The following is a 56441-nucleotide window of genomic DNA, read 5'->3' on the forward strand; positions in this document are numbered from 1 at the left end:
GTGCCTTGTTCTGCGACTCGGCGTTCTCCATGTCGAACTCGAGCACCTTGTCGTACCCGAGACCGGCTGCCTGTTCCTGCAGCTCGGCCTTCAGCGACTCGAACTCGGCGTCATCGGCGGCGAACGCCATCTGCCACGAGTACTGGATGACCACGGCCTTGACCTGGTTGCGGAGCGTCTCGATCTCCGAGGGGTCGGCCGGGGCGGCGTAGCTCGCACCGGGGGCGACCAGCAGCTGGTCGTTCGTCTCCAGGTACTCCATCGTGGTGGCGGCTCCGCCCATCTTGGCCGACCAGTCAGCCGAGAGCGGCGTCTTCACGAGCTCCTGATACGAGGGCCACGCCTTGTAGCTGAACGGCAGCCCGGTCTCCTCGTCGATGTCGACCGGGAGGACGGCGGTGACGTTGAGCGCGGAGGCGCCGTCGGCATAGGTGCCGCCTCCCAGCTCGGCCGGAACCTGCGCCTCGCCGCTGATGAAGGCCTGCTTGCCCAGCTCGGTGAGCACCGGCTGACCGGAGTCGTCGAGATCCCAGGTCATTCCCTGGGGACCGGCGGCGCCCATGGTCTGGCTGTTGTTGGCGTAGGTGCCCTCGGCCGAGTACAGCCAGTCGATGAACGCCGCGATGCGCTCCGGGTCCTCGGCCTTGGAGCCGATCGCGATCACCGGCTTGCCGCCGAAGGCCTCGGCCCCGTAGGAGAAGATGTTGATGTCCTTGATCGGCGCGATCTCGAAGCCCTTGCCTGCCGCGGTGTTCGCATCGGTGTTGTAGGCGGCCTGACCGAGCCAGGGCCACCACGAGAACAGCACCTGGCCGTTCTGCACCTTCGACCACATGGTGTCGTAGTTCTGAGTGGTCGACTCGGGGTCGACGAGGCCGAGCTTGTTGGCCTCATGGTAGAACTTCAGCGTGCGCAGGTACTGGCCGTCATCGTCGAGGATGCCCTGGTAGTCCGAGCCGTCGGCCTTCGCCAGCACGAAGCCGAGCTCGTCGTAGCCGTAGAACGTGGTCGGCTGCTTGGCGGTGACCATCATGTTGCCGTCCCAGTCCTTGAACAGCGACAGCGCGTACACCTTGCCGCCGTTGGGGGCGGTCGGCTCGAGGTCCTGCATGTCCTTCAGCACCGGAAGGAGATCCTCGAGGGTGTTCAGCTCCGGGTAGCCGAGGGCCTTGTAGAGATCCCACCGCACGTACGGGCCGAAGGTCGGGTCGAGACCCTCGGACGGCTGGGTCGGCTTCAGTGACGAGACCGAGGTCGGGAAGGCGTAGACGCCGTCCTTCCCGTCGTTGAGGTGCTCGACGGCGGTGTCGAACTTCTCGACGTTGCTCATCGCCGGGTAGAACGGCGCGCTGTCCAGCACGAGCCCGCCCTGGACCAGCTCGTCGAGTTTCTCGCCCTTCTCCGTGATGATCATGTCGCCGAGATCACCCGCTGAGACGCGTGTGTTGTAGAGGGTGTCACCGCCGCCCGCGACGTTCGGGGCGATGATGTTCAGCTTCATGTTGAACTTCTTCTTCACGATGTCGGCGAACCAGCCCTCCTGGATCCCCATGTAGTTCGCGAGCCCGTCGAAGACGTCGATCGTGATCTCCTCGTCCCACTTCTCGGGGAACGAGGTGATGTTCTCCTGCTGCTGCGCGCCACCTCCGGTGCACGACGTCAGCAGACCGGCGGCGACGAGCGCCACAGCCGTGAGCGCTACCTTGCGCTTGAGTTTCATTGCTTTTCCTTTCGGGTAATGGATGTCGTGCTGAAATGCAGAGTGCCCTCAGCTCGGGGGCATCAGCCGAACTGCTCGGCGACCTTCTCGCGATCCGCGTTGCGCTGTTCAGCGCGCTCCATGTCGACTTCGAGCACCTTGTCGTAGCCCAGGCCCTTCGCGTCTTCCTGCATGTCGGCCTTCAGCTGGTCGAACTCGGCGTCCGTGCTGGCGAAGACCATCTTCCAGGAGTACTGGACGACGATCGGCTCGACCTGCTTGCGCAGGGTCTGGATCTCCGAGGAGTCCGTCGGAGTGGTGTAGCTGGCGCCGGTCGCAACGAGCAGCTGGTCGTTGTCCCTCAGGTAGTCCATGGTGGTCGGCGCCCCGCCCATCTGGGCTTTCCAGTCCTCCGAGAGCGGTGTCTCCACGAGCGCCTGGTACGACGGCCAGGACCTGTAGCTGAAGGGCAGGCCGGTCTCCTCATCGATGTCGGCCGGGAGCACCGCCGACACGTTCAGCTGAGATCCGCCGTCGACGAAGCTGCCACCGCCCCACTCCGCAGGAACCTCGGCATCGCCTTCGATGAAGACCTCCTGGCCGAGCTCGGTCAGCGCGGGCTGGCCGGAGTCATCCAGCTCCCAGGTGAGACCCTTCGGACCTGCGGCAGACATGACCTTGCCGTCGTTGGCGTGGCGCCCCTCGGGCGAGTACAGCCAGTCGATGAATGCCGCGATGCGCTCGGGGTCCTTCGCCTTCGAGCCGATCGCGAAGGTCTGCGCTCCGCCGTACACCTCGGCACCGAAAGTCAGCACGTCCATGTCCTTGAGCGGGGCGAGTGCGAAGCCCTTGCCGGCCTGGGTGTTGGCGTCGGCGTTGTAGGCCGACTGGCCGAGCCACGGCCACCAGGAGAACAGCACCTGCCCGTTCTGCACCTTCGAGAACATCGTGTCGTAGTTCTGCGTCGTCGACTCGGGGTCGATGAGGCCGAGCTTGTTGGCCTCGTGATAGAACTTCAGCGCGCGCAGGTACTCGCTGTCGTCGTCGAGGAGCGCCTGGTAGTCCGAACCATCAGCCTTGGCCACCGCGAAGCCCATGTCCTCATAGCCGTAGAACGCCTGGGGTTGCTTCGCTGTGACGATCCCGTTGCTGTCCCAGTCCTTGAACAGGGAAAGAGCGTAGACCTTGGCGCCGTTGGGGGCCGTTGGTTCTAGGTCCTGCATGGCCTTCAGCACCGGAAGGAGATCCTCGAGGGTGTTCAGCTCCGGATATCCGAGCTGCTTGTACAGATCCCAGCGGATGTACGGCCCGAATGACGGGTCGACTCCCCCATCGGGTTCGGTGGGCTTGATCGAGGACATCAGTGTCGGGAAGGCGAAGACGCCGTCCTTGCCGTCGTTGAGGTGCTCGACTGCGACGTCGAACTTCTCGACGTTGGTCATCGCCGGGTAGAACGGCGCACTGTCCATCACCAGGCCGCCTTGGACGAGCTCGTCGAGCTTCTGTCCCTTGCCGACGACGATGAGGTCGCCGAGGTTGCCGGCCGAGACACGTGTGTTGTAGAGGGTGTCGCCGCCGCCGGAGACGTTCGGGGCGATGAAGTTCAGCTTCATGTTGAATTTCTTCTCCACGAGATCGCCGAACCACCCCTCCTGAATGCCCATGTAGTTCGCGACCTCGTCGAAGACGTCGATCGTGATCTTCTCGTCCCATTTGTCCGGGAACTCGGTGATGGCCTCATGCTGCTGTGCGTCACCGCCGGTGCAGGACGTGAGCAGACCGGCGGCCACGAGCGCCACGGCTCCGAGCGCCACGTTGCGCTTGAGTCTCATTGCATTTCCTCTCTCGGATGCGGTGGTGCCGTCAGCCCTTGACGGCGCCCAGCATGATGCCCTTCACGAAGAAGCGCTGGAACAGGGGGTAGATGAAGATGATCGGCAGGACGACGAGCACCGAGACGGTCGTCCTGATCGACGTCGGTGTCTGAGTGGTCGCCGCGGTGATGATGTTCGTGAGGTTGCCGCCGGAGTTCTGAGCGGCCTGGGCCAGGCTGTTGGCCTGGTTGATGAACATGTAGAGCAGGTACTGCAAGGTGTACAGACTCTGATCGGTGATGTAGATCAACGTGTCCTGGAACGAGTTCCACTGGGCGACCGCCGAGAAGATCGCGACCGTCGCGAGGATCGGGGTCATGTTCGGCAGGAAGATGCGGAAGAAGATCTGCACGATGTTCGCGCCGTCCATCTCGGCCGCCTCCTGGAGCGATTCCGGCATCGCCTCGACGTACGTCTTCACCAGGATGATGAAGAACGGCTGCACGATGAACGGCAGCACGTACACCCAGAAGTTGTTGGTGAGGCCGAGCGTCTTCATCACGATGAACACCGGGATGAGACCGGCGCTGAAGTACATGGTGATGATGACGGAGCGGTACCAGAACTGGCGGCCCCACATCTTGCTCTGCGAGAACATGAACCCGAGGAATGCGGAGGCGAGCACCGCGGCGAAGGTGCCGATCGCCGTGCGGCCGATGCTGACGACGGCCGCCATCGGAAGGCCGTTCAGCTGCAGCACCTGTGCATAGTTCTCGAGGTGGACGTCGACCGGGAACCAGCGCACCTGCCCGAGGGCCGAGACGTCGTTGGCGCTGATCGAGTTGATGATCAGGAAGTAGAACGGGTACGCGCACAGGAATGCCAGCGCGATGAAGACCGTGTAGTTCGTCATCGCGAAGATGATGTCGCCACCGCTGCGACGGCGGACCCCGAAAGTGGTGCTGCTCATGGGTGTCTCCTTCTCAGACGATGGACTGGCCGCGGACGCGCTTGGCGATCCAGTTGACGGTGAGCAGGAGAGCGACGGAGATGATGCTCTTCAGCATCCCGATCGCGGTCGCCATCGACAGGCTGTTGCCCGTGATGCCGATGTTGTAGACGTACAGATCGAGGACCTGGATGCTCTCCTTGTTGAAGGCGTTCTGGAAGACGAAGTACTGCTCCATGCCGTTGTTGAGCATGTTCGCGACGGACAGCAGCAGCAGCACGAGGTACGTGGGCATGAGCTGCGGGATGGTGATGTACCTCATCAGCTGGAACCGTCCGGCGCCGTCGATCTTCGCCGACTCGTAGAGCGACTGGTCGATGCCGGCGATCGCGGCGAGGTAGATGATCGCGCCCCAACCGAGGCCCTTCCAGACGCTCCACAGCGTCATCGTGAGCCAGACGTTCTGATCGCTGTCGAGGAACTTGAGCGGTTGGGTGATGAGCCCCGCGTCGTTGAGCACGTTGTTGACCAGGCCCGAGCTGGAGAACAGCGAGAACGCGATCATGTAGACGAGCACCCACGAGATGAAGTTCGGGAGGGTGGTCAGAGTCTGCACGGCGTTGCGGAACCACGGCGCGCGCACCTCGTTGAGGAAGATCGCGAAGAACAGCGGGAGGATCGAGGTGGCGATGCCGAGGAAGCTGATGGCGAGGGTGTTCAGCAGCACCTGGCCGATCTGGGCCACCTGCGTCGGCGAGCTCACCAGGAGCTCGAACCACTGCAGTCCCACGAACTCGCTGCCGGAGAGCCCGAGGGCCGGCCGGTAGTCGAACAGCGAGTAGATCCAGCCGTACAGCGGGAAGTACGAGAACAGGAAGACCAGCACCAGAAACGGCACGATGCACAGGAACATGCCCATCGAGCGGCGGCCCCCCGCCTGCTGTCGCTGCCGGCGTCCGCGGCGGCGACGCGAGGAGGGGGAGTCCTTGATCACCACCGACTGAACGGCTGTGGTGTTCCCGATCGTCAGAGTCATGAGACGGCCAGCGCGGTCTCGGGATGCTTCGCAGAGGTCACGGCATCGGTCATCGGGGCTACTCACCTTTGGGTAGGAGACACTGTCACGTTGCAGCGGACGTCGGAGAGACGCTGTCGAAACGCTTCGACTTTGAGCGTAAACGCGAAGCGACAGGAGCGCAAGACCGAATATCGAAACGCTTCGCTGACGATGTCCGCCAACGGGGCCGTGCGCTAATGTGACCCCGGTGACCTTCACCGACCTTCCCCTGGACCAGCTCCGTTCGTTCCGGCCCGATGTCGCCGAGCCTGCGGATTTCGACGACTTCTGGGCGCGCACTCTCGCCGAATCGCGGGCGCTCGCGACTGCTCCGCAGCTGCAGCCCGTGGCCACTCCGATCACGCAGCTGATCGTCGAGGACCTCACCTTCAGCGGTTACGGCGGCGAGCCCATCCGCGCCTGGATCACCCGGCCGCACTCGGATTCCCCTCTGCCCACCGTCGTCGAGTACATCGGCTACAACGGAGGGCGGGGCGTTCCTGGCGAGCGTCTGCAGTGGGCGGCGGCCGGTTACGTGCACGTGCTGATGGACACCCGGGGCCAGGGCAGCGGTTGGGGAACGGGCGGCGACACCCCCGACCCGCACGGCTCGGACGGCTCGGTCCCCGGGTTCATGACCCGCGGCATCCGCAGCCCCGAGACCTACTTCTACCGCCGCGTGTTCACCGACGCCGCTCTGCTGATCGACGCGGCGGCCCAGCTGCCGTTCGTCGACGCGCGTCGCATCAGCGTGACCGGCGGCAGCCAGGGCGGCGGCATCAGCCTGGCCGCGGCCGCGCTCCACCCCGGCGTGAGCACGGCGATGCCCGACGTTCCGTTCCTCTGCCACTTCCGCCGCTCGGTGGAACTGACCCCTGAGCATCCGTTCAAGGAGATCGAGCGCTACCTGGCCGTGCGCCGCGGCACGGTGGACGAGGTGTTCGCGACCCTGTCGTACTTCGACGGGGTGAACTTCGCGCGTCGCATCTCGGCGCCGGTGCTGTTCTCCGTGGCACTGATGGATGCCGTCGTGCTTCCATCGAGCGTCTTCGCGGCGTTCAATCACTGCGGCTCTGCGGATGCCGAGATCGAGGTCTACGAGTTCAACGGCCACGAGGGCGGCCAGAGCGTGCAGTGGCTGCGCCAGGCGGAATGGCTCACCGCTCGCCTCTGAGCTCGCCGTACGGGTCAGTCGTCACACGCCGCAATCCGGCTCTTGTGATATTCGAAGCGCTTCGATAAAGTCGCGGCGGGCCGTGCGGTCCGCCATCGACACGAAGGAGTGCGAATGTTGCAGGTCAGGATGAGAACCACGACGGCGGTCCTCGCCGCGGGGGCGATGATCGCCTCGGGGGCGGTGGTGAGCGGGCCCGCTTCAGCGAGCACGCCGGAACAGACCGGTCCCGAGTACGACTGGTCGAACGTCGAGATATCCGGCGGCGGCTATGTGCCCGGCATCATCTACAACCCGACGGAAGAGGGGCTGGTGTACGCGCGCACCGACATCGGCGGCGCGTACCGCCTCGATCGGGACGCCGACCGCTGGGTGCCCCTTCTCGACCACGTCGGATGGGACGACTGGAACCGGCTCGGCGTCCTGAGCCTCGCCACCGACCCGGTCGACACCGCCCGAGTGTATGCCGCGGTCGGCATGTACACGAACGACTGGGACCCGAACAACGGTGCCGTGCTTCGCTCCGGTGACGCCGGCGAGACCTGGCAGGCGACGCCGCTGCCGTTCAAGGTCGGCGGCAACATGCCGGGACGCGGAATCAGCGAGCGCCTGCAGATCGACCCGAACGACAACGACGTGCTGTACTTCGGTGCCGAACAGCGACAGGGGCTCTGGCGCTCGACGGATGCCGGGGTGAGCTTCCAGCGCGTGGAGAGCTTCCCGAACGTGGGCGATTTCGCTCCCGATCCCGCCTCCGAGAACTCGTACCTCACATCCGAGCTCGGCGTGCTGTGGACCGCGTTCGACGCGGCATCCTCGCCTGCGGGCACCGCGACGTCCACGATCTTCACCGCCGTCGCCGACAAGGAGCACATCCTCTACCGCTCCGACGACGCCGGTGCGACCTGGGCCGAGGTCGAGGGAGCCCCGACCGGATTCCTGCCCCAGCGCGGCGTGATCGACGAGAGCGGTCGATTCCTGTACATCACGACCACCGACACCAGCGGTCCCTACGACGGCTCCGACGGCGAGGTGTGGCGATACGGGATCGACACCGGCACGTGGACCGACATCACCCCCACGCAGCGCCCCGCCGGCGGCGACTTCGGCTTCGGCGGCCTCACCGTCGACCGGAGTGACCCGGACACGATCATGGTCGCCTCGCAGATCCAGTGGTGGCCCGACATCCTGATCTTCCGCAGCACGGACCGGGGCGAGACCTGGTCGCCGATCTGGGACTACGTCACCGGCGGCGACGGCGCCGTCTCGTTCGACCGCCGCTACGAGCAGTCCATCGACGGCGTGCCGTGGCTCGCGTTCGGCAAGGAGGTCAGCGAGCCGGTCCCGGGGAGCGAGCCGACGCCGAAGCTCGGCTGGATGGTGTCGTCCCTCGAGATCGACCCGCACAACTCCGACGAGCTCATGTACGGCACCGGCGCGACGATCTACCGCGCCGACGACCTCACCGCCTGGGATGAGCCCGGCGGGACGATTCACCTCGCTCCGTCCGCCGACGGCATTGAGGAGACGTCCATCCAGGGTCTGGCCGCCCCGCTCGGCGACGTCGACCTCGTCTCGGCGATGGGCGACCTCGGCGGCTTCGTGCACGACGACATCGGCACCATCACGAACACGTTCCAAGCCCCGTACTTCGGGGGCGGAACGTCTGTGGACGCGGCGGGCCTGGCCGAGGGCGTCATCGCCCGTGTCGGCACCGACGGCACCGGCGCCCACATCGCCGCGTTCTCGAGCGACGGCGGCGACACCTGGGCCTCCTCTCCCGCGGTCCCCGGCTCGACCGGCGGCGGCAACGTCGCCGTGACGGCCGACGGCGGCGGAGCGGTCTGGGCGCCGGCGAGTGCCGCACCGCAGGTCACCCGGGATGCGGGCGCGACCTGGGCCTCGGTCTCGGGGCTGCCCGCCGGGGCGAGGGTCGAGGCCGATCGCGTCGATCGTGACATCGTCTACGGTTTCGCAGCCGGCACCTTCTACCGTTCCGAGGACGGCGGATCGAGCTTCACGGCCGTGAACGCGGCGACGCTCCCCGCCAAGGGGAACGTGCGCCTCGGCGCGATGCCGGGACATGTCGGAGACATCTGGCTCGCCGGCGGAGACCCGGAGGGCGCCTACGGCATGTGGCGCTCGACCGACCGCGGCGGCACCTGGCAACGAGTCGATGGTTTCGACCAGGCGGACACGGTGGGCTTCGGAAAGGCCGCACCGGGCGAGACCCGTCCCGCGATCTACTCCGCCGCTCGTCGCGACGGAGTGCGCGGCGTCTTCCGGTCGACCGACGGCGGCGAGACCTGGATCCGCATCAACGACGACGACCACCAGTGGGGCTATCTCGGCGCCGACATCGAAGGGGATCCCGACGTGTTCGGCCGGGTCTACGTCGCGACGAACGGCCGCGGCATCGTGGTCGGGAATGACAGCGCCCCCGTTGAGACCGCCGCCTGGAGCTCCTCGGCGACGTACACCGCGGGAGACCTGGTCTCCTTCGACGGATCGACGTGGATCGCCTCGTGGTGGAGCCGCAAGGACGTGCCGGGCGCGAAGCGGGGTCCGTGGCAGGAGATCGTCACGCTGCCGAGCGGCGTCGCGCAGTGGACGCTGACACGGACCTTCGTCGCCGGCGATATCGCCGAGCACGACGGCCGGCTCTGGCGCGCCAAGTGGTGGTCTCGCGGAGACCTCCCCGGCGCGAAGCACGGCGCGTGGGAGCGCGCCGACTGACCGACCGACGCGCCGTCCGGCTTCGAGCCGGGCGGCGCGTCAGACGGCGATGCGCCTCAAACGGCGATGTGCCGTTCGGCGACGCCGTTGTAAGCGGAGAGCGGGCGGATGAGCGCGTTCGCCCCGGCCTGCTCGATGATGTGCGCGGTCCACCCGGTCACCCGCGCCGCGACGAACAGTGGCGTGAAGGTGAGGGTGTCGAAGCCGATCAGGTTGTACGCCGGACCCGACGGGTAGTCGAGGTTCGGGTAGATCCCCTTGCGGGCGACGAACTCCCGCTCGAGGGTGTCGTAGAGGTCCGCGACGTCGGCGCGGTCGTAGTGCTCGACGAGGGTGTCGAGTGCCGACTTCATCGTGGGCACCCGCGAGTCGCCGCTCTTGTAGACCCGGTGCCCGAAGCCCATGATCTTGCGCTTCTCCGCGAGTGCCGTGTCGAGCCAGGGCTTGACGTTCTCCGCAGAGCCGATCTCGTCGAAGATGTGCAGCACGGCCTCGTTGGCGCCGCCGTGCAGGGGGCCCTTGAGCGCGCCGATCGCACCGACGACCGCCGAGTACAGGTCGCTGAGCGTCGAGGTGATCACCCGGGCGGTGAATGTCGACGCGTTGAAGGAGTGCTCCGCGTACAGGATCATCGAACGGTTGAACGCGTCGACGACGACCGGGTCCGGCATCTCCCCGAAGGCCATCCACAGGAAGTTCGCGGAGTAGTCGAGATCGTCGCGCGGAGCGATCGGCTCCTCTCCGCGGCGACGGCGCTGGCCGTACGCGACGATCGCGGGCAGGGCGGCGAACAGACGGATGCTCCGCGCCAGATTGTCCTCGGGACTCCCGCCGGCGTCGAGCACGGATCCGCCCGCCGCCGGATCGGTCGCGCCGAGCAGGCTGACCGCGGTGCGGACCTCATCCATCGGGTGCGCTTCGAGCGGCACGAGGTCGACCACGGCCTTCACCTCGTCGACGAGGGCGCGGTGTTCACGCTCCTCCGTGCGGAACGCCGCCAGCTGCTCCGCGGACGGCAGTTCACCGTGCCACAGCAGGTATGCGACGGCCTCGAACGGCTGGGTCGCCGCGAGTTCCTGCACCGGGTAGCCGCGGTAGAGCAGGCTGTTCGTGTCGGGGTTGACCTTCGAGATCGCCGTCGTGTCGACGACGACGCCGGCGAGGCCCTTCTTGATATCCGGGTCGGTCATGGTCACTCCTTCGAGATGGTGAAGTTGAAGACGCCGGAGTCGAAGTGGTTGTACGACTCGTAGTCGATGAGGTCGTAGAGATCGGCGCGGTGCTGCATCTCGCCGAGCCTGCTGGTCAGGTGTCCTTCGTCGTTCAGCGTATCGAGTGCACGGCCGGCCGCCCCCATGGCGATCCTCAACAGCGACACCGGCCAGATGACGATGCTGACCCCGGCGTCCTGCAGCTGCGCGGTGGAGAACAGCTCGCTCTTGCCGAACTCGGTCATGTTCGCGAGGATCGGCACGTCGAGCGCATCGGCCATCGCCTCGAACTCGGCGAGATCGCGCATCGCCTCCGGGAAGATCGCGTCGGCGCCGGCATCCACCAGCGCCTTCGCGCGGTCGATCGCAGCATCCAGCCCCTCGACCGCACGGATGTCGGTGCGCGCCATGATCAGGAAGTTCGGGTCCCGGCGGGCATCGGCGGCGGCGCGGATGCGCTTGGCCGCCGTGTTCTCGTCGACGACGCTCTTGCCGTCGAGGTGACCGCAGCGCTTCGGGTTGACCTGGTCCTCGATGTGAGCGCCGGCGAGCCCTGCGTCCTCGAGCTCCTGGATCGTGCGGGCCACGTTCATCGGCTCGCCGAAGCCGGTGTCGGCGTCGACGATCGACGGAAGGTCGGTCATCCGCGCGATCTGCTTCGCCCGGCCGGCGACCTCGGTGAGGGTGGTGAGCCCGATGTCGGGCAGGCCCAGATCGGCGGCGAGCACGGCGCCCGAGATGTAGACGCCGTCGAAGCCCTTCTGCTCGATGAGTCGCGCGGAGAGCGGATTGAACGCGCCGGGGAACTGCAGCAGGTCACCGCCCGCGAGACGCTCGCGGAACAGCCGCCGCTTCTCGGCGGGCGTGACGCTGGAGTACAGCATCAGAACAGCCCCTTCGGAGCATCCGCCGCGTCCAGCAGCCCGGGTTTCGCGATGATCGACAGCTCCGCCACCTCGGCGGCGGTGAGTTCGGGCAGACGCTGCACCAGCGCGAGGAAGCGCTCGATCTCGGCCGGCTCGAGCACGGGATCGGCGAGGATGCGGAACTTCGCGATGTAGTTCTCGCGGGCGAACGGCCCCGCCCCCAGTGGGTGCGCGTCGGCGACCGCGATCTCGTCGACGACGGTGCTGCCGTCGGCGAGGCGGATCTCGACGCGGCCCCCGAACGCCTTCTCCGCGGGGTCCTCGGAGTGGTAGCGGCGCGTCCACTCGGCATCCTCCGCCGTGGTGATCTTGTGCCAGAGCGCGACGGTGTCTGGCCGGCCCGCACGCTCGGGCGTGTAGGAATCGACGTGGTGCCAGCCGCCGTCCTGCAGGGCGACGGCGAAAATGTAGGGCACCGAGTGGTCCAGGGTCTCGCGCGATGCCGTCGGGTCGTACTTCTGCGGGTCGTTCGCCCCGGAGCCGATCACGTTGTGGGTGTGGTGGCTGGTGTGGATGACGATGGAATCGATGTTCGCCGGGTCCCGCAGGGCCGGGTTCTCGGTGCCGAGCCGGCGGGCGAGATCGATCAGCGCCTGCGCCTGGTACTCCGCCGAGTGCTCCTTCGTGTACGAGTCGAGGATCGCGCGCTTCGGCTCGCCGGGGGCGGGCAGCGGCACCTGATAGGAGGCGTCCTTGCCGTCCAGCATCCAGGCGATGACGCCGTCCTCCCCTTCGTAGATGGGAGACGGCGAGGTCTGGCCGCGCATCGCCCGGTCGACGGCCTCGACCGCCATCTTGCCGGCGAACGCCGGGGCATGCGCCTTCCAGGTGGAGATCTCGCCCTTGCGGCTCTGCCGGGTGGCGGTGGTGGTGTGCAGCGCCTGGCCGACGGCCTGGTAGATCGTGGCGACGTCGAGTCCGAGCAGGGTCCCGATACCGGCGGCGGCCGACGGGCCGAGGTGCGCGACGTGGTCGATCTTGTGCGCGTGCAGGCAGATCGCGCGCACGAGGTCCATCTGGATCTCATAGCCGGTCGCGATGCCGCGCACGAGCGCGCGCCCGTCGGATCCGACGTGCTGCGCGACGGCGAGGATCGGCGGGATGTTGTCGCCCGGATGCGAGTACTCGGCCGCGAGGAAGGTGTCGTGGTAGTCGAGTTCGCGCACGGCGACACCGTTCGCCCAGGCCGCCCACTCCGGGCTGGTGCGGTGATCGAGGGCGGCGCCGAACACGGTCGCGCCGGCCCCGCCCGTGGACACCGGGTGGCTGAACGCCTGCGCGCGGGCCGCGTTGATCGGGGCACGGGTGAGGGATGCCGCGGCTACCGAGGCGTTGTCGATGATCCGGTTGATGATCATGTCGACGACGGCGGGCTCGACCTCGACCGGGTCTGCGGCGACCTCGGCGATCTTCCAGGCGAGCTGGTCTTCGCGCTCGAGGGTCTCGGAGCTGGGGTAGACGCGGACGTGGTGGTTGAGGGTCATTTCGTTCCTTCGTTGGTGCTGGAGGCGAGCGAATCGAGGATGCTGGTGAGCGCGTTGTGCAGGTGCACGTGCGTGGCGTGGGCGGCGAGGTCGCCGTCGCGTGCGGCGAGCGCCTCGGCGATGACCCGGTGTTCGGCCGCGGATGCTGCGAGCCGTGCCGGCTTGTCGCGGGCCATTCGCCGGACCCGCACGAGGTGAGTGCGCACCGTGCGCAGCGCCGAGGAGATGTAGTCGTTGGCGACGGCCGCGTCGAGCGCGGCGTCGAAGCGGGCGATGAGCGCGTAGTAGTCGTCGCGACCCGCTGCGGCGCCGAGGTCGACGTGCGCGAACTCGCGGGCGAGTTCCGCGAACGATGCGGAGTCGCCACGGGCGGCGGCGAGGCGGGCAGAGCTCTCCTCCAGCGCCCGGCGGATCTCGAAGAGGGCGCGGATGTCGTCGGCATCCAGATCGGCGACGACCGTGACCCTCGGCGACTGCTGCACGACGAGGCCGTCGGCGGCGAGGCGGCGCAGCGCCTCGCGCATCGGCGTGCGACTGATACCGAGGCGGGCTGCCTGTTCGACCTCGCCGAGCACGAGCCCAGATGGCAGGGATCCCGACTGGATGCCGTCCAGCAGATCCGCATAGGCGCGATCACTCGCCGTGGTGCGGTCGGGGGCGAGAGTCATGGGTTCAGTGTATACATAAGCTGCACATCACGGCATCGGATCATCCGCTTGCGCACTTCCGGTATACATTCTCGCCCGTGTCATAGGTACTTCCGGAATGGGACCCAGTCGGACAGCAAGGCCGAGATGATCATGCCTCCCGCGGGGAGGCTACGAGGGGAGGAGGGGAGCCACTCCGTGCGCAGCGCGACGATACGATCCTGCTCCTCCGCGCTCAGCTCAGCCAGCACCTGCGCCTGTAGTCGCACGGCGATGGCGTCGACCTCCGGCTGCTTCCTGGCGACGGCGACGTTGATCACCGTGTCCATATCGTCCCGCTCCGCGGGACGCAGTGCGCGGACCAGCAGGAAGAGGACGAGGCCTCCGACTCCGATGACGGCCGCGATGACGAACAACATGGTCGTCGATGTGATGCCTCGAGACAGGTGAAAAGCGGCCGCCGCGCCGAGGCCGATCGCGACGACGAGCTGCGGCCGGATGAAGCCTGCGTTCACCGGACGAGCGCGGATCGCCACCACCACGGCGAGATCGAGCAGCCCCGCGATCGCCACCAGCACCGTCACCGCGACCGCTGTCTGGGCCGGATCGCTCCGGACGCCGCTGTTCATCGCCGCTGCGACAGCAGCACAGAGGGCGGCGGTGAGCAGCGCGAACGACGACCAGCCCCACGTCGGATTCCGGGCACCGTACTGCTTGCGCATCCCCGCTCGGCACTCCCGCCATGCCTGCTCGGCCGCCTCGCGCGACTCATGCCAGGCCGATTCGGCGAGCTCTTGGCGTCCGATCTGCCCGAAGGCTCGCAGCTCGACCGTCGCTGCGTCGAGGAGCGAACGCTGCGTCGGACGTCCAGCCGACCCGTCAGCCGACATCCCCGCATCCGCACCCTCTGCCACGGCACCCCCCTGACACCTGACGGCAAGCCTAGAGGTGATGCTCCTGCGGCGGAGTCAGCGCCCGGCGATGCTCCCCGCCGCGACTTCGGAAGCCGGCTCGACGGACTCGGTGATCACGGGCTCCCCCAGCTTCACCACCACGACCCCGACGAGCACCAGCGCACCGCCGACGGCCTGCAGCAGGTTGGGCAGCTGGCCGAGCAGCAGCCAGCCGAACAGCAGAGCGGCGGCGACCTCGGCCAGCGCGACGAACGAGGCGAGACGCGATCCCAGCATCCGCGTCGATGCGATTCCGAGCAGATACGCGACCGCCGTCGCCAGGATGCCCATCGCCAGCACCGGAACGAACCACGGCACACTGCCGAAGCGGTATCCGATGTCCTGCGTCGTCCAGGCGAGGGGCAGCACGCCGACCGCTCCCGCGACACTGAGACCGATGGCGCCCAGCAGCAGCCCGAGTCCGGCCATCGCGACGGGCGGAATTCCGGTGTCGACCCGTCCGCCGAGCACGAAGTACATCGCGGCGCCGACCATGGCGCCCAGCGCCCAGAGGATGCCGGCGCCGTCGACCTGCGCACCCGTGAGGATGTCGAGCATGAGCACCAGTCCGACGAACGCGACGGCGGCGCCGAGGATGCTGCGACGGCTGGGGCGCTCACCGCGGCGCAGCCACAACCAGAGCACCACGGCGATCGGGGCGGTGTACTCGATGAGGAGCGCCAGGCCGACGTCCATCACGGCCACCGCCTGGAAGTAGCAGACCTGCGTCGCGGCGACGGCGAGGAGCCCGTAGGCGGCGATCATTCCGGCGTTGCGCCGGACAGCACCCCAGCGGCCGCGCATGGCGATGAGCGTCGGCACGAGAAGCACCAGGGCCGCCACCCACACCCGTGCCGTGACCGCTGCGCCCGGCGTCCATCCGGCATCGATGAGGCCGCGCGCCCATCCGCCCGACATCCCGAAGGCGAAGGCGGCACCGATCGCGAGCGGCAGACCGAGCCGGACATTCGCGCTGTCATTGGTTAACGTGCCCATGATCGATGACGCTACTCGGCGTCGATGTAAGATGTCAACATGCTCTTCACCCATGACACCGAAGAGACCCTGCGCGCGGCGGTCTGGCTCGTCAACTCGGCCGAGGCCCCGGACACGCTCGAGAGCCGCGACGACGAGGAGATGTTCCTCAAGGCGTTCCCCTACAACGGACGGCTGGACCGCGACGCGGCAGAACTCGCCGCGTTGCGCGCCCTCCGCCCGCGACTGCGTGCCATGCTGCTCGCCCCCCGAGACGACATGGCGGCGCACATCAATGCGGCGCTCGCGGAGTCGGCGCTCGCCCCGCAGCTGGTCCGGCATGCCGGCACCGACTGGCACCTGCACGCCGTCGACGACGAGCGACCGCTCGCGGAGCGCGTGCTCATCGAGACGACGATGGCACTGATCGACGTCATCCGAGCCGACGAGGGCTCCCGCATCTCGGTCTGCGCCGACGGCGACTGCGAGTCTCTCGCCCTCGACCTGTCCCGCAACCGCTCGAAGCGCTACTGCTCCACCACCTGCGCCAACCGCAACGCCGTCGCCGCCTACCGCGCGAGGCGTGCGGCCGACGCCTGAGGCCCGCCCCGCGTCAGCGCGTCTGCCCGGCGAGCGCCGCCTCCCGCCAGGCACCGGCGATGAGCTCGGACCCGAGCCTGGTCGGGTGCACGCCGTCCGGAGCGAGGTCGGCGATCGGATGCTCGGATACCGCAGCCCTGAAGATGTCGTGCAGGGGCACCAGTTCCGCGCCGAACTCCGCGGCGAGCGCGCGGACGGCGTCCCGCTTCTCGTCGAGGTCGGGCAGCCAATCCTCCTGCTCGACGTGAACCGGCAGGAAGAACGGCTCCATGAGGATGAGCCGAGGGTGGTGCGCCCCGACCGCCTGGGTGAGCAGCGCGCGCAGGGTCGACGCGAAGTCCTCCGCCGAGGTCGCGTCGTCGCTGTCGAAGCGCCGCCACATGTCGTTCACGCCGACGTACACGGTCAGCAGGTCGGGCGCCGTCGGCATGAGCTCTGCATCCCATCGCGCGGCGAGATCCTTCGCCCGGTCACCGCTGATGCCGAGGTTGCGCACTGTCGCTCCATTCGCGGCCAGCTCGGCGGCCAGCAGCGACACGTAGCCGTCGCCCAGCGAGGCCGGGTCGGTGCGATCGCGTCCGGCATCCGTGATCGAGTCACCGATGAACACGATGCGAGTGGGGTGATCCATGAGTGCTCCTTCGTCCAACCTCGATCACCTTATCGGGAGTCTCAGACGGCGCCCACGACGCCCTCGAACAGGCCGACGTGGCCCCGCGGGAAAGCCCCTCGCCCGAAGGCGAGGGGCTCGACTCGGAGAGTCGGATCACTCGTAGAGAACCGCGGCGATCTTCGGGTCCTCGATGTTGCTGTCGTCGTACCAGTACGAACCGGTGTCGTAGAACTTCTCGACCTTGTCGCCGTTCGCGGCGTCGTAGGCGGCCTGCACGACCTGCGCGCCGATGCCGATCGGGTCCTGCGTGATGGCGCCGGCCATCGTGCCGTCCTTGATCGCGTTGATCTGTGCGGCGCCGGAGTCGAAGCCGACGATCGTGAGCTTGCCCTTCTCCAGACCGAGCTCGTTCACCGCGTTGACCACGCCGATGGCGGAGCCCTCGTTGGTGCCGTAGATGCCCTTGAGGTCGGGATGCGCGGCGATCAGTGTCTTGGCGATGTCGGCCGACTTGAGGTGGTCGCCGTCACCGTACTGGATGTCGACGATCTTGATGTCGGGGAAGTCCGCCTCCATCTTCTCGACGAAGCCGTCGCGACGTTCCACTCCGGTGGAGTTGATCTGCGAGTGGCCGACGATCGCGACCTCGCCCTTGCCGTCGATCAGTTCGGCCATGTGCTCTGCCGCCAGCGCACCGGCGACCTTGCTGTCGGTCGCCGAGAGGCTGAGTCCGACGTCGCCGTTGCAGGGTGCGTCGAAGTACACCACGGGGATGTCCTTCGCCTTCGCCTGCTCGAGCGGGGCGATGCACGCCTCGGGATCGAGGGCGGCGTAGGCGATGGCATCCGGGTTCTTGTCGATGGCGCTGGTGAGCATCTCGAGCTGTTGGGCGATCTCGGTCTCGGCTGCGGGCCCCTCGAAGGTGATCCGGACGCCGAGCTCTTCGGCTCGTTCCTCCGCGCCCTTCTTGACGGCCTGCCAGAACTGGTGCTGGAAGCCCTTCGAGACGAGGGCGATGTACATCTCGCCGCTTCCGGTGTCGCCACCGGCGTCGCCGCCTTCTTCGATCACGTCACCGCCGCCGGCACAGCCGGCGAACACGAGCGCGGATGCTGCGACGAGCGCCGCGAATGCGGTCTTCTTGCCGAATTTCATGGAAACTCCATTGTTCTGTGGGTTGCCGGCCGGGCCGGCGATGTGGACATTCCTGGTGTGTGCCTGTGCGGATCGCTCCGCGGGATTTCGACCGAAAGGCCGAACGAGCGGCGGTCGGCACGGTTGCGCCGCCGCCCGTGGTCAGGCTCGCTGGCGGTTGCGCAGCGAGTCGAGGAAGACGGCGAGCAGCACGACGGCGCCGACGACGATGTTCTGCCATTCCGACTGGATCGACATGATGCGCAGGCCGTTGACGAGCACGCTCATGATGAGCGCGCCGATGACCGTGCCGAGGATCGAGCCTCGTCCGCCCAGCAGCGAGGTGCCGCCGATGATGACCGCGGCGATGGCCTGCAGTTCGTATCCCATGCCGATCTGCGGCTGTGCCGAGTCCAGACGAGACGCGATGACGATACCGGCGACCCCGGTGAACGCCCCGGCGAACATGTAGATGAGGATCGTCCACCGCCGCGTGTTGACACCCGACAGCCGCGTCGCCTCCTCGTTCGAGCCGATGGCGAAGGTGTACCGGCCGAGCAGGGTCTTCGAGAGCACCAGGAACGCGATGACGGCGAGCACGGCGGTGATCAGCACGGCGTTCGGGATGCCGGGGATGATCACGCCGAGCGCGATCTTCTTGAAGTCCGGCGCAGAGGCGGAGAAGTAGATCGGGGCGACGTTGGAGATCACGAGGGCGAGACCTCCGGCGATCATCATCATCGCGAGGGTCGCGATGAACGGAGGCAGACGGAGGAACGTGATGTTGACGCCGTTCACGAGCCCCATCAGCACACCGGTGAGGATGCCGCCGATGACGCCGAGCCAGACCGGCAGGCCCATGTTCGTGACGATCACGCCGGTCATCACCGCGCACAGCGCCATCCCAGTGCCGATCGACAGGTCGATGCCGCCGGTGATGATGACGAAGGTCGTACCGAGGGCGAGGATGCCGATGACCGCCGTCGACAGCAGCACGGTGGCGATGTTGCTGAAGGTGAAGAAGTTCGGGCTGGCGATCGAGAAGAAGACCACCAGCACGATCAGCGTGCCGAAGGCCAGCGACTGCTGCAGCTGGCGCTTCAGGAACGCGCCGACGTCCGGCTTGTCGGTGTTCTCGTTCACGGCTGTCTGGATGACCGTCGTCGTCGACGATCCGGGCTGCTGAGGAGCGCTCATCAGTCTTCCTCCCCGTGGGCTGCGAGTTGCATGATCTTCTCCTGGCTGGCTTCCTCGTTGCGGAGCATGCCCGTGATCCGGCCGTTCGCGAAGACCGCGATGCGGTTCGCGACGCGGAGGATCTCCGGCAGTTCCGATGAGATGACGATGATGGATTTGCCCTGGTCAGCGAGTTGCTGCATCAGGCGGTAGATCTCTTCCTTCGCGCCGACGTCGATGCCCCGTGTCGGCTCGTCGAAGATGAGGACGTCGCAGTCGCGCATCAGCCACCGGGCGATGACGACCTTCTGCTGGTTGCCTCCGGAGAGGAGCTTGACGACCTGGTTGACGGAGGGCGTCTTCACGCGCAGCTGCTGCACGTACTCCTTGGTGCGCCCCTTCGCCCTGCCGTCGCTCATCCAGCCGACGCCGTTCGCGTAGGTTCCGAGGGAGGCGAGCACGGTGTTGAAGGTGACGTCCTGGTCCAGCATCAGGCCGAGCAGCTTGCGATCCTCGGAGAGGTAGCCGACGCCGTGCTTGACGGCATCGGCAGGCTGGTGGATGCGCACCGGCCGACCGGCGATCGAGATCGTGCCGTCGTCGTGGTGGTCGGCGCCGATGATCGCCCGCGCGGTCTCGGTTCGCCCTGCGCCCATGAGGCCGGCGAAGCCGAGGATCTCGCCGCGGTGCAGCTGGAACGAGACGTCTTTCAGGAGTGCTTTCGTGGAAAGCCCCTGCACGTCGAGCACGATCGGGTCGTTCAGGTGGTCTCGGGCCGAGGGGCGCGTTCCCTCATCGATCACGCGCCCGACCATCATCTCGATGATCTTCGGGATGCTGATCTCACTCCTGGCCAATGATCCGATGTATGTGCCGTCGCGGAGGACGGTCACCCGGTCGGCGAGACGACGCAGTTCGTCCATCCGGTGAGAGATGTAGACGATGCCGGTGCCGGATGCCCTCAGCTGCTCGATCAGCACGAACAGGGTCTCGACCTCGGCGTCGGTGAGCGCCGACGTCGGCTCGTCCATGATCAGGACCTTGGCGTTGAACGACAGCGCCTTGGCGATCTCGACCATCTGCTGCTCGGCGACGGTGAGCTCCCCGACGAGCTGCCGCGGGTTCAGCCGGATACCGAGCCGCTGCAGCAGCTCCGCCGTCTGCCTGTTGAGCCGGCGCTCCGACAGGAACGGTCCGATCGTGGGTTCCCGGCCCACGTAGATGTTCTGCGCGACGGTGAGATCGGGCATCAGGTTGAGTTCCTGATGGATGATCGTCACGCCGAGCTGCTGCGCCTGGAGCGGGCTGGTGAGCTCGACCTCACGACCCTCGAAGGTGATCGTTCCCTCGTCCTTGGTGTAGATCCCGGAGAGGATCTTCATGAGCGTCGACTTGCCGGCGCCGTTCTCCCCGACCAGCACGAGCACCTCACCGGAGCGCACCTCGAGGTGCACGTCCTTGAGCGCCTGCACTCCGGGGAAGCCCTTGCTGATGCCTTCCACTTTCAGGATCGGATCGCTCATCTGCGCACCTGCTTCCGTGAAGGTCTCGCATTCGTGCCGGCGGTGAACCCGTCCGCAAACATCGGGTCAATTCTCACGCAACATCTCCTTCGATGCAAGTCGTATCTGAATCCGTCTCCGCTTTCGCCGCCGAGCAGATGACGCGCGAGTCGTCCGTCGGACGCGGCCGAGGCTCACGCCGAGGAGTGGCCGACCACGCCCTTGCGCAGCAGCGCGTTCCCGTACTTGCGCGTCTCGCCGGTGCGCACCATCAGGTACGCCGCCTTCGCCACCTCGTAGTAGGCGAAGCGCTCGACGAACCTGGTCGTGTCCAGCGTCGTGCCTGCGGCATCCATCAGCTCGCGCTGCACGTCGAGCACCTCGGCATCCGCGGACTCCATCAGGTCGATGCCCGGCGCGTCATCCAGCGGGATCACCGTGCGGATCGCGGCGAGCACCTCCGGCGTCGAGGTGCCAGGGAGGTCGATCACATGGCGCCCGAGCGCCCAGGCCGGGAAATGCGCGTCGGCGATGACGACCGCGTCGGAGTGCCCCATCCGGTCGAGGTGCAGCAGCAGCTCGCCGGTGAGCAGGGGGTGGATGCCTTCGAGCATGGCGTTCTCCTTCAGTCGATCCGGACGGATGCGGGGATCAGTCCTTCGGCGGCCAGGTTCTCCCAGAGCGCGACGGGCACATCGAGGGCGGCGTATTCGGCGTTCTGCTGCAGCTGCGCAGGACGGCTGCCGCCGACGACCACGGAGCGCACCTCGGCGACCTGCAGCGGGAACTGGATCGCGGCCGCGGGCAGCGGCACGCCGTGGTCGTCGCAGACGGCGGCGATCCGCACGAGCCGGTCCCACAGGTCGTCCGGCAACTGGCCGTACTCGTACCGGCCGTCGCGGCGCGGCACGCGGGACGCGAGCAGGCCGGAGTTGAACACGGATGCCGCCACGACGCCGGTCCCCGTCTCCCGGCACGCCGGGAGCACGTCGACGGCGGCGGGCTGCTCGAGCAGCGTGAACCGCCCGGCGACCATGACGAGGTCGAGATCGGCTCCGCGCACGGCTGCCGCGAGAGCATCCGACACCATCGAGCCGATGCCGATGGACGCGACCTCCCCGTCGCTGCGCAACTGCTCCAGTGCCGGCAACGCCTCGGCGAGCGCGAGGTCGAGATCGTGCCGTTCGGGGTCGTGCAGATAGACGAGATCGATGCGCTCGATTCCCAGACGCTCGCGCGACTCGTCGAGGCTGGCACGGATGCCCGCCTCCGAGAAGTCCCAGACTCGGCGCAGGTCGGCCGGAACATGGAAGTCGTTGGCCGTGTCGAGGCCGCCGTCGTGGTCGGGATTCGGGCGCAGCAGGCGCCCCACCTTCGTCGAGAGCACGTATTCGTCGCGCGGTTTCGCCTGCAGGAACGCGCCGAGTCGGCGTTCGGAGAGCCCGAGTCCGTAGTGCGGCGCGGTGTCGAAGTAGCGGATGCCGCTCTCCCATGCGGCATCCAGCACCGACCAGGCTTCGTCGTCGCTGAGCTCGCGGAACAGGTTCCCGACGTTGGCGGCGCCGTAGCCCAGCCGGGGGATGCGGAGATCAGACGACGACATGCTCGCCCTTCCAGGTGAACTCGGCGATGCTCGCGGCCTTCATCTCCATGCTCGTGCCCGGCGCGGTCGGCACCATGTAGGAACCACCGCGGATGTCCGTCGGCACGACGAAGTGCTCATGCAGGTGGTCCACGTATTCGATCATGCGGCCTTCGCGGCTGCCGCTGACGGCGATGAAGTCGAACATGGACAGGTGCTGCACGGCCTCGCAGAGACCGACGCCGCCGGCATGCGGGCAGACCGGCACGCCGAACTTCGCGGCGAGCAGCAGGTTCGCGATGTTCTCGTTGACGCCGCCCACGCGGACGGCGTCGATCTGCATGACGGCGATGGCATCGGCCTGCAGCAGCTGCTTGAAGATCATCCGGTTCTGCGCGTGCTCGCCCGTGGCGACGCGGATGGGTGCGACGCCGCGGGCGATCTCGGCGTGGCCGAGGATGTCGTCGGGGCTGGTGGGCTCCTCGATCCAGGCCGGGTGGAACTCCGCGAGGGCGTTCACCCACTCGATCGCCTCGGAGACCTCCCAGCGCTGGTTCGCGTCGATCGCGATGGGGAAATCAGGACCGCACACCTCGCGCGCCTTGCGGAAGCGGCGGATGTCGTCGTCGAGGTCTGCACCGACCTTGAGCTTGATCTGGGTGAAGCCGTCGGCCATCGCCTCGCGAGCCAGGCGCTCCAGCTTCTCGTCCGAGTAGCCGAGCCAGCCAGGGCTCGTCGTGTACCCGGGGTATCCGGTGGCGATCAGCTCCTGCTCGCGGGCACGCCGTCCGGGTTCGGCGTCGCGCAGGATGCGCAGCGCATCCTCGCGGGTGAGGGCGTTGGTCAGGTAGCGGAAGTCGACGAGGTCGACGAGTTCCTCCGGCGACATCCGGGCGAGGAGCTGCCAGAGCGGGAGACCTGCACGCTTGGCCTTGATGTCCCACAGGGCGTTGATCACGGCGCCGATCGCCATGTGCATGACGCCCTTCTCCGGGCCGAGCCAGCGCAGTTGCGAGTCGCCGATGAGCTCGCGGAAGGTGCCGCCCATGTCGTGCAGCAGCGGCTCGAGCTCGCGACCGACGAGGTGGCCCGCGAGGGCGTCGATCGCCGCGACCTGCACGTCGTTGCCGCGCCCGATCGTGAAGACGAAGGCGTGGCCGTCGATGTCGTCGCCCGCATCGGTGCGGACGATCACGTAGGCCGCCGAGTAGTCGGGGTCGGGGTTCATCGCGTCCGAGCCGTCCAGGCTGAGCGATGTGGGAAAGCGGATGTCTGTGGTGTCGAGTGCGACGATCCTGGTCACGGGTTCCTCCCTGATGCGAGCGAAATGACTCGCACCTCTTGGAGTGTAAACATCGGATGTCTATACTGTCAACGAGAGCGACCTCGCAGAAGCTCATCGATCGACGCATCCAGACGAAGCAGGAGAACCATGAAGTTCGCACGGCTTGGCGACCCGGGGACTGAGATCCCCGTCCTCATAGAGGGCGACCACTACCTCGACCTTCGGGCCGTGACATCGGATGTGAACGGCGATTTCCTCGCCGGCGACTTCCGCACCCGTGTCGCAGCGGCCAGGGAGGCCGACCTGCTCCCGGTGCTCGAGGATGCCGCGGCCATGCGCGTCGGCGCGCCGATCGCCCGCCCGAGTGCCGTCATCTGCATCGGCATGAACTACGCGGCGCACGCCGCGGAGTCCGGCTCCGAGCCGCCGACGATCCCGATCCTGTTCCTCAAGACGCCGAACACCGTCGTCGGGCCGCACGACACCGTGACGATCCCGCGTGGCAGCGAGAAGACCGACTGGGAGGTCGAGCTCGGCATCGTCATCGGACGCCGTGCCGCCTACCTCGACTCCCCCGACGAATCGCTCGATCACGTCGCCGGGTTCGTGCTGGCGAACGACGTGTCGGAGCGCGACTTCCAGCTGGCCGTCTCCGGAGGCCAGTGGTCGAAGGGCAAGATCGCCGCAGGCTTCAACCCGACCGGCCCCTGGCTGGTCACCCCCGACGAGGTCGATCACCACTCGCTCGGACTGCGCAGCTTCGTCAACGGCGAGCCGCGGCAGGACTCCAACACCGCAGACATGATCTTCTCGGTCGAGCACATCGTGCACCACCTCTCGCAGTACGTGACGCTCGAGCCGGGCGACCTGGTGCTCACCGGAACGCCGCAGGGCGTCGCGCTCTCCGGCAAGTACCCGTACATCGCGCCCGGCGACATCGTCGAGGTCGAGATCGACGGGCTGGGCCACCAGCGCCAGGAGTTCGTGGCCTGGGAGGCGCAGCGATGACCGGCTCGCTCGACGGACTCGTCGCGATCGTCACCGGCGGAGCATCCGGAATCGGCGCCGCCATCGCCGAACGTCTGCACGCCGACGGCGCGCAGATCGCCGTGCTCGACCGCGACACGGCCGGTGCGGGTGCGGCGTTCGCCGCCTTCACCGCCGACGTCTCCGATCGCGCCAGCGTCGACGCCGCGGTCGCCGCGGTCGCCGAGAAGTTCGGCCGGATCGACATCGTCGTGAACAACGCCGGCATCGGCGCGCAGGGCGACATCGCCGCGAACGACGACGACGAGTGGGCGCGCGTGCTGTCGATCAACGTCACCGGGATCGCGCGCGTGACCGCGGCGGCCCTGCCCTGGTTGCGCAAGTCCCCTGCTGCGGCGGTCTGCAACACGGCATCCATCGCCTCCACCACCGGCCTGCCACAGCGTGCGCTGTACTCCGCGTCGAAGGGTGCCGTGTCGGCCCTGACCCGCGCGATGGCCGCCGATCACCTGCGCGAGGGCATCCGCGTCAATGCCGTCAACCCGGGCACCGCCGACACCCCGTGGGTGCAGCGCCTGCTCGACTCGGCCGCCGACCCCTCCGCCGAGCGCGCGGCTCTCGAGGCGCGCCAGCCGCACGGGCGCCTGGTCTCCGCGGCCGAGGTCGCCGCGGCCGTCGCCTACCTGGTCGGCCCGGCCGCCGGTTCGACGACCGGCACGTTCATCGAGGTCGACGGCGGCATGGCCCAGCTCCGGCTGCGCCCCGAGTAGCCCTCCCCTCTCGCTCCCCCCTCCCCTCTCGCTCCCGTCGCGAAAAGGCCCGGTAATCCGCCCGGATACCGGGCCTTTTCGCGACCGGAACGAGGGTTGTGGATAACCCGGAGCCGCGATGCGCTCGGCGTGGGACAGTTCTGCGGTGCGTTTCGGTCGAGAACTCCCGCGTCAGCTCGGCGACGTCTTCCACGTCGCCGAGGCCCGCGATGCCGGAGTGAACCGCGGACGCCTGAGCCGCAATGACCTGGAGCGCCCGTTCCACGGGGTGCGCGCGCTCCGGCAGGCGGATGCCGTCGATGTCGACGATCCGTTCGGACGCCAGGCCGAGTGGCGCCGCCGCCGGGCACTCGCATACGCCCCTCGACTGCGTCCCGGGCAGTTCTTCTCGCATGAGACGGCCGCTGCGCTCTGGCACGCACCGCTCCCCCTCGCATGGACGGGATCGAGGATCGCGCACGGTCGCGAGCTTCCCGTCCATGTCAGTGTCTTCGATGACGCACCGCTGGTCCGCACGCCCGGAGTGGTGGCGCATCGCGCCCGACGGAAGACATCGTCTCTCACCGAGATCGACGGGTTCCCGGTCACGACCGCCGCAGGAGCATGGGCGAGCCTCGGATCCCTTCCGCTCGTGGATCTCGTCGCGCTCGGCGACTACTTCTGTCGCGTGTGGCGCGCCGGGCCAGGACGACCGAACGTCGGGATGCCGCCGATCGCAACACTCGGCGACCTGCGCACGACGATCGCGTCCGGTCGTCGAGTCGGCATCCGTCGGCTGCGAGAAGCCGTCGAGCTGATCCGCGAGGACTCGTGGTCTCCCCGCGAGTCGGCCGTCCGCTGCCACCTCGTGCTCTCGGGGCTGCCCGAGCCCGAACTGAACCACGACGTGTTCGACGATCGTGGCAGGTTCCTCGGCTGCGTCGACCTCGCGTATCCATCGCGGAAGGTCGCCATCGAGTATCACGGGATGCTGCACCAACAGCGCTACGCGGCCGATGTCGAACGCATCGCCGCCCTCCGCGCCGCCGGTTGGACCGTCATCGAGGTGACGTCGGCGCTGTTCACCGCGCCGGACGAGCTCGTCGCCCGCGTCCGCGCGGCACTCCGCCAGTCGTCGTGACAGTTCCGGTCGCGAAAATGCCCGGTATCCGTGAGGAATACCGGGACATTTTGCGACGGGAACAGGGCTCGAGAGCAGGGGCTCGGGAGCAGGGGCGCCACTCAGCCCTTGAGGCCGGAGTGGGCCAGGCCCTCGACGAACTGACGCTGAGCCACGATGAACACGACCAGCATCGGCACCACGGTCATGGTCGCCGCGGCGAGCTGCGTGTTCCACATCTGTCCGCCATACGCATCCGTGAAGCGGGTGAGCGCCTGCGGAAGGGTGAACAGCTCCGGAGAGGTGAGGTACACGGTCGGTTCGAGATACAGGTTCCAGGAGGAGAGGAAGGTGAGGATGGCGACGGCCGACAGCGCCGGCTTCGACAGCGGCAGGCTGATCCGCCACCAGATCGCCGGTCTGCCCAGACCGTCGATGCGGGCGGCCTCTTCCAGCTCCACAGGCAGTGACAGGAAGAACTGCCGCATGATGAACGTCGCCAGGACGCACGGTGCCGCGAACGCCGTGACGAGGATCAGCGGCCAGTGGGTGTTGATCATCCCCCATTGCTTGAACATCTGGAACAGCGGAACGATCGTCACCTCGCCGGGGACGAGCAGCCCGACCAGCACCACGAGGAACAGCGCGTTCGCACCGGGGAAGCGGATGCGGGCGAAGGCGTAGCCTGCCAGACTCGCGACCGCCATCACGATCGCCGTCACGAGCACGGCGATGTACACGCTGTTGAAGTACTGCTGCGCGAACGGCTGGAACGTGAACGCCTCGACGTAGGCGTCGATCGTCGGGTTCTCCGCGAACAGCGCGGGCGGCGACCGGAAGATCTCGGCGAGCGGCTTGAACGAAGAGGTGATCATCCAGATCGTCGGCACGGCGAATGGCACGGCCAGGACGATCAGCGCGGCGATCAGGATCACCCGGCGGATGCGGTGGCTCTCACTCCTCATAGAACACCCACTTGCGTCGCAGCTGCCATTGCAGCATGGTGAGCAGCATCACGAACGTCAGCAGCATGAGCGCGAGGGTCGACCCGTAGCCGATGTCGTTGAACTCGAACGCCTGCTGGTACAGGTAGTAGACGAGCACGGTGGTCGACAGGCCCGGACCGCCTCCCGTGAGCACGGCCACGTTGGCGAACGCCTGCAGCGCGCCGACGATGGTGATGACAGCCGTGAGCATCAGCGTCGGCGAGATCAGCGGCAGCGTGATCCGGAAGAAGATCCTCCCGGCCCCCGCGCCGTCGATGCGCGCGGCCTCGTAGAGCTCGGACGGCACACCCTGCAGAGCGGCGAGGAAGAGCACCATGTTCACTCCGACGCTGCGGATGACCTGGGTCACGACGACCGCCATCATCGCGGTGTCGCCGGAGAGCAGCCAGTTCGGTCCGTCGATGCCGACCAGCGCGAGGAGCGCGTTGATGCCGCCGTTGTCCTGAAGCAGGAAGCCCCAGACCAGCGTCCACGCGACGACCGAGACGATCACCGGCGAGAAGAAGATCGTCCGGAAGAAGGTCACGCCGCGGAACCGCCGGTTGAGGAGCACGGCCAGCCCGAGGCCCGCCGCGATGTTCAGCACGACGACGCCGAGAGAGAAGATCGCCGTCGCACCGAGCACCGCCGGCAGCTGAGGGTCCGTCAGCAGAGCGGCATAGTTGTCGCCGCCTACGAACGTCAGCTCTCCGCGGAAGATGTTCCACTCGTTGAGGCTGTACCAGACGCCCAGTCCCACCGGCACGAGCACGAACAGCACGACGCCGGCCAGCTGCGGGGCGATGAAGAGATATCCGGTGAGGTGATCGCGCCGCCGCGTCGTCCAGAACGGGCGGTGCCGGTCCCGGGGCGCCTCAGCGCTCCGGGACCCGACCACGACCGTGTCGACCACGGTCACTTCGACAACAGCGGTTCGATGGCCTCGCAGGTCGCACCCAGCACGGCCTCGATATCGGCATCCGCCACCCACATCGCATCCAGCGCGGTCTTGCCCGCCGCCTTGATCTCCGCGGGGCTCGTGTGGTTCGGCAGCGTCACCGCATCCGGGAGCTGGTCGATGACCACGCTCTGAAGCTGATCGGCCGTGAGCTTCGGGTTGTTCTCGGCGAGCTTCTCACCTGTGAGCAGCGACTCGCGGGGCGGCGGGAAGTACTGGGCGAGCTTCGCGGCGTTCTCCGGGTTCGTGAGGAATGCGAGGAAGTCGGTCGCCTCCTGCACGTGCGAGCTCGTGGCGAGCACGCCGACTCCGGCCTGGCCGATCACGGAGTACTCTCCCTCGGGCCCGTCCGGCAGCGGGATGACGTCGTAGGCGAAGGAGCCGTCGAGCAGCGCCGCGCGCGAGACCTGGGCGACCGTGAAGGCCGCGTCGCCGGCGAAGAAGTCCGCCGTGGTCCCCGGTCCCGGCATCGACTGATCGACGAAGGCGGCCTCGTGCAGGAAGGTGAAGGCGTCGACCATCTCCGGGCTGTCCAGTGTGCAGGTCTTGCCGTCCGCGCTCCAGGCGCTGGCACCCCAGCCGGTCCACACCGTTGCGAGCTGACCCCAGTTCGCGTAGTCGAAGTCGCGGATGACGAAGCCGGCCTTGCCGGTGGATTGATGCACCGCGGCGCCGAGCTCGCTGATCTTCTCCCACGTGACGTCGCCGTCGAGGGCGACTCCGGCCTGACCGAGAAGATCGCTGTTGACGTAGAGCGCGAAGGGCGAGTTCGAGAACGGGTAGGCGTACAGCTCGTCGTCGACGGCGAACTCGGCTGTGACGCTGCCGAGCAGATCGTCGTAGTCCCATCCCTTGGTGTCCTTCAGCGCATCGGTGAGGGGGACGAGCGCATCCGAGGCGATGAGGTCGCGCGACAGGTCGCCCATCCAGGCCAGGTCGGGCGCGTTCCCGCCGGCGATCTGCGTCGTGAGCGTGGTGTTGTAGTCCGCGAAGGGCAGCGATTCGTAGGTGATCTCACCGATCTCCGGGTGATCGGCCTTGTATGCGGCGGCGATCTCGTCGAACAGTGCGAGCTGGTCCTCGTTCGAGGTCCACACCGACATGCGCAGGTCCACGCTTCCCGGTGCGGCGGTCGTCTCCACGGGTGTCGGTGCGGATGCTCCGCATCCCGCCAATGCCAGGCCCAGACCGGCGACCGCGGCCGCCGCACCCAGCTTCTTTGCTGATGACATCTTCCTTCTCTTCTCTAGTAGCCGATGATCTCGGGCCAGTGGATCTCGATGCCCGCCTCGACGAGGCGAGTCTGGAAAGCGACGACGAGTGCCGGGTCGGCGACGACGTCGCCGGGCTCCAGCGCCTCGTCGAGGCAGAAGGCCGCCAGCTCGCCGGCCGACTCGCCGACGTTCCACTCCACGGGGTGCAGGCGGTAGGCGCCGTTCGTGATGTGCGTGGTGCCGATGTTCTTCGCCGCGGGGAGCAGATTCCGCATGCGGACCGGCACGAGCGCACCGAGCGGGATCTCGAACGGAGCGCACTCGACGTCGATGTAGTTGTCGCCTCCTGTGGAGGGATGCAAGTCGATGCGGTACATCCCGACCCCGACCGAGTCCTCGAATGTCGCAGGGCCGCCATGTCCGCGCACCGCCACCGAGATGTCCTGCTCAAGTACGGTTCGCCTGGCCCTGATCCGGCGGGATTCGCGGATGTAAGGCGCCTGCGCGAAGCCGTCGTCCGTGCCCGCGACATCGGGCCGCAGTCTCAGGCCGGGGAACCCGAAACCGCCCTCGGGCCGCGGGGCCTCCGTCTGCAGCCAGTAGACGTACGAGCGCGCGAGCTCCTTGGCCGCGTCCAGGTGCGTCGCCGCATCCGCGGTGTCGATCACCGATCCGTCGAGGTAGTCGAGCATCGGCCAGTTCGCGATCACGACGTCGCTGTCCAGGAACCCGGGGAGGAAGTTCTCCCTGGCGAGGATGCGCCGGAACTCCCACAGATCGAGATCCCCCGCGTCGGTGCGCTGGTCGGGCGCTCCCCGATCGCGAAGGGGCGGATTGACGTGCATGGTCCGCGTCATCGGCTCGAGCGTGCGCGGGTTCGGGGCGGTGAAGGACAGCAGCGGGGCACCCCAGAACTCGGGCTGCGCCGCGCGAAATCGGTCGTACTGGGCGGGGCGGTCGATGGTGTGATCGGCGCCCTCCTCGTGATCGAAGGCGAAGCACCAGGTGATCGACTGCACGTTCTGGGGGTCGGCCGCCTCGGCGGCGTTCGGCTCGCCGGTCTCCGCCCGCGATTCGGCGCCGACGACGTACTCGGTGCCGGTCAGCGGAAGGAGGTCCCCCGTCTCGGTGGCGTCGAGCACGAAGGATGCCGAGATCTCGTGCGTGCTCCCGGCGTGCTCGACGGTGACGGTGGTGACGAGGTCCGCGTCGACGGATGCCGAGACGGGGACTGCCGGCTGCAGCACGGTGAGCCGCCCGCTCGCGCGGAAGGGCGCGAGCATCGACTCGAGCACCGCCACCGCGACACGCGGCTCGTGGCACAGCCGGCTGACGCGACCGAGCCCCGGGTTGAGTTCACGCGCCGATCGGGCGCTCTCGGTGAGCGGATAGTTCTGCCGGTAGTACTCGCGGATGCCGTCTCGCAGCGCCCGATACGAGGCCGTGATGCCGAACTGCTCCACCCAGTACGACTCGTCCGGGGGGACGATCTGCGATGTGAGCTGTCCGCCGAGCCACACGTACTGCTCGGTGAGCACCACGCGCCGTCCGCGCCGCAGCACCGCGAGCGCGGCGGCGATGCCGCCCAGCCCGCCACCGACGATGAGGACGTCGGTGTGCATGCGCGTCACCGGCGCACCTCGACGAGAGTGGCGCCGTCGACGAGCTCCCCGATCAGCAGCACCTGCTTCTGGAGGTCGTCCCGGTCGGACGGGTCGGTGAGGATGATGTCCTGCAGCAGCGACAGCGCGCGCGAGGCCACGGCCTCGCGGCGCAGGTCGAAGCCGCTGAGCGGCGCCGTTCCGATGAAGTGTCCGGCGACGTCGGCGAGGGCGACGTAGCTGAAGTGGGCCGCCGGCGCGGCATCCCGGACCGCTGCGGCTGCCGCCTCGGCGAGGAACGAGTCCTCCGTGATCACGGCGGTGACATCGGCGTCGAGGACGCGGCGGGCGATCGCGGTGCGGTCGAGTCCGCTGACGTCGATCGACGTCACGGCCAGGCGCAGGCCCGACGCCGCCTGGGCGATCCCGGACCGGCGGTCGGCTGCCGCCGGCGCGATGGTTCCATGGTGCAGGTAGACCGCTCGCTCGTGGCCCAGCTCGTCCAGGCGCCGGATGATCCTGCCGGTGAGGGAGAGGTAGTCGAGCCCCACGTAGGGGACGTCCGGCTCATCACGGCGGCCGACGGCGACGAACGGGAAGCCCTCCGCGACGAGGCGTGCGAGTTCGGCGCCGTTCATCTGCTGACCGAGGAGGAGGCAGCCGTCGGCCAGGCGGAACCGGGTGTTCTTGTGGAAGAGGCTGCGTGAGCCGTCGACCAGGGGCGAGGCCGTGAAGAAGAGCAGATCGCAGCTCAGCCGCTCGGCCGCGCGCTCGATGCCGTTGAGGAGGGGTCCGTAGAAGTCCATGCTCTCCGCGGAGAGGGCAGGCTCATAGGTGAAGATCCCGAGGATCTTGTTGTCGAGGCCGGCGAGCCGACGGGCCGCAGGATCGGCGACATAGGTGGTCTGCTCGATCGCGCGCAGCACGCGCGCCCTCGTCGCCTCAGGGATGCGGACGTTCGAATAGTCCCTGTCGTTCAGCACCATCGACACCGTCGCCTGGCTCACCCCGGCGATCTTCGCGATCTCCCGCTGAGTGACTCGCCCGCTCTTGTTCGTCGTCATCGACCTCTCCTGATAGTTCGGATTATCAGAACCCGAGGATGACGATAACAGACTCGAGGGAATCCTTGTCAAACTCTTGTGCAGAACTCGCCATTCGGTGCATAGTGCTCTGATAATCCCTATCATCATTGGAAGGACGAAGATGTCCACTGATCCTCTGCACCTCACTCTGTCGCGCCGCCATTTCCTGGGCGCGGGCCTCCTCGCGGGAGCGCTCGTCGCGCTGCCGCCCAGTACCGTCTCGGCCAGCGCGGCCGGGACCGACGTCATCCTGACCGCGACCGGCATCCGCGTCGTCGCCTCGGTCGGCGGGCGCATCGCCGTCCACGACGGCGCCGGCACCCTGCTGATGGCCGGGTCCCGATTCCAGACCAAGGACACCGTCCACGGCATCCTGACCTCCACGGGCGGCACGCCCTCGCTGGTGACCGTCGGCGGCGAACAGGTCATCCAAATGGACTACGTCATGCCCGCCACGTCCGGCGGAGCCGCCGTCTCGGCGACCATCCGCGTGCAGACCGCCCAGATGCACATCGAATGGACGGTCTCCGGCACGACCACGCTGAATCCCGCGGGGTTCATGTTCAGCAGGTCGATCAGCGCCCCTGTGGCAGCCGACGAGTACGTCCCGACGTCGGAGTGGGTCCGCGACGGCGCCGGCGGAATCCCCTACGAAGTTCCGACCGGGGTGGTCTACCGTTCGTCGTGGGCGTCGGGGCACGGACTGCTGCTCCTGGATTCCTCGCGCAAGGCATGGACGACGGCGTCCTGGGTGCATGCGCCCGGCCGACAGGTGGACGCGACGACGGCGGTGACGCGCGCCAGCCTGATCCTCACGGATGCCCGGCCGGTCTCCGGCGCGGCGATCGGCCGCGGAGACGGCATCGGCATCGAGTTGTCCACCGACCGGCCGTACAACGTGTGGGACTCCGCCGGCGATGTCACGGCCACCGTGACGGTCACGAATGCGCACGCCGCGGACGAGATCTTCTCACTCGAGTGGTGGGCGCGCGACGACCTCGGTGCGATCGTGGCATCCGGCACCGGATCACTCACCGTGCCATCACTCTCCTCCTCCGACGCGACCCTGACGATTCCGCTCCAGGCCGAGGGGATGGTGCTCCTCGAGGCGAACGCGACCACAGCCTCCGACAGCGCCTTCGCCCGGACGACGCTCGCCGCGCTCGCGCCCCACTCCTACGCCGCAGGATCCGACAGCATGTTCGGGATCGCGAACTACCCCTGGCTGCTGCACGCCGGCGAGCAGGCCACTCTGGACCTGTGGCAGAAGGTCGGCATCCAGTGGGTGCGGATCGCCTACGACAGCGGGCCGGGGCTGCCGCCGGCCTCGTATGACGCCCGGGGGATGGATCACAACCTCGAGCTGCAGCCGGACATGACGGCGACGGATGCCGCACTGGTCACCTGGGCCGGATCCAGCACGGCCACCGCCGTTGCAGCCGGCGCAACCTGGTTCGAGGTGGGCAACGAGCTCAACCGCCCGTTCAACACCGGAGACGCGGCACCCGCATACGTCGAGCGGGTGCTCAAGCCCGTGCATGCCGCCAGGGCCGCGCAGGGCGCGACGTTCAAGATCATGAACAACGGCCTCGCAGGCATGGACCGGCCGTGGACCGAGGCCTTCCATGCCGCGGGCGGCTGGGATCTCGTCGACGGCATCGCATTCCACCCCGGACGCGGCAATTTCACGCCGGACTTCATCCCCGACGGGGACGGTGGCGGATGGAGCACCGGCGCCACCGGCACCTACTGGAACTTCCTCGGCGGACTGCGCCAGATGAAGACCCTGATGGCGGAGTACGGCGAGAAGGAGATCTGGCTCACCGAGGCCTATGCCTGCACCAGACCCAACGCTTGGTGGAACGACACGTATCGGCACGCGGCCGAGAACGTGCTGTTGTCCCTCGCCCTCGCCAAGGCAGAGGGCGTGCGCGCCGTCTGCTGGTACCAGTTCTTCGACTCGTACACGATCAGCCCGATGGGTGCCGATCCCGAGGACACCGAGTACCACTTCGGACTGGTCAACCGCGACCTCGGCCCGAAGCCGTCCCTGCTGGCCTATGCGACCGCCGCGCGGGCACTCGATCAGGCGGAGTTCATCCGCTGGGTGCACCTCGACGACGGCTCGACGCACGGCCTGCACTTCAGCACGCCCGACGGCCCGCTCACGGTGCTGTGGAACCGTGCGGACGGGTATCTGCTGAACACCGCGGGCACCCGAACGGACTGGCGCTTCCCTGCGCCCGAGATGTGGGAGGACGGCTGGGCCACGAAGACGGACGTTCTCCTTCCGGCAGACGGCGGCGTCACCGAGGTCGACTCCTTCGGCCGGTCACGGCAGCTCGCCGCGTCGAACGGCCAGGTACAGCTCACGCTCGACGGCGCTCCGCGGATCTATCGCGGCCTGCTGCTCGACGGCATCGATGCCGGGCCGGTGGCGACGTCGGGCGCGGTGTCCGTCCAAGCGAAGCGGGCCGACGGCAGAGCGGCCCTCGTCGTGACGGTGCAGGGTGCGGCCGACCGCGATATGGACGTGCGGATCGCGACGACGTTCGGATCGGAGCGAATCGAACGCCTCGCCCCCGGGGAGATCCAGACGCGTACCTTCGTCGCCGAGGCCCTGACGATTCCGGCGGGGACGGCGACCATCCGCACGCACGCGCTCGGCTCAGGGCAACCCGAGACGCACACGATCGATTACGACGCGTTCGACGCCCGCCCGATCGGCTGAGGCGCGCGACGGACGCGGGCACCCTTCCGGTCGCGAAATGTCCCGGTATCCGCGAGGAATACCGGGACATTTCGCGACGGGAGCAGTGCTGGAGAGGTCTAGCTGCGGTCGAGGCGGTAGAACTCGGCCGCGTTCGCCCGCATGACGGCGTCGACAGGGAGGCCGCGGGCGGTGGCCCAATCGGCCACCGCGTGCGCCCAGCGCGCACGCCCGTTCGGCTGGTAGGCGTCCGAGCCGTCAGCGGGTGCGTACTCGTCTCCGGCCTCGGCGGGGCCGATGACCGAGACCGGCCAGTCGCTGCCCCACATCAGCCGGTCAGGGCCGAAGGCGGCGAGCGCGGCGTCGAGGAAGGGCTCGATCTGCGCCGCATCCCAGTCACCGCCGGCCTCGGCCGGAAGCCCCGAGAGCTTGCAGTGGACATTCGGATGCTGCGCCAGGGCCGTCAGGTCCGACACCCACCGCGCCGACGGCCGCAGGGGTGCGGACGCGGTCCCCACCGCGGGTTTGCCGAGGTGATCGAGCACGATCCGCAGTCCGGGCACGGCAGCGGCGAGCGCGGTGACATCGGGCACCTGTGAGAAGCGGACGCAGGCGTCGAACGTCCAATCGCGGGCTGCGAGGGCGCGGGCTCCTTCGATGAACGCGGGTGTCGCGGCGAGACCGTCGCGCTCCCCCTGCAGGAGGTGCCGCACGCCGACGACCAGCCCGAACGCGGCGAGAGCCGCGAGATGCGCACGCGTCGCCTCTCCCCGGTCGAGCTGCGCACCGGCGACGATGCCCTTCAGGCCGATCTCGTCCGCCAGTCCGGTGACCCAGCGCACCTCGTCGAGGAACTGCTCTTCGATGCATCCGGCCTGAACGAAGACGGCGCCCGACTCGGTGACACCGGGGATCCGGGCGAGCTGAAGTTCGAGAGCCTCGAACTCGAAGGCGAGCGGCCCTTCCAGCCAGGGGTAGTCCAGAAGGTCGGGTCTCCAGAGGTGCAGGTGTGAATCGAGGGAGCGCATGGGTCCATCCTGCCCCAGACATCCGATGAATGTGCGAGGATGACGCCATGGCTGTGACTGACGAGGCGATCGAGAAGATCAAAGCGATGATCGTGTCCGGAGAGATCGGCCCCGGCGACCGGCTCCCCCCGGAGAAGGAACTGTCGGAGCGCCTGGGCCTGTCCCGGAACTCCATGCGCGAAGCCGTGAAGGCGCTCGAGGTTATCCGCGTGCTCGATGTGCGCCGGGGCGACGGCACCTATGTGACGAGCCTCGAGCCGCACCTGCTCCTCGAAGCCATCTCGTTCGTCGTCGACATGCACGACGACGACTCGATGCTGGAGATCTTCGCCGTGCGGCGGATGCTGGAGTCGCAGGCCACCGGTCTCGCAGCCACCCTCGGCAGCAACGAGGACATCGCCGAGCTCGAGCGGGAGATCGACGAGATCGACGCCTCGGTCACGGTCGAGGAACTCGTGGAGCACGACATCCGGTTCCATCGGGACATCGTGCGGATGGCCGGCAACGCCTACCTCACCAGCCTCATCGATCACCTGAGCAGCCAGACCGTGCGCGCCCGCGTCTGGCGCGGCCTCACCGAGGGGGGCGCGGTCGAGCGCACGCTCTCCGAGCACCGGGCCATCGCCGATGCGATCGCGCAGCACGATCCGGCTCTCGCGACCTCCCTGGCGACCGCGCACATCGCCGGCGTCGAGCGCTGGCTGCGTCAGGCGACGTCCGCCTGACCCGGCCCCTGTCATCGCATTCGGCTAGTGTTCTCGCCATGACCACCGCATCCCCCGCCGACCGCACCGGTGTCGTCATCGTCGGGAGCGTCAGCGCCGATGTCACGACGTTCTCCCGGCGGCTCCCCGCCCCCGGCGAGACCATTCTGGGCGATGAGTTCACGCTGATGCTCGGCGGCAAAGGGGCCAACCAGGCGGTCGCATCCGGCCGTTCCGGCGCCAGGACCAGCTTCGTCGGATGCGTCGGCGACGACCTCTTCCACGACCTCGTCGTCACCGGACTCAGCGAGGCCGGCGTCGACCTCACGCATCTGCGCACGGTCCCCGGCCCCACCGGGATCGCGCACATCCGCGTCGACGCCTCGGCGCAGAACGACATCGTCGTGGTACCGCTCGCCAACGCCGCGCTCAGCGCGGAGCAGATCGACACCGCGCTCGAGGCCCTCGCACCGACCACCTCGGTGCTGCTCACCCAGCTCGAGACGCCGTCGTCGCTCACGGCGCACATCACCGCGCGCGGCCGGGAACTCGGGATGATCGTGATCCTCGATCCCGCGCCCGCCGCCGTCCTCCCCGCCGAGGTGTGGCGGAGCATCGACATCGTCACCCCGAACGAGACGGAGGCCTCGGTCCTCAGCGGCATCGAGGTGACGGATGCCGCGACCGCCGAACAGGCCGGACGCTGGTTCCTCGCGCAGGGCGTCGGGGCAGCCGTCGTCACCCTCGCGGGACAGGGCTCGTGCATCGTGACCGCCGACGGAGCATCCGTCGTCCCCCCGTTCCCGGTCGAGCCGGTCGACACGACCGCCGCCGGCGACACCTACGCCGGTTACCTCGGAGCTGCCCTCGCGGCGGGCCGCCCGCTGACGGATGCGGTGCGCCTGGCGACCGCGGCCGGAGCGATCACCGTGACGAGGCAGGGCGCCTCTCCGAGCATCCCGCACCGCGCCGAGGTGGACGCGTTCCTCTCCGCCCGCACCCCGGTCGAGGCGCCCCGATAGGGTCGACTCTGTGACCACCTGGACCAGCACCGCCATCGCCCTGCTGGAGGCGGACGCCAACCGCAGCGCCGACACGCATCTGCACCTGTTCCCGCTGCCCGCGGACTGGGGCATCGACCTGTACCTGAAGGACGAGTCGGTGCATCCGACCGGCTCCCTCAAGCACCGCCTGGCGCGCTCGCTCATCCTGTACGGCCTCGTCAACGGCCGCATCCACGAGGACAGCACGCTGGTGGAGTCGTCGAGCGGGTCGACGGCCGTCTCCGAGGCGTACTTCGCGCGGATGCTGGGACTGCCGTTCGTCACCGTCGTGCCGCGATCGACCAGCCAGGAGAAGATCGACCTCATCGAGTTCTACGGCGGACGCTGTCACTTCGTGGACCGGGCGGAGGACATGTCCCCCACGGCGCAGCAGCTCGCCTCGGACTGCCGCGGCCACTATCTCGACCAGTTCACCTACGCCGAGCGCGCCACCGATTGGCGCGGCAACAACAACATCGCCGAGAGCGTGTTCAGCCAGCTCGCACAGGAGCGGCATCCGATCCCCCGCTGGATCGTCGTCGGCGCCGGCACCGGCGGTACGAGCGCGACGTTCGGCCGCTACGTGAAGTACCGGCGTCACGAGACGCAGGTCGCGGTGGTCGACCCGGAGGGCTCGGCGTTCTACGACAGCTGGGCAGGTACGGCGGATGCTCCGGCCGGCCGGCCGAGCCGCATCGAGGGGATCGGGCGCCCGCGGGTCGAGCTCTCATTCGTGCCGAGCGTGATCGACGAGATGATCCGCGTGCCCGACGCAGGTTCCATCGCCGCCATCCGGCTGCTCAAGGAGCGCACTTTGCACTGGGCCGGCGGCTCGACCGGCACCAACCTGCACGGGGCGTTCCAGCTGATCGCGCGGATGCGCGCCGCCGGCGAGACCGGCAGCGTCGTCACCCTCATCTGCGACAGCGGCACACGCTACGCCGGCACCTACTACTCCGACGAGTGGGTCGCCGAGCAGGGCTGGGACCTCGCCCCGCACCGCGCACGGCTCGAGCACTTCCTCGAGACCGGCGACTGGGTCGAGTGACGCGCACGGCTACGCTGTCGAGCATGACCACTCTGATCCTCACCGTCGCGGGCGCCGACCGCCCCGGCCTCGTGGCGGCTGTCGCCGATGTCGTCGACGCACACGGCGGCAACTGGGAGAACAGCCAGCTCGCCGAGCTCGCCGGAACGTTCGCGGGCGTGATCGAGGTCTCGGTCGCGGCCGATCGGGCCGTCGAACTGGAGACCGCACTGCACGAGCTCGAGGGGCTGCTGACCGTCGCGGTGCGCGCCGGAGCGGATGCCGCCTCCGGCGATCCGCAGCAACGGCTGACGATCCAGGTGCTCGGCAACGACCGGCCGGGCATCGTCCGCGAGGTGTCGGCGGCGCTCAGCGCCCACGATCTCAGCATCGAGGACCTGACCACCACGACACGCGACGCGGCGATGGCCGGAGGACGCCTGTTCGAGGCGACCGTGATCGCGAAGGTGCCCGCATCCGTCGACCTCGAAGCGGTGCGCTCCGACCTCGAGCGCCTGGCCGCCGAGATCCAGGTCGACGTCACCCTCGCCTGAATCGCCACCTCTGATGACTCGCACTGTCGGACTCATCGGCGTCGGCGGAATGGCCGACGTGCACCTGCCCGCCTGGCTCGACCTCGGCTTCGAGGTGTCGCTGTACTCGCGCTCCTCCGACGCGGCGCCTCTGATCGAACGCCACGGCGGCGGCCGCATCGCTTCATCGCTCGAGGAGCTGTTCGCGACTGCCGACATCGTCGACATCTGCACGCCGACACACACGCACCATCCGCTCGCGTTACGAGCCCTCGATCACCGCCTCCCCACGATCTGCGAGAAGCCACTGGCCCGCACGCTGGGCGAGGCCGAAGACCTCGTCGACCGCTTCGAGGCCGCCGGCGTGCCGCTGTTCCCCGCGCATGTGGTCCGCTATTTCTCCGAGTACGCCGAGCTGCACCGCTCGGTCGCGAACGGCGACCTCGGCGACATCGAAGCCCAGCGGTACGCCCGGCAGGGGCGGAGTCCGCAGAGCGGCTGGTACGGCGACGCGTCACGCTCCGGCGGCGTTCTTCTCGACCTCATGATCCATGACCTCGACATCGCCCGCTGGATCGGCGGCGAGGTGACCACCGTCTACGGCAGCACGCGATCCGCCGGCGGCAGTCAGACCACGCACGCACTCCTCACGCATGCGTCGGGCACGGTCTCGCAGATCAGCGCCACCTGGACGACGGCGCCGATCGGGTTCCGCACCGCTTTTGACGTCGTCGGCTCTCGGGCCATGATCTCCGTCGACTCCGCGACCCGGCACCCCGCCGTCTCGGCCGAGAGTCGCGATGCCGAGACCATCTCCCTCCCGGAGTTCGATGCGATGACGAGCCCGTATCGCGCCGAACTCGCAGACTTCGTCCGCTCCCTCGACACCGGGCTCTCCCCGCGGGTGACGGCGCGCGATGCGCTCGAGGCGATGCGGATCGCCGATGCCGTTGCCCGCTCCGCTGCTTCCGGCGCCGCCGTCACGATCGCGCGGGGCGAGACCTATTCGACGGCATAGGTGATGCAGTAGATGCCCAGCACCACCTGATCCCCCTCGTACCTCTCCCCGTCGAACGTGACGCCCTCCGGGAACGCCGTGATCTTGACGAGGCCCTCCTGCCCGTCGAGGTCGCTGTCGAAAACGCTGAGAGCGGTCGTGTAGCGTCCGTCTCCGGCATCCTCCCAGTTGCCGGCCGTCTGGTCGGTGGGGACGCCGTCGACGAACTTCAGCAGCTCGAACGTGGGGTTCAGCCCCGACCCGATCGACGTGGTGAAGGCGATCTCGCTGCCGTCGCCGTACACCGCGTGGTCCGGGATCGGCTCGGTGACCAGACCGCTGCTGAACGGCTTGAGGTCTTCGTCGAGGTCGCCGGCGCAGGCCCCAGTCGCCGCGCCGCCGCCCCCGTCGCCCTCAGTCGCGCTCGACGCACTCCCGCCGTCCTCCGCGGGTGGCGCCGACTGAGTGCATCCGGTCAGCAGCAGCACCAGTGCCAGCGCGCCGATGCTCTTCGAATGCCTCATGTCACCGATGATCGCACCGCGGCGGCGGTCGACGTGAGTAGGGAAACCTCGCGCCAGCCGCTGCTCAGGCCTCGACCTCGGCCACCGGAGCATCGATGATCATCCGCGCGATGCCCGTGCGGGAGGTCAACCCGCATCGACGCAGGATCTCGCTCACGTTCTTCTCGACCGTCTTCACGCTGACGCCGAGACGACGCGCGATCTCGGCGTTGCCGAGTCCGGTGGCGACGAGCTCTGCAGTCGTCTGCTGGCGGGGGGTGAGCGCCGGAACAGGGAAGACCGGGTCGCCGAGGTGACCCAGGGTCGACGCCGGGATACCGCTGCGCGAGGTGATGGCGAGCGCCGCGAGGATGCGTGAGACGTGCCCTTCGATCGTCCGCTCCGAGAGGAACAGCGTCGACGCGATCACCCTGTTGCTCGCGCCACCGGCGACGAGGGTGGCGACCTCGCGCTCGCGCGCGCTGAGGGCACTCCACCCCGATCCCGGTGCGGGGCGCGGGCGATGGCCCAGTTGCCGGAGCTGACGCAGCGCCTGGCGCTCGACGCCCCGGTCGCCGGCGGCACCCGGTCCCCGCAGCGACGACAGGTTCTCGTGAACCGCCTCCTCCGCCTGGCCGAGTGCGGCGAGCGCCCGGGCGCGCAGCATCCGCACGTGGGCGGCATCGCGATAGCGCCCGGCGAGATCGGCGCGTGCCGCGGCGATGGCCGCGCGCTCCGCCGCCTCGGTCATCCGGCCGCGCGCGACGTCGATGCGCGCGAACGCCTGCTCGACGAGCACGTGCGCCCCGGGGTGCACGGTGAGCGGAAGCAGCCCGGCGGCGACGCGCTCGGCGGATTCGATATCGCCGCGCTCGATCGCCGCCGCGATGAGGATGTCGGCGGACATCGCGCGATCCGCGACCTGCAGGAACGGGAAGGCAGGGCCACCGGCCGCGATCAGGATCGCCTCGGCCTTGCCCAGCTGCCCGATACCGGCGCGGGCGTACGCGATGAAGGCGAACACCGCCGCCTCGATGTAGTCCCGGGGTGGGCGCGTGCGATCGATGAGATCGTGTTCGACCCTGTCGAGCTGTCCGGCTTCTGCTCCTCCGAGCGCCGCGGCGAAGGCGGCCGCAGAGGCGATGGCCCGCACCCAGACCTCGTCGCCCTGGTCACGGGCGAGTGTCGCGGCCGCTTCGAGGTGAGGCGCGGCTCTCAAGGCGTCGCCTCGGAACATCAGCAGCCGAGCGGGCTGCAGCAGGAGAGCCGGGAAGGCGGAGACGCCGTCGTCGACGCCGATCACGGCGTCGACCGGGCCGAGCACCTCGGCCGCTTCGTCGAAGCGCCCGGTCGCGAAGGCCGCCTCGACGAGAGCGAATCGGGCGAGCGGAAGGATGCTCGGTGCGAACGAGGCCAGCACGCCCCGCCGTGCCCACAGCTCCGGGAAGCCGTCATCGGCGGTCGGATCCTCCCAGACCACGCCCGCCGAAGCGAGGACGCGGAAGGACAGAGCGAAATGCAGCACCTCGGCGTCACCGGCGTCGAGCGCGGTGAGCCGCGCCCGCTCGGTGGTGATGACAGCCCGCTCGAATTCACCGGCGACGAACTCGGCGGCGCCGAGGAGGGCGAGAGCGAGAGCCGGATCGACGCTCGCCGTGCCGTCCCCGGCGCCCAGCGCCGCGACGAGCGCGACGTCTCCGCGGGACGCGGCGGCAGTCAGCTGCCAGCACGTCTTCGCGTCGATCGGCATCCTCGCCCTCTCCCCCTCGGGGTCGTCTCAGACCAGGCGCGCCTTGGGCGACACCGTGTAGGTGTCTTCCGCGTCGCGGTTCACCGCATCGCCGAGGGCGGCGTCGATCGCCGTCATCGTGCCCGAATCGAGCGTCACACCGGAGGCCTTCACCGTGTCGGCGAGCTGCTCGGGGCGCGATGCTCCGACCAGGGCCGCGGCGATGTTCGGGTTCTGCAGCACCCACGCGATCGCGAGCTGCGGCATGGTGAGTCCGGCCTCTTCCGCGATCGGCTTCAGCCGCTGCACAGCGGTGAGGATCTCGTCACGCAGGAAGCCCTTGATGAAGTCGGCGCCCGAGTGCGGGTCGGTCGCTCGGGATCCCTCCGGGACCGGCTGCCCCGGCAGGTACTTGCCGCTCAGCACGCCCTGCGCCATCGGCGACCAGACGATCTGCGAGATGCCCAGTTCCTCGGATGCCGGGACGACCTTGCCCTCGATCACCCGGTGCAGCATGGAGTACTGCGGCTGGTTCGAGATGAGCTGCACGCCGAGCTGCTTCGCCAGTGCATGACCCTCCCGCAGCTGCTCCGCCGTCCACTCCGAGACGCCGATGTACAGCGCCTTGCCCTGACGCACGATGTCGGCGAACGCCTGGAACGTCTCCTCCAGCGGGGTCTCGTAGTCGAAGCGGTGCGCCTGGTACAGGTCGACGTAGTCGGTTCCGAGACGCTTCAGCGAGCCGTTGATCGACTCGAGGATGTGCTTGCGGCTCAGTCCGGTGTCGTTCGGCCCCTTCGGACCGGTCGGGAAGTAGACCTTCGTGAAGATCTCCAGTCCCTCGCGCCGCTGACCGGACAGCGCCTTGCCGAGCACGACCTCCGCAGCCGTGTTGGCGTACGTGTCGGCGGTGTCGAAGGTGGTGATGCCGGCATCGAGAGCCGCGTGGACGGTCTTGAGGGCGGCATCGTCCCCGACCTGTGAGGCGTGCGTGACCCAGTTGCCGAAGGTGATCTCAGAGACCTTGAGACCGCTGTTGCCGAGATAGCGATAGTTGACCATGGTCCAACGCTACCGGCCGATGACCACGCGGAGGGCGAAAATCCGTGACCGGTCCCAGCCTCGGGTCAGAGAGTTGCCCGGTACTCCCGCCACGCCGCACCGAGTCGCCGGACTCCCTCAGTCAGCACCTCGTCCGGGGCCGTGAACGGGATGCGGATGCGGTCGTCCGGAGAGGCGGATGCCGCGAACGCGGCGCTGCCGGCGACCGAGACGCCGTGCATCGCGGCGACCCTGGCGAGCGCCTCTGCCGAGCCGATCGGAAGCGCCGCCCACAGCGACAGACCGCCGCGCGGGGCCAGGTGGGTCCAGTCCGGCAGCTCTTCGGCCATCAGGCTCAGCAGCATCCGGAGTCGTTCGTGGTGGACGCGGCTGTTCTGGCGGCGCAGATCATCGGCACGGGCGACGAGGTCGAGCGCGAGCAGCTGACCGGGAACGCTCGTGGACTGGTCGGCGAGCTGACGCGCGCCGCGGAGCCGCCGGACGAGCACGGGGTCGGCACGCAGCCAGCCGATCCGCAGACCGGCCCACGCCCACTTCGACACCGACTCGACCACGATGATCGGCGCATCCGGTCGCTCTGCGGCGAGCGACGGCGGCACGACCCCGTCGAACGAGATCCCGGCGAGCACCCGATCCTCGATCACCGGAACGCCGTACTGCGCCGCGAGCTGGGCGACCCGGTGACGGGCGGACGCGGGCAGACGCGTGCCGGTCGGGTTCTGGTGATGCGAGTTGATCGCGATCAGCACCGGGCGGAGTCGCGCCATCGCCACCTCGAGCGCATCGACATCGAGGCCGTCGTCGCCCATCGGCACCCCGTGCACCGTGCCGCCGCGCAATCCGACGGAGTCGGTCACTCCCGGCCACGTGACCTCCTCGGCGAGCACGACGTCGCCCGGACCGACGAGGAGGTTCACGACGAGGCTGATCGCCTGCTGCGCTCCGTGCGTCACCAGGATCTGCTCCGGCGTCGTCGGAGTGCCCTCGGCCCGGTACATGTCGGCGATCAGCTCGCGCAGCATGGGGAGCCCCGCGGGGTCGGCCTCCGGGAGGAGGGCAAGGTCGAGCCGCGGCTGATGCGCACGGATCAACTCGACCGCGAGCTCGGGGATCTGCGGCACGGTGCGCAGCAGATCGATCGTGTTGGGGAGTGCCGAGAACAGGGCTTCGCCTCGACCCGGGCGCTGCCCTGGTGCAACCGGTGCGGCGACGCCCGCGATCCGCGTTCCGCTGCCCTGTCGCCTCTCGACGAGTCCGCGCTCGGCGAGGTCGGCGTACGCTGCGACCACCGTGCCGCGCGAAACCGAACTCACCGCCGCGAGCGCCCGCTCCGCGGGCAGCCGGTCACCCGGTCGCAGTTCTCCGCTCGCGATCAGGGCGGCGATGCCTCGGCGGAGCCGTGCGGCGAGGGTGCCTTCGCCGTGCGTCCAGCGACCGAGGCGGGCGGCGAGGCGATCCGACGAGACCTCCCCCGCGCGTACCAGAGGCGGTGCATCTCCGACCGATTGATGGTCCACTGGCCGGGTATTGGCCCTGTCGTCGATGCTCATGACACCCGATTCTGGACCAATGGACACTCTGATCACCAGCGAACGGACACTTCTCGATCCAATCGCGCCCGATTGGACCATTGCCGAGTTGCTCGAGTGGCTCGGAGACGAATCCCGTCAGCACGATGCCGCGCTCCGGCATCCGCTCGCCCGGATCGAGGCGGCCGTCACCGGCGAGACCTGGCACGGCACGCCGTCGACCGTCGCGCTGATCCGCTCACTCGCCGCCTCGGCCCGCACGCACGGCGCGATGCGGCTGGGCGACATCGTTCGAAGAGCGCAAACGGCTCGAAATCAGGCCGAGATCCAGCCATTTGCGCCATTCGAAGCGAAGGTGGAGACGCCGGCGCGTCCTGACCGCAGCGCTCAGGTGGCCTGAGCGCCGACCGGCCGCGCTGCGGCCGGCTCGACCGCGACCGCCTCTGCGGTATCGGGCTCGGCTGCAACAGGCTCGGTGGCCGTGGCCCCGATCGCAGCATCCGTCGCGCCCGCGCCTGCTGCCACGATCTCGGCCCGATCACGGAAGCCCTCCGCGGTCACCTTGTCGAGGGCGACCTGCTTGCGGATCGCCGCCGCCTTCTCGTACAGCGTCGGCTCTCCATACGAGGTGAGCACCTTCACCAGGACGGGCAGCAGCTCGATCATGAAGAAGAGGGCCGCGATCAGCAGGTGCGCCCAGAGGATCGTCGGCTCCTTCTCGGAGAGCCGGTTGAGGCCGCTGATTTGGCTGAGCAGGCCGATCGCTCCAGCGTTGCCCTGCGCCACGGCATCCGCCCTGCCGTTGTACGCGGCGAGCGCCTGCTCGTAAGACTGCTGAGCGGCCGGAAGCTGGTCGTTCGCCTGCTGACGGTTCTGCGACTCCGATGCGGAGGTGTTCTCCTTCGCGGCGCTGCCGGCGGTGGCGAGCTCCTCATTCGCGACCCGCAGCTGTGCGGCGAGCGCATCGTAGGTCTGCTGGGCCTGGGCGAGCTGGGCCTGCGCGGCGTCGGAGCTGGCCCCTTCGCCGTTCACGCCGGTGCAGCCGGGCACGGTTCCCGCGCCTTCGCCGGTCAGCTCGCACTGATACAGCACCCGCGCCTGGTCGATGACACCCTGCTGCGCGGTCAGCTTCGCGGTCAGGTCGTCCACGGTCGTCTGCGCCGCGGACTCACTCGCCGACGACGAACCGGTGCCGGCGACGATGCCCGTCGCCGCCTGGTTCTCGAGTTCGGCGAGGCGGGCGGATGCCTCGTCCAGCGCCTTCTTCTCCGGGCCGTTCTCCAGCGCATCCTGGTCGGACTGCGACTGGGTGATGTTGGTGGACGCGACCTCGCGCGCGATGTCGTTGTGGAACACCTGCAGCACGAGCGGCTCGGCGACGACGAAACCGATGATCGCTGCCATGATGACACGGGGGATCGCGAGTCCGATGAGCTTCCAGACGTTCCGGGTCGAGGTCATCGTCGACGTGAGGAACCGGTCGAGGTTGAAGATGATCAGTGCCCACACCATCGCGAGCGGCACAGCCAGCCAGATGACCGCCTGCACCCCTGTGGTCAGTGCGAACAGCATCGAGATCGCCGAGACCAGCGCGGTCCCGGCGAGCACGAAGAACATCTGAACGAAGCGCGGGGTCTCCCCCGGCACTTTGTCGAGGATCTCGCCCTCGGCACCGCCCAGAATCGCGAGCGTGCGCCAGCGCGATCCCGGCGTACGCGTCTTCTTCACGCGCTTCGGGCGCGGTGCACGGGGCGGCCGGGGAGCGGATGCCGGCGCTGCGGGCGCGCCTGCATCGGCCGGGTCGACGACGACTGTCGGGCGGGTGGCGGTGTCTGCGGCCTCCGCCTGCGGGGCTCTCTGGGCGTCGTTTCCGGTGGGCTCGAAAGCGCGCAGGAAGTCGAGATCCTCGTCGGTGACCGTGCCGTCGGGAGCGCCTGTCTCGAAGGAGATCCTGCCCTGGGAATCCATCTGACCAGGGCGATGCGCGGAGTAAGCCATCCCCCGAGGGTAGGAAACATCGCCTGTGCGAAGCCCGGACGATCCCTGCGAGCCGCTCACAGGTTGGGGGTGCGCGTGCGGGGCGCCGATGCCAAGCTGGTGGCATGAAGACCCTGCTGCTCGCCCGCCACGCGAAGTCGGACTGGGGCTTCTCCGGCCTCGCCGATCACGACCGGCCGCTCAACGCGCGCGGGCGCCGCGATGCCCCGGCGATGGCACGGCGCCTGGCCGACGACGACGTCCATCTCGACCACATCGTCTCGAGCACCGCCACTCGCGCCCGGAGCACTGCCGACGAGTACGCGGCCGTGTTCGGGATCGGGGTGCTCGATGAGGCGCTGCTGTACGCGGCATCCGCCCGTTCGATCCTGGCGATCGCGGCCGCGTTGCCCGAGCAGAGTGACGTCGCCATGCTCGTCGGGCACAACCCGGGCATCAGCGACGCCGTGGCCGAGCTCACCGGCGAGAACGCCCAACTGCCGACCTGCGCCGTCGCGGAGTGCGCGGTCGACATCGGCTCCTGGGACGAGCTCATCGAAGGCACCGGCCGGCTGCTGCGGATCCACACGCCCTGAGCGACACGGCCGCGTGGGCGGCTCGGCGTCAGCGCGGCAGCATCCGCCGCAGTGCCGCCTCCCCGGCCCGGAGCGCCGCATCCAGGGAGAAGTGCCCCGCCGCGCACAGCGTGCCGAGGCCGTGCACGAGTCCCCACACGCCGAGAACGTCTTCGTCGCTGTCGAGGCCGGCCGCGGCGGATGCCGAGCCCAGGAGCTGCTCGAGCTCGGCGATCAGCGGAGCCATGGTGTCGCTGGGCTCCCCCGGTATGCACACGGTCGGGTCGTACATGACGTCGAAGCCGTGCGGGTACTCCACCGCGAAGCGCAGGTAGGCGGTACCGCCGCTGACCAGCGCGGCGACGGGGTCGGCGGCACTCGCGATCGCCGTCCGGACGGCAGCGGTGAGGTCGGCCATGCTGCGCTCGGCCAGCACCTTCATCAGCCCGCGGCGATCGGCGAAGTGATGGTAGGGGGCGTTGTGACTCACGTCGGCGGCCCTGGCGACCTCGCGAAGGCTGATCTCCTGAGCGGGCTTCTCGGCGAGCAGCTGCATCGCCGCCGCCTCCAGCGCATGCGCGAGATCGCCGTGATGGTAGCCGGATCGAGAACTTGACACGAGCAACATTCTCTCCTATCTTGACACTGTCCAGCAAATTGACACTGTCCAGATAGGAGAAGTGATGGCATCCGCACTCGTCATCGACGGCCACCCCGACGCACGATCCCTCACCGCAGAACTCGCCCGCCGCTACGCGGCCGCACACGGCGACGCCCGCCTGCTCGCGCTGCGCGACCTCGACTTCGACCCGCACCTGCGGTTCGGCTACCGCGAGCGGATGACGCTCGAAGACGACCTCGTCGACGCCAAGGGTGCCCTGCACTCGGCGCAGACGATCGTGATCGCGACTCCGCTGTGGTGGGGATCGGTACCGGCGGTGCTCAAGGGGTTCTTCGACCGCGCCCTGCTTCCGCAGCAGGAGTACCGCTACACGAAGCTCGGCCTGCCCGAAGGGCTTCTCCCGGCGCGGCACGGACGGCTTCTCCTGCTCGCCGACACCCCCTGGTACGCAGCGCCCTTCACCGGTCTGCCCGCCCAGACGCAGGTCGCCCGCAACACGATGCGGCTCTGCGGCATCCGCTCGGTGCGCACCCATCGGATGCTGGGCGTCAAGGACGCGACTCCGGAGCGCATCGGCTCATGGCTCACCCGAGCCGAGTCCCTCGGCCACCGCGACGGACTCCGCGACGCCACCGTCACCACGACGTCGGCCCCCCAAGATCTGGCCGGCCTCCCGGCATCCGCCTGACCAGCCCCCTCACCTCCTCCCGTCGCGAGAAGTCCCGGTATTCGACTCGAATACCGGGACTTTCTGCGACGGGAGCGGCGGATCAGGCCATGGCGGCCGAAGCGGCCTCGTCCTCAGTCGTGGCGACCAGCTGGCCGCAGGCCCCGTCGATCTCCTTGCCGCGGGTGTCGCGGAGGGTCGTCGGGATGCCGGCGTCGTTGAGCCGGCGCACGAACTCGTTCTGCGCCTCGCGCGTCGATGAGGTCCAGATCGATCCGGGCGTCGGGTTCAGCGGGATCGGGTTCACGTGCACCCAGCCGCGGCCGCGTTCGTTGAGCTTCTCCGCGAGCAGATCGGCGCGCCAGGCGTGGTCGTTCATGTCCTTGATGAGCGCGTATTCGATCGAGACGCGGCGGCCGGTCTTCTCGTAGTAGTACCGAGCGGCATCGAGCGCCTCGTCGACCTTCCACTTCGAGTTCACCGGGATGAGCTCGTCGCGCAGGTGGTCATCCGGCGCGTGCAGCGACAGGGCGAACGTGACGGGGATGCCCTCGTCCGCGAGCTTCTTGATCGCCGGCACGAGTCCGACCGTCGAGACGGTGATGCCGCGCGCGCTCATGCCGAGTCCATCGGGCTGCGGCGCGACCATCGAGCGCACGGCATCCATCACGCGGTTGTAGTTGGCGAGCGGCTCGCCCATGCCCATGAAGACGATGTTGCTCACGCGCTCCATCGAGTGGTCGTCGGCCTTCTTTCCGCCGAGGCCCCCCTCGGCGATGAGGCGGTTCGCCCGCACGATCTGCTCGACGATCTCGGCCGTCGACATGTTGCGCGTGAGGCCCGCCTGGCCGGTGGCGCAGAACGGGCAGTTCATACCGCAGCCGGCCTGGCTCGACACGCACAGCGTGATGCGCCCCGGGTACCGCATGAGCACGGACTCGACGAGCGCGCCGTCGTGCAGCCGCCAGAGGAACTTGATCGTGTCGCCGCGGTCGGTCTCGAGGCGCCGCACCTCCGTGAGCAGTGGCGGGAGGAGCCCCCCGACGAGCTGCTCGCGGATGTCGGCAGGCAGATCGGTCATCTGCGCCGCGTCCGAGGTGTAGTGGCGGAAGTAGTGCGTGGCCAGCTGCTTCGCGCGGAATCCGGGCAGGCCGAGCTCCTTGACCTTCTCGATGCGCTCGGTCGGCGTGAGGTCGGCGAGGTGCAGCGGAGGCTTGCCGCGCTTCGGGCTCGCGAACTGCAGGAGCGGGCGCCCTTCGGCATCCTTCTTCTGCGTCCAGCCCTCGGTCGTCGGACGCACCTGCGGCGTTCCGGTGGCACGGAGCTTCCCCTTCGGGGGCGCGGATGCGGGTCGCGTCTCGCGCGCTCGGGGATTCTCGGTCATGCCTCCAGGGTACGCGGTGGCGGATGGGAAGCACCTGGAGTGCACGTCGTCCCTAGACTGACCCCATGGAGATCGTCTGGATCATCGGCATCGTCGTCGCAATCATCGCCGTCGTCGCCATCCTCGGCGTCGCCCTCCGCGGGATGCGGCCGAAGATCCCCGAAGCTCAGACGTTCACGCCCGTGCCGGTGATGAGGTCATCGACGGCGAGCGCCGCGACGGCGACCCCCGCGGGAACATCGCCGGAGGTGATCGCGCAGATCGACCGGCTCATGGCAGCAGGCAAGAAGGTCCAGGCGATCAAGGTGCTCCGCGATCACGCGAAGCTCGGGCTCAAAGAGGCGAAGGACCGGATCGATCACTGGTCGATCAGCACCACGGCCGCGCACATCGCCGCCGTCTCGAACACCTCGCCGACGCGGTCGTCGATCTCGAACGCGCACTCGGGCTCCGCCCTTCCGGCAGCCGTCGTCGCCGAGGTCGACCGGCTCATCGCCGCGAACCAGAAGATCACGGCGATCAAGCTGGTGCGCGAGCGCACCGGCCTGGGCCTCAAGGAGGCCAAGGACCTCGTCGAGGCTCGCGGATCAGGGCGCTCGCGCTGAGCCCGCCCCGGTGAGCGACGTCACCGGTCTCTTCATCGCGATCTAGAGCGACTCGCGGCGCACCAGCGTCGTGGGGAGGATCTGCAGCTTCTCGGCCGGGCGCCCGTGGATCATCGCGATCAGCGCCTCCGCCGCCGCACGTCCCATCTCCTCGAGCGGCTGACGCACGGTGGTCAGCGGCGGCTCGGACGTCGTGGCGATGAGCACGTCGTCGAAACCGACGATCGACACGTCCAGCGGAACCCTGCGTCCGGCGGCCTGGAGCACCCGGATCGCTCCGGCCGCCATGAGGTCCGATGAGGCGAACACCCCGTCGAGATCCGGTGCACGCTGCAGCAGCCGGGCCATCGCGGCCATCCCGCTGTCGACGGTGAAATCGCCGTGGACGATGGGACCGGGCACGATGCCGGAGCGCGTGAGCTCCTCGGTCCATCCGCGCATGCGTTCGTTCGCCTGCTCCATGTCCGGTGGCCCGGTGATGATGCCGATGGTGCGGCGCCCCGCCTCCACGAGCGCGCGCGCCGCGAGCGCTCCACCTCCCAGGTTGTCCGAGTCGACGACGATCGAGCCGGGGTCGATCTCGTACTGGGGCTTGCCGACCCACGCGATCGGCACGGGCGAATCGGCGAGCGCCTCCACCAGATGCGTGATCTCGTGCTGAAGGATGACGATCACGCCGTCGACAGCACCTGAGCGGAGGAACTTGGGGATCTTGCCCCGATCCTCGTCATCGGCCGGCAGCAGCACGGGCTGGACGTCGCCTGCGGCGAGCCCCTTCGCGGCTCCCTTCAGAGCCGAGGCGAAGAACGTGCCGTTCAGGCTGCCGATCTCATTGAAGGCGACGACGAGTCCGATGGCGCCGGCGCGGCCACCACGGAGCATCCGGGCCGCGAAATTCGCCTCGTAGCCCAGGAGCGCCGCCTCGCGCTCGACGGCGGACGTCATCACCGGGTCGACGTTGGTGGCACCCGCCAGAACACGGGCCGCCGTGGCGCGGGAGACGCCGGCGGCCTTCGCCACGTCGACGATCGTGGGCCGGACCATTGTTCCTTCTCCCTGCGTCGGATGCGGCGCTCGATAGATCGTTCTCTGATGGAATGACCCTTGCATACTTGCACATTCAGCTCCATCCACTCTAGTCGTCAGGGGCTGTCACGGCGCGGTGCACCGATTCGCGGTGTCGAACACGGGAAGGGTTGCCCTGCTGCGCGAACCGGGGTTATGGTGTGCCGATGAGAGATCGATCTCTCGGTTCGGCCATCAGGCCAGCAATCACATGTCCCCAACGAAGAGGAGCAGTTGTGAACCGTCGCAAAATCGCCCTGTCCGTCGCACTCGTCGGTGCTCTCGCGCTCGTCTCCGGATGTTCGTCAGGCGGCGCCGGGGAGGGTTCGGACGACCCGAACGCGGAGTTCGAGTTCTGGTCCTTCACCGGAATCGGCCAGAAGGACTCCGTCGACCGCTACCGGGAGAAGAACCCGGACGCGAAGGTGAAGCTCTCCGAGGTCGGCAGCACGACCGAGACCGCCACCGCCCTGACCGCTGCACTCGCCGGCGGTCGTGTCCCCGACCTCGTGATGATCCAGAACGACGACCTCCCGAAGTTCCTCGAGAACCCCGGCAACTTCGTCGACCTTCGCACTCTCGGTGGCGACGACCTCGGCGACGATTACCTCGACTGGGCGATCGGAGGGGCCACGGCCGAGGACGGATCGATCATCGGCATCCCCACGGATGTCGGCGGCCTGAGCTTCGCGTATCGCGCCGACCTGTTCGAGGCCGCCGGCCTTCCCACCGACCCGGCCGAAGTCGCCGAGATGTGGTCGACGTGGGACGGCTTCATCGAGATGGGGAAGAAGTACACGGCGGCGACCGGAGAGCCGTTCGTCGACAACGTCGAGACGAGCGTGTTCTTCTCCACCGTCAACCAGGTCAGCGAGAAGTACTACTCACCGGACGGCGAGCTCATCTACGACTCCAACCCCGAGGTCGAGGAAGCCTTCGACGTGGCGGTGCGCACCTACGAGGCGGGCATCAGCGCCAGCATCCCAGCGTGGTCGTCCGGCTGGGCGCCGGGCAAGGCCAACGCCGCGTTCGCCGTCACCACGGCACCGTCATGGATGCTGGCGGGGTTCAAGACCGACGCTCCCGAGACCGAGGGCAAGTGGCGCATCGCCTCCATCCCCGGCGTCGGCGGCAACTGGGGTGGCAGCGTCATCGCGATCCCGGCGCGCGCCGACAACCCCGAGGCCGCCTGGCAGTACATCGAGACGATGCTCTCGCCCGAAGGGCAGACCGAGCACTTCGCCACCACCGGCACCTTCCCCGCTGCGAAGGACGCCCTGGAGAGCGAAGAGGTCAAGGGCTACACCGACCCGTTCTTCGGCGACTCCCCCGTCGGCGCGACCCTGAGCGAGTCGGTGCTGCAGTTCAACTCCTTCCACAACGGACCCGACACCAGTGCGATCGGCGCCGCGCTGCTCAATGCGCTGGTCGACATGGAGGCCGGGAACGTGAAACCCGCCGACGCCTGGAAGACCGGGCTCGACAGCGCCAAGGCCGCGCTGGGCGGCTGACCGTTCCGCTCCATGGTGGCCCGCCGCGAGGCGGGCCACCATCTGAACCGAGGTAGGACCATGACTGCGACTGCGACCGCCATCCCCATCCACAGGATCCGCCGAGGCGACCGGCCCCCGACACAGGCGATCCGCCAGCCCTTCGCCGAACGCCTCGCGCCGTACCTGTACGTCGCGCCGTTCTTCGTGATCTTCGCCATCTTCGGGCTGTTCCCGCTGCTGTTCACGTTCTACGTGGCGCTGTTCGACTGGAACCCGATCGGCGAACAGACCTTCGTCGGCCTGGCGAACTTCGAACGGCTCTTCCAGGACCCGCGCTTCTGGAACGCCTTCGTGAACACCTTCGGCATCTTCCTGATCTCCACGATCCCGCAACTGCTGCTGGCACTCGGCCTGGCGCACCTGCTCAATCACGCCACTCTGAAGTTCGCGAACTTCTTCCGCATGGCTCTGCTCATCCCGTACATCACGTCGGTGGCGGCGACCGCCCTGGTGTTCGCGCAGATCTTCGACAAGAACTTCGGACTCATCAACTGGGTGCTCGATCTGGTCGGAGCGCCGGCCGTGAACTTCATGTCGTCGCAGGTGGGGTCATGGATCGTCATCTCGTCGATGGTGATGTGGCGCTGGTTCGGCTACAACACGCTCCTGTACCTCGCAGGACTCCAGGCGCTGCCTCGCGAGATGTACGAGGCCGCGGCGGTCGACGGTGCATCCGGATGGCAGCAGTTCATCCACCTGACGATTCCCTCGCTGCGTCCGATCATCATCTTCACCGTCATCATGTCGACGATCGGCGGACTGCAGATCTTCACCGAACCGCTTCTGGTGGCACCCGAATCGGGTCTCACCTGCGGCGGCGGCAGACAGTGCCAGACGCTGGCTCTCTTCCTGTACGAGCAGGGCTTCGGCCAGTTCGAGTTCGGCTACGGGTCAGCGATCGGCGTCGCACTGTTCGTCATCGTCGTGGTCGTCTCGCTGATCAACTTCTTCCTCACCACCCGCACCCGGAAGGCACGCTGATGTCCCGCATGATCGATGAGGCGGCCCCGGCGTCGCGTGAGGATCACCTCGACCGTCCGCAGCACGACCGGCGGCGCCGCGGCTCCCGCGTCGGCAAGGTCTCGTGGCCGGTGTACGCGCTGCTGATCATCGCAGTGCTGATCAGCGTGTTCCCGCTGTACTACATGTTCGTGATCGCATCGGTGGGCGCCTCGGCCGTGACCTCGATCCCGCCTCGGCTGTATCCCGGGTTTGACTTCTTCGACATCACCGCGAAGGTCTTCGAGACGGTGCCCTTCCTGCAGTCGCTGCTCAACAGCGTGATCGTGTCGCTGGCCGTGGCGGTCATCACGTCGTTGCTGTGCGCCCTGGCCGGCTTCGCATTCGCGAAGCTGCAGTTCCCCGGGCGGAACACGCTGTTCCTCATCGTGCTGCTGACGATGACCGTTCCGGCGCAGCTGAGCGTGATCCCGCAGTACCTGATCATCTCCTGGCTCGATTGGGTCGACACCCTTCAGGCCATCATCCTGCCGGGCCTCGCCAGCGCCTTCGGCATCTTCTGGATGCGTCAGCACCTGTCGACCACGCTGAACGACGAACTGATGGCGGCCGCCCGAATCGACGGAGCCAACAGCTGGCAGATCTTCTGGCGCATCGGGTTCCCTGTCGTACGACCGGCCGCGTTCGTCCTCGGCCTGATCACCTTCACCGGCGTGTGGAACGACTTCATGTGGCCGTTCATCGTGCTGAAGTCACCCGAGCTGTTCACCGTGCAGATCGCCTTGAAGCAGCTGCAGGCGAACCGCACGATCGACCTGGCCCTGACCATGGGCGGATCGTTCATGGCGACGCTGCCGCTGCTCATCGTCTTCTTCTTCGTCGGCCGCCGCATGGTCGCGGGGATCATGGACGGCGCATTCAAGGGCTAGTCCGCGGCTCCTCCGGCGGACACCGGGAAGGTCGCTCTCGTCGAGCCCCGGGCGATGAGCTCTGTGGGCAGTTCGATGACCTCGTCGCCCAGATCCTCTCCCCTCACCGCTCTGACCAGGGTGTGCACCGCCGCCGCCGCCATCTCCCTGATCGGCTGCCGGATGGTCGTCAGGGAGGGATGCAGCCACCGCGCGCCGCGCACATCGTCGAACCCGATGACGAGAACATCCCTGGGGATGCTCAGTCCCGCTTCGGCGATGGCGCGGTATGCGCCGGCCGCCATCTCGTCCGAGCAGGCGAACAGGCCGATCGGCCCGTCGCCGGGGAGTCCGGCCAGCGCCTTCGCGCACGAGCGCCAGGCTTCCATCGCGCTCCAGTCGGCATCCATGCGCACGCACGGCGCGCCGGGGACGAGACGGCTCAGCGTCTCGAGAAAGCCCTCCACGCGACCACGACCGTACCGGTAGGACGGCGCGCCTCCGATGACGATGAAGCGCCTCACCCCGCGGTCGATCAAATGCTCGGCAGCAGCCTTCCCGCCGGCGCGGTCGGTGGTGCGCACACTCGGCAGCTTCATCGGCGGTTCGGACGGGGGCTCCAGCAGGACGATCGGGATCCCCGCCCGGCGCATCGCCGCCATCTGCGCCGCAGTGGGAACGATGAGCCCGAGGATCACTCCCGCCGTGCCGCGCGAGCGAATCCGCTGCGGCCAGTCGTCTTCGGGGTCATCGCGCTCGGTGGTGAGCACGAGGTCGTAGCGCAGCCGCGCCGCCGCAGTCCGCGCGCCGGCGGTGACCTCGTCGGTGTACGGGTCGTGGAAGTGCGCCAGCACGAGATCGAAGACGAGAGAGGTGCCGCGGCGTGGGCGCCCCCGCGACTCACCGGCGCCGGTGTAGCCCAGGGTCTGCGCCACACGCAGCACCCGCGTCCGCGTATCCTGCGCCATGTCGCCGCGGCCTCGCAGGGCACGCGACGCCGTCGAGATGCTGACGCCGGCATCCTCGGCCACGCGGGCGAGCGT

At 68.4% G+C, this 56441-nt stretch carries 51 protein-coding genes (1 of these 51 cut by a window edge); 19 read left to right on the plus strand and 32 right to left on the minus strand.

Annotation, left to right across the window (positions count from 1 at the left end):
- The 4 genes from CUR96_RS14580 to CUR96_RS14595 all read right to left on the minus strand — a co-directional run.
- Positions 1 to 1720 (minus strand): ABC transporter substrate-binding protein (locus CUR96_RS14580; protein ID WP_102194066.1); only part of this gene is annotated, 1720 nt, incomplete at its 3' end.
- A 62-nt stretch (positions 1721 to 1782) separates the two neighbouring features.
- Entirely contained in the window at positions 1783 to 3531 is a 1749-nt protein-coding gene (locus CUR96_RS14585) for an extracellular solute-binding protein (RefSeq protein WP_102194067.1), read from the minus strand.
- 31 nt (positions 3532 to 3562) lie between these two features.
- Entirely contained in the window at positions 3563 to 4483 is a 921-nt protein-coding gene (locus tag CUR96_RS14590; RefSeq protein ID WP_102194068.1) for a carbohydrate ABC transporter permease, read from the minus strand.
- 13 nt (positions 4484 to 4496) lie between these two features.
- Positions 4497 to 5498: an ABC transporter permease gene (locus CUR96_RS14595; RefSeq protein WP_245861331.1), complete on the minus strand. Its 1002-nt coding sequence runs from the start codon at positions 5496 to 5498 to the stop codon at positions 4497 to 4499.
- A gap of 229 nt (positions 5499 to 5727) precedes the next feature.
- Between CUR96_RS14595 and CUR96_RS14600 the strand changes: the two genes are divergently transcribed.
- Positions 5728 to 6693 (plus strand): acetylxylan esterase, encoded by a 966-nt coding sequence (locus CUR96_RS14600; protein WP_102194069.1) that lies wholly within the window; start codon positions 5728 to 5730, stop codon positions 6691 to 6693.
- Positions 6694 to 6822: 129 nt separating this feature from the next.
- The gene (locus CUR96_RS14605; protein WP_180969054.1) at positions 6823 to 9429 is read left to right on the plus strand and encodes a carbohydrate-binding protein; all 2607 of its coding nucleotides are present in this window, start codon (positions 6823 to 6825) and stop codon (positions 9427 to 9429) included.
- 56 nt (positions 9430 to 9485) lie between these two features.
- Here CUR96_RS14605 and CUR96_RS14610 read toward each other — a convergent pair whose 3' ends face one another.
- The 6 genes from CUR96_RS14610 to CUR96_RS14635 all read right to left on the minus strand — a co-directional run bounded on the left by CUR96_RS14610 (position 9486) and on the right by CUR96_RS14635 (position 15646).
- On the minus strand, positions 9486 to 10619 hold the full coding sequence (locus CUR96_RS14610; protein ID WP_102194071.1) for a bifunctional 2-methylcitrate synthase/citrate synthase: 1134 nt from the start codon (positions 10617 to 10619) through the stop codon (positions 9486 to 9488).
- 2 nt (positions 10620 to 10621) lie between these two features.
- The gene (gene prpB, locus CUR96_RS14615; protein WP_102194072.1) at positions 10622 to 11524 is read right to left on the minus strand and encodes a methylisocitrate lyase; all 903 of its coding nucleotides are present in this window, start codon (positions 11522 to 11524) and stop codon (positions 10622 to 10624) included.
- Entirely contained in the window at positions 11524 to 13050 is a 1527-nt protein-coding gene (locus tag CUR96_RS14620; protein ID WP_102194073.1) for an MmgE/PrpD family protein, read from the minus strand. Before CUR96_RS14620 ends, prpB begins: the two co-directional genes overlap by 1 nt.
- The gene (locus CUR96_RS14625) at positions 13047 to 13718 is read right to left on the minus strand and encodes a GntR family transcriptional regulator (RefSeq protein WP_102194074.1); all 672 of its coding nucleotides are present in this window, start codon (positions 13716 to 13718) and stop codon (positions 13047 to 13049) included. Before CUR96_RS14625 ends, CUR96_RS14620 begins: the two co-directional genes overlap by 4 nt.
- A gap of 80 nt (positions 13719 to 13798) precedes the next feature.
- Positions 13799 to 14611, minus strand: coding sequence for a hypothetical protein (locus CUR96_RS14630; RefSeq protein WP_146008162.1), 813 nt, complete (start codon positions 14609 to 14611; stop codon positions 13799 to 13801).
- 54 nt (positions 14612 to 14665) lie between these two features.
- A complete protein-coding gene (locus CUR96_RS14635; protein ID WP_102194076.1) occupies positions 14666 to 15646 on the minus strand; it encodes an EamA family transporter in 981 nt (326 codons plus the stop codon).
- 39 nt (positions 15647 to 15685) lie between these two features.
- Between CUR96_RS14635 and CUR96_RS14640 the strand changes: the two genes are divergently transcribed.
- On the plus strand, positions 15686 to 16225 hold the full coding sequence (locus tag CUR96_RS14640) for a CGNR zinc finger domain-containing protein (RefSeq protein WP_102194077.1): 540 nt from the start codon (positions 15686 to 15688) through the stop codon (positions 16223 to 16225).
- Positions 16226 to 16238: 13 nt separating this feature from the next.
- Here CUR96_RS14640 and CUR96_RS14645 read toward each other — a convergent pair whose 3' ends face one another.
- The 7 genes from CUR96_RS14645 to CUR96_RS14675 all read right to left on the minus strand — a co-directional run bounded on the left by CUR96_RS14645 (position 16239) and on the right by CUR96_RS14675 (position 23535).
- Complete coding sequence (locus CUR96_RS14645) at positions 16239 to 16856, minus strand: SGNH/GDSL hydrolase family protein (protein ID WP_102194078.1); 618 nt, start codon at positions 16854 to 16856, stop codon at positions 16239 to 16241.
- Between the two features lie 135 nt (positions 16857 to 16991).
- A complete protein-coding gene (locus CUR96_RS14650; RefSeq protein ID WP_102194079.1) occupies positions 16992 to 17993 on the minus strand; it encodes an ABC transporter substrate-binding protein in 1002 nt (333 codons plus the stop codon).
- Between the two features lie 141 nt (positions 17994 to 18134).
- The gene (locus CUR96_RS14655) at positions 18135 to 19169 is read right to left on the minus strand and encodes an ABC transporter permease (protein WP_180969055.1); all 1035 of its coding nucleotides are present in this window, start codon (positions 19167 to 19169) and stop codon (positions 18135 to 18137) included.
- Positions 19169 to 20671, minus strand: coding sequence for a sugar ABC transporter ATP-binding protein (locus CUR96_RS14660; protein ID WP_102194080.1), 1503 nt, complete (start codon positions 20669 to 20671; stop codon positions 19169 to 19171). Before CUR96_RS14660 ends, CUR96_RS14655 begins: the two co-directional genes overlap by 1 nt.
- Positions 20672 to 20844: 173 nt before the next feature.
- The gene (locus CUR96_RS14665) at positions 20845 to 21264 is read right to left on the minus strand and encodes an RbsD/FucU family protein (protein WP_102194081.1); all 420 of its coding nucleotides are present in this window, start codon (positions 21262 to 21264) and stop codon (positions 20845 to 20847) included.
- A gap of 11 nt (positions 21265 to 21275) precedes the next feature.
- Positions 21276 to 22253, minus strand: a complete 978-nt coding sequence (locus CUR96_RS14670; RefSeq protein WP_102194082.1) for an aldo/keto reductase — start codon at positions 22251 to 22253, stop codon at positions 21276 to 21278.
- Positions 22240 to 23535 (minus strand): L-fuconate dehydratase, encoded by a 1296-nt coding sequence (locus CUR96_RS14675; protein ID WP_102194083.1) that lies wholly within the window; start codon positions 23533 to 23535, stop codon positions 22240 to 22242. The genes CUR96_RS14670 and CUR96_RS14675 overlap by 14 nt, the downstream gene beginning before the upstream one ends.
- 129 nt (positions 23536 to 23664) lie before the next feature.
- On the opposite strand from CUR96_RS14675, the gene CUR96_RS14680 reads away from it, so the two are divergent.
- The 3 genes from CUR96_RS14680 (at position 23665) to CUR96_RS14690 (ending at position 26394) form a co-directional block, all read left to right on the plus strand.
- On the plus strand, positions 23665 to 24525 hold the full coding sequence (locus tag CUR96_RS14680; protein WP_102194084.1) for a fumarylacetoacetate hydrolase family protein: 861 nt from the start codon (positions 23665 to 23667) through the stop codon (positions 24523 to 24525).
- A complete protein-coding gene (locus CUR96_RS14685) occupies positions 24522 to 25274 on the plus strand; it encodes an SDR family NAD(P)-dependent oxidoreductase (protein WP_102194085.1) in 753 nt (250 codons plus the stop codon). The genes CUR96_RS14680 and CUR96_RS14685 overlap by 4 nt, the downstream gene beginning before the upstream one ends.
- Before the next feature lie 145 nt (positions 25275 to 25419).
- On the plus strand, positions 25420 to 26394 hold the full coding sequence (locus CUR96_RS14690; protein WP_146008163.1) for a hypothetical protein: 975 nt from the start codon (positions 25420 to 25422) through the stop codon (positions 26392 to 26394).
- Positions 26395 to 26495: 101 nt separating this feature from the next.
- On the opposite strand, the gene CUR96_RS14695 is transcribed toward CUR96_RS14690, so the two are convergent.
- From CUR96_RS14695 to CUR96_RS14715, 5 genes are read right to left on the minus strand one after another with little or no spacing between them, the layout of a single operon-like run.
- Positions 26496 to 27338 carry a carbohydrate ABC transporter permease gene (locus CUR96_RS14695; protein WP_102194087.1) on the minus strand — a complete coding sequence of 281 codons (843 nt, stop codon included), beginning with the start codon at positions 27336 to 27338 and terminating at the stop codon, positions 26496 to 26498.
- Positions 27328 to 28272: a carbohydrate ABC transporter permease gene (locus tag CUR96_RS14700; protein WP_245861333.1), complete on the minus strand. Its 945-nt coding sequence runs from the start codon at positions 28270 to 28272 to the stop codon at positions 27328 to 27330. The genes CUR96_RS14695 and CUR96_RS14700 overlap by 11 nt, the downstream gene beginning before the upstream one ends.
- 2 nt (positions 28273 to 28274) lie before the next feature.
- Positions 28275 to 29549, minus strand: coding sequence for an ABC transporter substrate-binding protein (locus CUR96_RS14705; protein WP_102194089.1), 1275 nt, complete (start codon positions 29547 to 29549; stop codon positions 28275 to 28277).
- A gap of 14 nt (positions 29550 to 29563) precedes the next feature.
- Positions 29564 to 31153 (minus strand): FAD-dependent oxidoreductase, encoded by a 1590-nt coding sequence (locus CUR96_RS14710; protein ID WP_102194123.1) that lies wholly within the window; start codon positions 31151 to 31153, stop codon positions 29564 to 29566.
- 5 nt (positions 31154 to 31158) lie between these two features.
- Complete coding sequence (locus CUR96_RS14715) at positions 31159 to 32196, minus strand: LacI family DNA-binding transcriptional regulator (RefSeq protein ID WP_102194090.1); 1038 nt, start codon at positions 32194 to 32196, stop codon at positions 31159 to 31161.
- A 142-nt stretch (positions 32197 to 32338) separates the two neighbouring features.
- Here CUR96_RS14715 and CUR96_RS14720 point away from each other — a divergent pair, with 142 nt between their 5' ends.
- Positions 32339 to 34948 (plus strand): hypothetical protein, encoded by a 2610-nt coding sequence (locus CUR96_RS14720; RefSeq protein WP_180969056.1) that lies wholly within the window; start codon positions 32339 to 32341, stop codon positions 34946 to 34948.
- A 98-nt stretch (positions 34949 to 35046) separates the two neighbouring features.
- On the opposite strand, the gene CUR96_RS14725 is transcribed toward CUR96_RS14720, so the two are convergent.
- On the minus strand, positions 35047 to 35955 hold the full coding sequence (locus tag CUR96_RS14725) for an amidohydrolase family protein (RefSeq protein WP_102194091.1): 909 nt from the start codon (positions 35953 to 35955) through the stop codon (positions 35047 to 35049).
- Positions 35956 to 36002: 47 nt separating this feature from the next.
- Between CUR96_RS14725 and CUR96_RS14730 the strand changes: the two genes are divergently transcribed.
- Genes CUR96_RS14730 through CUR96_RS14750 form a run of 5 tightly spaced genes read left to right on the plus strand, consistent with a single transcriptional unit; the run spans position 36003 to position 40280 of the window.
- Positions 36003 to 36680, plus strand: a complete 678-nt coding sequence (locus CUR96_RS14730; RefSeq protein ID WP_102194092.1) for a FadR/GntR family transcriptional regulator — start codon at positions 36003 to 36005, stop codon at positions 36678 to 36680.
- Between the two features lie 38 nt (positions 36681 to 36718).
- Positions 36719 to 37681, plus strand: coding sequence for a ribokinase (locus CUR96_RS14735; RefSeq protein WP_102194093.1), 963 nt, complete (start codon positions 36719 to 36721; stop codon positions 37679 to 37681).
- A gap of 10 nt (positions 37682 to 37691) precedes the next feature.
- The gene (locus tag CUR96_RS14740; protein WP_102194094.1) at positions 37692 to 38750 is read left to right on the plus strand and encodes a PLP-dependent cysteine synthase family protein; all 1059 of its coding nucleotides are present in this window, start codon (positions 37692 to 37694) and stop codon (positions 38748 to 38750) included.
- Positions 38751 to 38773: 23 nt separating this feature from the next.
- Positions 38774 to 39283 (plus strand): glycine cleavage system protein R, encoded by a 510-nt coding sequence (locus CUR96_RS14745; RefSeq protein ID WP_102194124.1) that lies wholly within the window; start codon positions 38774 to 38776, stop codon positions 39281 to 39283.
- A 13-nt stretch (positions 39284 to 39296) separates the two neighbouring features.
- Complete coding sequence (locus CUR96_RS14750; protein WP_102194095.1) at positions 39297 to 40280, plus strand: Gfo/Idh/MocA family protein; 984 nt, start codon at positions 39297 to 39299, stop codon at positions 40278 to 40280.
- On the opposite strand, the gene CUR96_RS14755 is transcribed toward CUR96_RS14750, so the two are convergent.
- From CUR96_RS14755 to CUR96_RS14770, 4 genes are all read right to left on the minus strand, one after another.
- A complete protein-coding gene (locus CUR96_RS14755) occupies positions 40265 to 40783 on the minus strand; it encodes a hypothetical protein (protein WP_146008164.1) in 519 nt (172 codons plus the stop codon). The two genes, CUR96_RS14750 and CUR96_RS14755, sit on opposite strands and share 16 nt — an antisense overlap.
- 64 nt (positions 40784 to 40847) lie before the next feature.
- Positions 40848 to 42512: a LuxR family transcriptional regulator gene (locus CUR96_RS14760; protein ID WP_102194097.1), complete on the minus strand. Its 1665-nt coding sequence runs from the start codon at positions 42510 to 42512 to the stop codon at positions 40848 to 40850.
- A 27-nt stretch (positions 42513 to 42539) separates the two neighbouring features.
- Positions 42540 to 43553 (minus strand): aldo/keto reductase family protein, encoded by a 1014-nt coding sequence (locus CUR96_RS14765; RefSeq protein WP_102194098.1) that lies wholly within the window; start codon positions 43551 to 43553, stop codon positions 42540 to 42542.
- 65 nt (positions 43554 to 43618) lie between these two features.
- Positions 43619 to 45103 carry a PLP-dependent aminotransferase family protein gene (locus tag CUR96_RS14770; RefSeq protein ID WP_102194099.1) on the minus strand — a complete coding sequence of 495 codons (1485 nt, stop codon included), beginning with the start codon at positions 45101 to 45103 and terminating at the stop codon, positions 43619 to 43621.
- A 19-nt stretch (positions 45104 to 45122) separates the two neighbouring features.
- Here CUR96_RS14770 and CUR96_RS14775 point away from each other — a divergent pair, with 19 nt between their 5' ends.
- Positions 45123 to 45482, plus strand: a complete 360-nt coding sequence (locus CUR96_RS14775) for a hypothetical protein (protein WP_102194100.1) — start codon at positions 45123 to 45125, stop codon at positions 45480 to 45482.
- On the opposite strand, the gene CUR96_RS14780 is transcribed toward CUR96_RS14775, so the two are convergent.
- A complete protein-coding gene (locus CUR96_RS14780; RefSeq protein WP_102194101.1) occupies positions 45470 to 47080 on the minus strand; it encodes a DUF4407 domain-containing protein in 1611 nt (536 codons plus the stop codon). The genes CUR96_RS14775 and CUR96_RS14780 overlap by 13 nt on opposite strands.
- Before the next feature lie 104 nt (positions 47081 to 47184).
- On the opposite strand from CUR96_RS14780, the gene CUR96_RS14785 reads away from it, so the two are divergent.
- Positions 47185 to 47655 (plus strand): SixA phosphatase family protein, encoded by a 471-nt coding sequence (locus tag CUR96_RS14785; RefSeq protein WP_102194102.1) that lies wholly within the window; start codon positions 47185 to 47187, stop codon positions 47653 to 47655.
- 28 nt (positions 47656 to 47683) lie between these two features.
- Here CUR96_RS14785 and CUR96_RS14790 read toward each other — a convergent pair whose 3' ends face one another.
- The gene (locus CUR96_RS14790) at positions 47684 to 48253 is read right to left on the minus strand and encodes a TetR/AcrR family transcriptional regulator (protein WP_102194125.1); all 570 of its coding nucleotides are present in this window, start codon (positions 48251 to 48253) and stop codon (positions 47684 to 47686) included.
- A 64-nt stretch (positions 48254 to 48317) separates the two neighbouring features.
- Between CUR96_RS14790 and CUR96_RS14795 the strand changes: the two genes are divergently transcribed.
- Positions 48318 to 48944: an NAD(P)H-dependent oxidoreductase gene (locus CUR96_RS14795; protein WP_102194103.1), complete on the plus strand. Its 627-nt coding sequence runs from the start codon at positions 48318 to 48320 to the stop codon at positions 48942 to 48944.
- Positions 48945 to 49026: 82 nt separating this feature from the next.
- On the opposite strand, the gene rlmN is transcribed toward CUR96_RS14795, so the two are convergent.
- A complete protein-coding gene (gene rlmN / locus CUR96_RS14800) occupies positions 49027 to 50307 on the minus strand; it encodes a 23S rRNA (adenine(2503)-C(2))-methyltransferase RlmN (RefSeq protein ID WP_180969057.1) in 1281 nt (426 codons plus the stop codon).
- 65 nt (positions 50308 to 50372) lie between these two features.
- Here rlmN and CUR96_RS18805 point away from each other — a divergent pair, with 65 nt between their 5' ends.
- Positions 50373 to 50912, plus strand: coding sequence for a ribosomal protein L7/L12 (locus tag CUR96_RS18805; protein WP_102194104.1), 540 nt, complete (start codon positions 50373 to 50375; stop codon positions 50910 to 50912).
- A gap of 42 nt (positions 50913 to 50954) precedes the next feature.
- Here the strand turns inward: CUR96_RS18805 and CUR96_RS14810 are convergent, their stop codons facing one another.
- Positions 50955 to 51956 (minus strand): LacI family DNA-binding transcriptional regulator, encoded by a 1002-nt coding sequence (locus tag CUR96_RS14810; protein WP_102194105.1) that lies wholly within the window; start codon positions 51954 to 51956, stop codon positions 50955 to 50957.
- 257 nt (positions 51957 to 52213) lie between these two features.
- Here CUR96_RS14810 and CUR96_RS14815 point away from each other — a divergent pair, with 257 nt between their 5' ends.
- Genes CUR96_RS14815 through CUR96_RS14825 form a run of 3 tightly spaced genes read left to right on the plus strand, consistent with a single transcriptional unit; the run spans position 52214 to position 55419 of the window.
- Positions 52214 to 53488, plus strand: a complete 1275-nt coding sequence (locus tag CUR96_RS14815; RefSeq protein ID WP_180969058.1) for an ABC transporter substrate-binding protein — start codon at positions 52214 to 52216, stop codon at positions 53486 to 53488.
- Between the two features lie 60 nt (positions 53489 to 53548).
- Entirely contained in the window at positions 53549 to 54511 is a 963-nt protein-coding gene (locus tag CUR96_RS14820; RefSeq protein WP_102194107.1) for a carbohydrate ABC transporter permease, read from the plus strand.
- Positions 54511 to 55419: a carbohydrate ABC transporter permease gene (locus CUR96_RS14825; protein WP_245861335.1), complete on the plus strand. Its 909-nt coding sequence runs from the start codon at positions 54511 to 54513 to the stop codon at positions 55417 to 55419. The genes CUR96_RS14820 and CUR96_RS14825 overlap by 1 nt, the downstream gene beginning before the upstream one ends.
- Here the strand turns inward: CUR96_RS14825 and CUR96_RS14830 are convergent.
- On the minus strand, positions 55416 to 56441 hold the 3' portion of the coding sequence (locus CUR96_RS14830) for a LacI family DNA-binding transcriptional regulator (RefSeq protein ID WP_102194108.1). It continues 21 nt past the right edge of the window; 1026 of the gene's 1047 nt are visible here — the last part of the coding sequence; its start codon lies off the right edge, out of view; it ends in the stop codon at positions 55416 to 55418. The genes CUR96_RS14825 and CUR96_RS14830 overlap by 4 nt on opposite strands.

Origin of the sequence: Microbacterium aurantiacum (assembly GCF_002872075.1) — a bacterium.
Taxonomy (GTDB): domain Bacteria; phylum Actinomycetota; class Actinomycetes; order Actinomycetales; family Microbacteriaceae; genus Microbacterium; species Microbacterium aurantiacum_A.

What these genes read in the sequence shown, in the direction of transcription:
- CUR96_RS14585 (WP_102194067.1), bottom strand. Translation starts at nt 3,531, where the DNA reads ATGAGACTCAAGCGCAACGTGGCGCTCGGAGCCGTGGCGCTCGTGGCC.
- CUR96_RS14590 (WP_102194068.1), bottom strand. Translation starts at nt 4,483, where the DNA reads ATGAGCAGCACCACTTTCGGGGTCCGCCGTCGCAGCGGTGGCGACATC.
- CUR96_RS14595 (WP_245861331.1), bottom strand. Translation starts at nt 5,498, where the DNA reads ATGACTCTGACGATCGGGAACACCACAGCCGTTCAGTCGGTGGTGATC.
- CUR96_RS14605 (WP_180969054.1), top strand. Translation starts at nt 6,823, where the DNA reads ATGAGAACCACGACGGCGGTCCTCGCCGCGGGGGCGATGATCGCCTCG.
- CUR96_RS14610 (WP_102194071.1), bottom strand. Translation starts at nt 10,619, where the DNA reads ATGACCGACCCGGATATCAAGAAGGGCCTCGCCGGCGTCGTCGTCGAC.
- prpB (WP_102194072.1), bottom strand. Translation starts at nt 11,524, where the DNA reads ATGCTGTACTCCAGCGTCACGCCCGCCGAGAAGCGGCGGCTGTTCCGC.
- CUR96_RS14620 (WP_102194073.1), bottom strand. Translation starts at nt 13,050, where the DNA reads ATGACCCTCAACCACCACGTCCGCGTCTACCCCAGCTCCGAGACCCTC.
- CUR96_RS14625 (WP_102194074.1), bottom strand. Translation starts at nt 13,718, where the DNA reads ATGACTCTCGCCCCCGACCGCACCACGGCGAGTGATCGCGCCTATGCG.
- CUR96_RS14635 (WP_102194076.1), bottom strand. Translation starts at nt 15,646, where the DNA reads ATGGGCACGTTAACCAATGACAGCGCGAATGTCCGGCTCGGTCTGCCG.
- CUR96_RS14640 (WP_102194077.1), top strand. Translation starts at nt 15,686, where the DNA reads ATGCTCTTCACCCATGACACCGAAGAGACCCTGCGCGCGGCGGTCTGG.
- CUR96_RS14645 (WP_102194078.1), bottom strand. Translation starts at nt 16,856, where the DNA reads ATGGATCACCCCACTCGCATCGTGTTCATCGGTGACTCGATCACGGAT.
- CUR96_RS14650 (WP_102194079.1), bottom strand. Translation starts at nt 17,993, where the DNA reads ATGAAATTCGGCAAGAAGACCGCATTCGCGGCGCTCGTCGCAGCATCC.
- CUR96_RS14655 (WP_180969055.1), bottom strand. Translation starts at nt 19,169, where the DNA reads ATGAGCGCTCCTCAGCAGCCCGGATCGTCGACGACGACGGTCATCCAG.
- CUR96_RS14660 (WP_102194080.1), bottom strand. Translation starts at nt 20,671, where the DNA reads ATGAGCGATCCGATCCTGAAAGTGGAAGGCATCAGCAAGGGCTTCCCC.
- CUR96_RS14665 (WP_102194081.1), bottom strand. Translation starts at nt 21,264, where the DNA reads ATGCTCGAAGGCATCCACCCCCTGCTCACCGGCGAGCTGCTGCTGCAC.
- CUR96_RS14670 (WP_102194082.1), bottom strand. Translation starts at nt 22,253, where the DNA reads ATGTCGTCGTCTGATCTCCGCATCCCCCGGCTGGGCTACGGCGCCGCC.
- CUR96_RS14680 (WP_102194084.1), top strand. Translation starts at nt 23,665, where the DNA reads ATGAAGTTCGCACGGCTTGGCGACCCGGGGACTGAGATCCCCGTCCTC.
- CUR96_RS14685 (WP_102194085.1), top strand. Translation starts at nt 24,522, where the DNA reads ATGACCGGCTCGCTCGACGGACTCGTCGCGATCGTCACCGGCGGAGCA.
- CUR96_RS14695 (WP_102194087.1), bottom strand. Translation starts at nt 27,338, where the DNA reads ATGAGGAGTGAGAGCCACCGCATCCGCCGGGTGATCCTGATCGCCGCG.
- CUR96_RS14705 (WP_102194089.1), bottom strand. Translation starts at nt 29,549, where the DNA reads ATGTCATCAGCAAAGAAGCTGGGTGCGGCGGCCGCGGTCGCCGGTCTG.
- CUR96_RS14710 (WP_102194123.1), bottom strand. Translation starts at nt 31,153, where the DNA reads ATGCACACCGACGTCCTCATCGTCGGTGGCGGGCTGGGCGGCATCGCC.
- CUR96_RS14715 (WP_102194090.1), bottom strand. Translation starts at nt 32,196, where the DNA reads ATGACGACGAACAAGAGCGGGCGAGTCACTCAGCGGGAGATCGCGAAG.
- CUR96_RS14720 (WP_180969056.1), top strand. Translation starts at nt 32,339, where the DNA reads ATGTCCACTGATCCTCTGCACCTCACTCTGTCGCGCCGCCATTTCCTG.
- CUR96_RS14725 (WP_102194091.1), bottom strand. Translation starts at nt 35,955, where the DNA reads ATGCGCTCCCTCGATTCACACCTGCACCTCTGGAGACCCGACCTTCTG.
- CUR96_RS14730 (WP_102194092.1), top strand. Translation starts at nt 36,003, where the DNA reads ATGGCTGTGACTGACGAGGCGATCGAGAAGATCAAAGCGATGATCGTG.
- CUR96_RS14735 (WP_102194093.1), top strand. Translation starts at nt 36,719, where the DNA reads ATGACCACCGCATCCCCCGCCGACCGCACCGGTGTCGTCATCGTCGGG.
- CUR96_RS14745 (WP_102194124.1), top strand. Translation starts at nt 38,774, where the DNA reads ATGACCACTCTGATCCTCACCGTCGCGGGCGCCGACCGCCCCGGCCTC.
- CUR96_RS14750 (WP_102194095.1), top strand. Translation starts at nt 39,297, where the DNA reads ATGACTCGCACTGTCGGACTCATCGGCGTCGGCGGAATGGCCGACGTG.
- CUR96_RS14755 (WP_146008164.1), bottom strand. Translation starts at nt 40,783, where the DNA reads ATGAGGCATTCGAAGAGCATCGGCGCGCTGGCACTGGTGCTGCTGCTG.
- CUR96_RS14760 (WP_102194097.1), bottom strand. Translation starts at nt 42,512, where the DNA reads ATGCCGATCGACGCGAAGACGTGCTGGCAGCTGACTGCCGCCGCGTCC.
- CUR96_RS14765 (WP_102194098.1), bottom strand. Translation starts at nt 43,553, where the DNA reads ATGGTCAACTATCGCTATCTCGGCAACAGCGGTCTCAAGGTCTCTGAG.
- CUR96_RS14770 (WP_102194099.1), bottom strand. Translation starts at nt 45,103, where the DNA reads ATGAGCATCGACGACAGGGCCAATACCCGGCCAGTGGACCATCAATCG.
- CUR96_RS14775 (WP_102194100.1), top strand. Translation starts at nt 45,123, where the DNA reads ATGGACACTCTGATCACCAGCGAACGGACACTTCTCGATCCAATCGCG.
- CUR96_RS14780 (WP_102194101.1), bottom strand. Translation starts at nt 47,080, where the DNA reads ATGGCTTACTCCGCGCATCGCCCTGGTCAGATGGATTCCCAGGGCAGG.
- CUR96_RS14785 (WP_102194102.1), top strand. Translation starts at nt 47,185, where the DNA reads ATGAAGACCCTGCTGCTCGCCCGCCACGCGAAGTCGGACTGGGGCTTC.
- CUR96_RS14795 (WP_102194103.1), top strand. Translation starts at nt 48,318, where the DNA reads ATGGCATCCGCACTCGTCATCGACGGCCACCCCGACGCACGATCCCTC.
- rlmN (WP_180969057.1), bottom strand. Translation starts at nt 50,307, where the DNA reads ATGACCGAGAATCCCCGAGCGCGCGAGACGCGACCCGCATCCGCGCCC.
- CUR96_RS18805 (WP_102194104.1), top strand. Translation starts at nt 50,373, where the DNA reads ATGGAGATCGTCTGGATCATCGGCATCGTCGTCGCAATCATCGCCGTC.
- CUR96_RS14810 (WP_102194105.1), bottom strand. Translation starts at nt 51,956, where the DNA reads ATGGTCCGGCCCACGATCGTCGACGTGGCGAAGGCCGCCGGCGTCTCC.
- CUR96_RS14820 (WP_102194107.1), top strand. Translation starts at nt 53,549, where the DNA reads ATGACTGCGACTGCGACCGCCATCCCCATCCACAGGATCCGCCGAGGC.
- CUR96_RS14825 (WP_245861335.1), top strand. Translation starts at nt 54,511, where the DNA reads ATGTCCCGCATGATCGATGAGGCGGCCCCGGCGTCGCGTGAGGATCAC.